Genomic DNA, 49,190 nt, shown 5'->3' with positions numbered 1-49,190 from the left:
TCGACTTGCATGTGTAAGGCATGCCGCCAGCGTTCAATCTGAGCCAGGATCAAACTCTTCAGTTCAATACCTGTTACTGTTTTCGGTTCGGTTAAGAACCGGTCGCTCACTCAAAGCTGACAGGAATCTGAATTGCTTCAAAAACCTGACTTACTTTAGTGTGAGACTCTTGATACTTTTGCTGCTCCTGATTTCGCTCCGAAGAACGACATCAGGTCGCCACCGCATCAAGCGCCCACACTTATCGGCTGTAAATTTTTAAAGAGCAATTCGTCTTAATCGCTTCGTTTTCGTTCGCAGCGATCAGCGAAGGAGGCGAATTATGCGGGTCATTCCGGATATCGTCAAGCGACTTTCGAATATTTATTTTTGGGGGCCGCTATGCCGATTTTCGGCAGCCACCGGCACCCACGCCTGTGGGGTCGCCTCTTCTGTCACCAAATCGGGGAATGGCAGCTGCGCCCTGCCCTCAGCACAATCGGATTCGGGCGCACTCATGTCGTTGCCGATCAAGCGCCGACGGTCTCGACAGCGCCTTCGGGAAGCGGCTGGGGCAACCCGACGCAAAACCCTTGCGCGTAGTCGATGCCAATCCCGCTGAGGCGCCCGATGATCGCCTCGCTTTCCACAAACTCGGCGATGGTCGCCTTGCCCGCGGCATGGGCCACCTGGTGAATGGACTGGACGATCGTGCGATCGAGGTCGCTGCTGGCAATCCCGCGCACGAAGCTGCCGTCGATCTTCAGATAATCCACAGGCAAGCGCTTGAGGTAAGTGAACGAGGACATGCCGGAGCCGAAATCGTCGAGCGCGAATCGGCAGCCGAGTGCGCGCAGGCTCTCCATGAGGGCAATCGCCTTCGAGAGGTTGGTGATCACGGCCGTTTCCGTGATCTCGAAGCAGACGCTTTCGAAGCTGATTGCGCAGCGCTGCTGCTGCTGCACGATGTACGCGAGCAGATCCTCGTCGCCGAGCGATGCGCCGGAGAGGTTGATCGACCAGACGTTCGCCGCAAGATGGCCGGCCGCAATGGCTTCGAAAGCACGGCCGATCACCCATCGATCGACGAGCGGCATCAGGTTGAAGCGCTCGGCGGCGCCAATGAAATACGCAGGAGGAATCACATCACCCGATTCGTCGACCATGCGCAGCAGCAACTCGACGTGCACTTCCTCGCCGGGACCGCCCTCCTTGAGCGACTTGATCTGTTGCGCGTAGAGGCGGAAACGGTCGTGCTCGAGCGCCGCCTTCACGCGGGCCACCCACTCCATCTGCGTATGGGTGGTCGACTGGAGCTGATCTTCCAGGCAGTACTGGTGCACGCGGTTGCGGCCTTTTTCCTTGGCCATATAACAGGCGACGTCGGCCGCCTTCATGATGTCCCATGTCGAGATTTGCGTGTCGTCCACCTCCACCACGCCGATGCTCACGCCAGTCGTCAGCAAACGCTGGTCCCAGGGTAGCCGGATGACCGTCACGGCCTCCCGCAGATCCTCCGCGACCCGCAGGGCGTCGTCGATGCAGCATTCCGGCAGCACGACGCCGAATTCGTCACCGCCCAGGCGTGCGAGGATATGGGCGACACGCAGTTGTTGCTTCAAGGCGCCGCCCACGCTGCGGATCAATTCGTCGCCGGCCGCGTGGCCGCACGTATCGTTGACGACCTTGAACTGATCGAGGTCGAGGAACATCACCGCATGCGGGCGTGTCCCGGCCTTCTCGAGCAAGCCCGATAGCCGGCGCTCGAATTCGCGTCGGTTCAGCAAACCCGTCAGATGATCGTGCGTCGCCTGATATTCGAGTTCGGCGGCATGCTTGCGCTCCGTGCTCGCGTCTCGAAGCACCATCACCGTGCCCAGCATTTCCTCTTCGTCGTCGCGGATCGTCGCCACAGAGCAGGCCACGGGCAGGAGCGAGCCATCCGGACGCGTCACCGAGAGTCTGCGCTGCGCGTCGTCGTCGGCCGCTGCTGCCCGGTTGCGCAGGCATTGCGCAGTGACGATATTGCCGGAGCGCTCGTCGTAGAGATCACAGACGTCGAACAACGGCTTCTGGCAGATATCGCGCGAGGGACGCCCGAGCATGCGCTCGGCGGCGGCGTTGCAATAGGTCACGCTCGCCTGGTTGTCCATGCGGATCACACCGTCGTCGATCGAAGCGAGCGTGGCTTCGGTGAGGCTCTTTTCCTTCGCGGCTGCAGCTTCTGCCCGCTTGAGTTCGGAGATATCGAAGAGGCAACCGACGATGCGCGTCGCCCGGCCGCTCTCATCGCGTATGGCCTTGCCGCGTCCCCGGCACCACAGGTATCGACCATCGGCCATTCGCAGCCGGTATTCGACGTCATAGAGGCTGTCATGCTTCAGATGGTTGATGATGGTCTCGCGCAAGCGGAGCAGATCCGCGGGATGCACGAGCGCATTGAAAGCGCGGGTATCCATGGGGAGGTCACCGTCGCCATAGCCGAGCTGCTGGTACAGATAGCGGGAATAGTAGGCACGGTCGCTGACGAGGTCCCAGTCCCATAGTCCAGCATTGATGCCCTCGAAGCCGAGGCTCAAGCGCTCCTCGCTCAAATGCAATCGGGCGGCAAGGCGCCGGGAGAGGCGCAGCAGTAATAGCATGCCGATGCATGCGAGCACCGCAACGGGCCACGCCATGACAGCACGGGAGTACTGGGCGAGCACGGCCGCCGCTACGGCACTCATCCACACAGGGAGGAGCACCACAACGATTCGACCGCGGCGGTTGCCTTCGGTAAGCCAGCTCACTGCGCGTGTGATCAGTCTCATGGCTGATTTAGTATTCTTCTTGGTTCAGCTTCCATGCGTCGCGTGCGCGCGGCACTACGAGACAGAGTCACAGTAAAGCGTGACGGCGTGTATCCGGAAGACGCGCAAACGGAGGAAGGCCCACGGACGGGTGGCCAAGTCTACCCGCTTTCCTTATTCCGAATGAATGGGGATTACCCGCGGAAGTTATTTATGTTTGCAGGACCAGGCATTTGCGTTCTTGCGCGCGCGAATGATAGATACGGAAAGACTGGCGAGTTTGATTTTGAACCGGCTCGCAAACGTTCGCGAGCCGGCCGTTCTCGAGAATAGAAAACTGAGGCCGCCAACGCGGCCTCCTGCTTACCGGCTCTGCAGGCGGATATCGCGCGACGAAGCCCCCACATACACCGCGCTGCCAGCCACATAGGCCCAGTCGTTATGCGTCGTGTCCCAAACACTCTGCGCACGTTCGGTGATCGTCACGCGCAACGGCTGCGACTGACCCGGCTTCAGGAACACCTTCTGAAAACCAACCAGACGACGCGGCGGCTCGCCGGCATAACTCACACCCAGATACACCTGTGCCGTTTCCGCACCGGCTACGCGGCCATCGTTGCGCACCGTGAACGAGGCCGTGAGCGTATGCCCCGGGCCCTGCTTCACCGTCAGTCCCGAATAGCTGAAGTGCGTATACGAAAGGCCATAGCCGAACTCGTAGAGCGGCGTGATGTTGTTCGCGTCATACCAGCGATAGCCCATGTCCAGCTTCTCGGCATACACGGGATCGGTCGCGAAAGCGCCGTTCGTCCCCCACGTCGGCGTGTCCTGATCGTGCACCGGGAACGTAACCGGCAGCTTGCCCGAAGGGTTCACCTGACCGAACAGCACGTTCGCAATCGCCTTGCCGCCGCCCTCGCCCGGATACCACGCCTCGACGATTGCCGAGACCTGGTCCTTCCAGGGCATCAGTACCGGATTGCCGCTCTCGATGATCACGATCGTGCGCGGGTTGGCCTTCGCAACGGCTTCGACCAGCTGGTCCTGATTCGACGGGTTCGCGAGGCTCAGGCTTTGCAGATCGCCGAAGTCCTCACCCGCAGGCTGCGCCACGACGACGATCGCGACATCGGACTGGCTGGCGAGCGTCGCGGCCTGGGTGATCTCCTGCTGCGTATAGGCGCGGAACGGCTGCGTCTGGTCGGTGTTGCCCGCGAAGCTCACCTGCGCCGAAGGCGCGAGCTGCTGGATCGCCTGGGTGATAGGCGTATTGAGCTTGAGCCACGGGTTGGTCCACCAGCCGCAGCCCGTGGACGAAGCGAACGCGAGCCCGCCACAGCCCGAGAAGTTGCCCGTGACCGGATCGCGCGTATTGCCCGAGCCGCCGCCACTCAGCACGGCCGTATCGGCGTGAGCGCCGATCACCGCGATCTTGTGCAGGCTCGGTGCCGAAAGCGGCAGCTGGCTGCTGTCGTTCTTCAGGAGAACGATGGATTGTTCTTCTGCGGCCTGCGTGAACGCGTTGTACTTCGCGAAGTCGATCGTGGCACCGCCCTGCGCCGGATGGTCCAGCACGCCCGTGCTGATCATCACATAGAGCTTGCGCCGCACCATGTCGTCCAGACGGTCCTGCGAAACTGCCTTCGATGCGATCGCCTGTTTGACCAGGTCGGGCGTGAGGTAGACCGTCGGGCCCACGTCCTCTTCCTCGTCGAGACCCGCGTTGATCGCCGGTGCCGTGCTATGCGTCGCGCCCCAGTCCGACTGCACCTGCCCCTGGAAACCCCAGTCCTTCTTCAGCACGTCGGTCAGCACATGCGTGTTCTCGCACGCGTAGGTGCCGTTCAGGCGGTTGTAGCTGCACATCACGCTGCCCGGCCGCGCTTCCTTCGCCGCGATTTCGAACGGCAGCAGATAGAGTTCGCGCAGCGTGCGCTCGTCGATCTGGCTGTTGCCGCCCTGGCGCCCCGTTTCCTGTTCGTTGCCGACGTAGTGCTTGATGGTGGCGATCACCTGCTGGCTTTGCGTGCCGATGGTGCGCGCCGCCAGCATTTCGCCCGCCAGCACGGGGTCTTCGCCGAGGTACTCGAAGAGGCGCCCGCCGCGCGGTTCGCGAGCGAGGTTCGTGCCGCCGCCCAGCCCCATGCCGAATCCTTGCTCGCGCAACTGGTCGGCGATGCGGGCGCCGAAGTCGCGCGCGAGGTACGGGTCCCAGCTTGCCGCGAGCGCGATCGTCGCCGGAAAGGTCGTGCTCTTCTGGCTCGTGCTGCCTGAGCCCGTTGCGGAATCAACCATATTCAGGTCGGGAATGCCCAGACGCGGCACGCCCTGAATATAGCCCGCGCCGCCGCCCGGCACGGCGCTCATCTGGTATTCGGAATGGATGAACTGGAGCTTCTCGTCCTGCGTCATGCGCTTGAGCAACAGGTCGGCACGAACGTGCGCGCCGAGGTTCTGGGGGACGGCCATCAACGGCATCGGCAACGGATAAGGTACGTCGTTGCTGCTGTCGCCGGCATGGGCGGTAGCGGCCACCGCAACCAGCACGGCGGCGGTGGGCCAACGGGTGATCCTCATATGTCTCTCCGGGAGTTCGAATACGTTATGGAGTACTGATCAGACCGGTAAACAGGGTCTGGCAGAGCGGCCGGCCGCGTCAGGCGCCGGCAAACTTCCTGCGGGGAAACCGGTTGAGTCGCAGCGCGCAAACGTTTGCTTTTATGCATCCGCTTGGGCTTCGCCGGTTGATGTAGCAAAACTCCAAATAATCATATAAAAACTATTGAGTACCCTTACGGACTTTTATCTCAGTATTTTCCCGGCTGGCGGTAGCTAACACGCATGAAAGGCGCGAAACCGACAGGTAATCGTAAGACAGCGGTAATGTGATTGTTGCGAACGCAACGGAAATTCGAAATTCGATGTGATTTGCATGACGCCCGCGAACGCCCAGCGGCGCCCTGTGAGCGCAGCGCACAGAGCGCGTCGCGGGCCGAAAAAAGCTAATCTGTTACGAGGCCTGCGCAAGCGGCGGCGCCCGCGCCTGCGTGCGCGAAATCGACATCACTGTAAGGAGTGGCCACGATGGAAAGGCAACGCAAGGTTCCCCGAATCGCTTCGACCCTGCTCGCTGCAACGTGCGCATTCGCTCTGGCAAGCGGCGCACTCGCGCAAACCGGCATGCCCCAAACGGAGCAGCAAGGCGACATCTCGTTCGTGTCCGGCGGGGTTGGCCGCGACGAGTCCTCCGCGCTGCGGCACGCGCGCAGCCAGTGGCCGCTCTCGATGCTGTTTACCGGCCCCGGTTCGAGCTATGTGGCCGACGTGCATGTGCAGATATCGAACGCCGGCGGCACGTCCGTGCTCGACACGCGTTCGCACGGTCCGTACATGCTCGTGCGGCTGCCCGCCGGACGCTATACGATCACCGCCACCTATAACGAGGTCACGAGGACGCAGCGCGTGAACGTCGCCGGCAACGGCAGCGCGCGTGCGACGTTCTCGTTTCCGGGCAAGCACTGAGCACGAATCGCGTCTCCAGCCTGTCGAGACGGCTCACCAGGGAACGACCCTCCCGAGGTAGTCGAGGTAATGCAGGCCGGTGCGGCCTGCGTACGCTTCGATCGTGCTGACCAGGTTGGGGATGCTCTCCTCGATGCCCAGGCGCGCTTGCGGGCCGCCCATGTCCGTGCGCACCCACCCGGGTGCCATGAGCAGCAAGGTTTTCGCGTCGTCCTGATGGCGCGCCGCATAGCTGCGCATGAACATGTTCAGCGCGGCCTTGCTGCCGCGGTAGACCTCGTGATTGCCATTCGTGTTGTTGCTGACGCTGCCTTGCCCGGACGACATGACACCTATCGTTCCGGCCGGCTGCACGAGGTCCTGAAATGCCTCGACGACGCGCATCGGACTCAACGCATTCGTCACCATCACGCGAACGAATTCATCGGTTGAGACATCTGCAATCGTTTCACGATGGTCATTCGTGACGCCGGCGTTCACGAAGAGCAGGTCCACCCGGCGATCCTGAAGGCGATCGTGGAGTGCGGCGACCTGCTCCGGCACCGTAATATCGACCGTGTCGATTTCGAGCGCAACTTGCGAGGCCTGCGCCGCCTGTGCAAGCCGGTCCATCGAACCCGCCCTGCCGGTGGCGATCACGCGCCAGCCCCGCTCGAGGTATGCCTCGACCATGGCGAAGCCGAGTCCGCGCGACGCGCCGATGAGAAGGACCGTCTTTTGATGGGGTGATTCCTGCATCGCTATTTCCCTGTATTCAGTCGATATGGGAAATATAGTGGCGCCTCACACATGGCGGAAGACGCATGGCTTGCAGCTATGAGTTGCACGCAACGCCATGCCAAAAAGTGCCGTGCTAGCATCGGGCATGTCTGAACCCGGCCTGAATCTCCTCATTGCGCTCGACGCATTGCTCGACGACGGCAGCGTGGTTGGCGCGGCGCGTCGACTGGGGTTGAGCGCCTCGGCAATGAGCCGGACCTTGACCCGCCTTCGCGAGGCGACCGGCGACCCGCTCCTCGTTCGCGCCGGCCGCGCCATGGTGCTCACGCTGCACGCCCAGGCGCTGCGCGAGCGCACGCGAAACGCGGTTCACGAAGCACGCGCCGTCCTCCTGCCGTCGGCCGCCGAGCCCGATCTCGCCACCTTGCAGCGGACCTTCACGATTCGCGCCAACGATGGTTTCGTCGAGGCCTTCGGCGCGCCGCTCATCGCCGCGGCTCGAGTTGCCGGTCACGACCGAAAACATCACGGTGTCGCAGATGTGGCATCCCCGCATCGAGGCCGATCCCGTCCATCGCTGGCTGCGGCAGCTCGTGCTCACCGTATGCCGGCAACGCGTGCCGCTGTGATGTCGCCGCGATCAATGCACCGCGGCCCAGGCGACGATGAAGTCGATGAATGCACGCGTCTTCGCGGGCGTGTAGTGGCGCGACGGATAGTAGACGTATAGCGGGAAGCGTTCGTCGGGCCAGTCGGGGAACAGGTTCACCAGCCTGCCATCGGCAATCAGAGGCTCGGCGCCGAGCAGCAGCATTTGCGCAATGCCGGAACCGGCCAGGCACGCATTGAGCAAGGCGCCCGGATCATTCACGGTCAGCCGCCCATGCGTCGCCAGCACGACGTGCTTGCGCTTGCGATGAAACTCCCACGGATAAGGCTTGCATGTCTCGGGGTCGCGGAATTCGAGGCACCGGTGAGCGGGGCCTTCGAGATCTTCGGGGCGCAGCGGCCGGCCCCAGCGCGAGAGATAGGCCGGCGCCGCGACCGTCACGACGGCGGTATCGAGCAGCTTGCGGGCGACCAGCGTCGAGGAGCGCGGCTTGCCGAATCGCATCGCGACATCGAATCCCTCCGCCACCAGGTCGCCAAGACTATCTCTTGCGATCAGCTCGATCTCGAGTTCGGGATGAGCGTCCATGAACCGGTCGAGATCCGCGCCGAGAATCGCCCGATAGCACACCGGGTCCAGATTCACGCGCAGCCTGCCGCGCACCGCCGACGCACTCCCCGATGCCGCGATGGCCGCTTCCTCGAGCCCCGCGAGATGCGGGACGACCTGCTCGTAGAAACGGCGCCCGCCTTCGGTGAGTGAAATCGATCGCGTCGTGCGATTGAAGAGCCGGATATCGAGCCGTTTCTCCAGCCTCGCAATCGCGCGGCTCACGCCGGGCGGCGACATGCCGAGCACGTCTGCCGCGGCGGCAAAGGTCCCCGCGTCGACGACGGCGGCAAACACGCTGATCGCGCCGGAAATATTCTCGAGTGTCGTTGTTCTCAATGTCGTCGTTCCAATGGCGGCCGGTACGGCGGCCCCTGGCAGCCTTTGGCGATGATGGCCCGGCCATCCGATTCGTGCGCCCGAGTCACTGATATAGTGCCCTTCGCGGCATTTTGCTTCGGCCGCCCTGCGTCCAGAATGCGTCTCACCGAAACGGAACCAGGCAGCACCTCGCTGCCATCGTGTTCGGCATTTTCGACGAATTCGTGGTCGCATGCGGAGTGTTTCAAGTGTACGCAATTACAGGCATTACCGGAAAAGTGGGCGGCGCACTCGCCCGTGCGCTGCTGGCCTCGGGGCAACCGGTGCGGGCAGTCGTGCGCGACGTCGCGCGCGCCGCGTCGTGGCAAGCGCAAGGATGCGAGCTGGCGACGGCAAGCATGGAAGACGCCGCCGCGCTGACCGCTGCATTCAGCGGCGCGCAGGGCGTGTTCATCCTGCTGCCTCCGCAGTTCGATCCCTCGCCGGGCTTCCCCGAGTCGCGCGCGGTCATCGACGCCATTTACACCGCGATCCACGAGGCACGGCCCGCGAAGGTCGTGTGTCTGTCGACCATCGGCGCGCAGGCGCAAGAGAGCAATCTGCTCACGCAACTCTCGCTGATGGAGCAGGCGTTGGCCGCGCTGCCTGTGCCGGTGACTTTCCTGCGGCCCGGCTGGTTCATGGAGAACGCCGCGTGGGATGTCGCGAGCGCGCGCGACATCGGCGTGATCGAGAGCTACCTGCAACCGCTCGACCAGGCCGTGCCGATGGTCGCGACCGCGGACGTCGGCCGCCTCGCCGCCGAATTGCTCCAGCAAACATGGAGCGGCACGCGCGTGGTCGAGCTGGAGGGACCGCGCCGCGTGAGCGCGAACGACATCGCTTCTGCGTTTGCCCGCGTGCTTGGCAGACCTGTGCGCGCGGTGGCGGTGAACCGGCAGGAATGGGAGTCGCGCTTTCTGGCACAAGGCATGAAGCATCCCTTGCCGCGGATGCGCATGCTGGACGGATTCAACGAGGGCTGGATCTGTTTCTCGAAGCCCGCCGACGAGATCCTTCGCGGGCATGTCGAACTGGACACCGTGCTCGAAGCGCTGGCAAGCGGTGCGTGACGAAAGGCATTGGCGCGAATGACGCCAAAGTTGGCGGGTTCGGCCGTGGCCCGCCGAACCCCGCCTCGTCTAGACTAACCTCGCAAACCGTTCACATTCTCTACTGGAGCGCGAATCATGTTCGATGTGCTGGCAACGAAACCTGCGGAGAGCACAACCGCGCTCGACAACGTGCCAGGGCATGCGCTGACCGGCCGCCAGCGCCATCTTGCTGTCGGAAACGATCGCGCAGTGCGGTATGCGCCCGCCGTCGCCCCCTTCGCGGCGATGACGGACACCACGCCTGAATCGTTCGATGCCTTGCGAGGCCTGATCGAGGAGCACGCACCCGTTGCCCTGACCACGCTGGATGCCGTGGAGCCACCCGACGGCTTCGCGCTGATCCGCCATGCCACGCTGCTGCAAATGGTCTGGCAAGGCGAAGCGCCTGCGCCCACCGCGCTGGAGCACGTGCGCCTAACGGAACATGACGTGCCGGAAATGCTCGCGCTGGCTGCGGCAACGCAGCCCGGCCCGTTTGGTCCGCGCACCATCGAATTCGGCGGCTACCTCGGCGTGCGCCGGGAGGGCAAGCTCGTCGCCATGGCCGGCGAGCGCATGAAGGTCGAAGGCCATACCGAAATCAGCGCCGTCTGCGTGGACCCGGCCTTCAGGGGGCAAGGGCTCGCGGCGGCCCTCATGAAGCTACTGATGGCGACAATCAGCGCGCGCGGCGAGACCCCCTTCCTGCACGTGCTGACGTCGAATCACGGCGCCATTTCCATCTATCGCACGCTGGGCTTTGTCGAGCGCCGCGAGATGCATCTCACGGTGCTCGGCGTCGCGCCATAAAGAGGCTGCTCGTTCACAACAAGTCGGTACGGAGTTCCCGCACCCCTCTGCCCAGGCGCTGCCGCAACAGGCTGCGCAGCGTCGCGCCGTCGCCGTAACCGACTTCGGCGGCGATCCTCTCCAGGTCGAGCTTGCCGCTGCGCAGCAGCGACTGCGCGTGCTCGACCCGCAAATCCTGAAAGTACGCCAGCGGCGACTTGCCGAGCACCTCCTGGCAGCGGCGCTGCAAGGAACGCGAGCTCGTGGCCAGCGCCTTCGCGGCGTCCTGCAACGAGAATCCCGACTTGAGATTTTTTCTCGACCATTGTTCGAAGCGCTGAATGAGCGGATCGGCTTGCGCCAGATGATTCGGGATGATGTACGGCGCCTGCGAAGAGCGGATGTCTGCGAGCAGATAGCGCGACACGAGCGATGCGAGTTCGGGGCTCGCTGAGCGGATCAGCCAGAGCGCGAGATCGAGATGCCCCATCGCTGCGCCGGCCGTCACGCCGATATCCGAAGGCACGAGCATGCGCGATTCGTTCAACTGAACATGTGGATAGCGTTGCCGGAAGAACGGCGCGAGCGACCAGTTGGTCGTGGCTTCGCGGTGATCGAGCAGCCCCGCCTCCGCGAGGAGGAACGTCCCCACGCACGAAGCGCCGACTCGCGCGCCCCCCGTTTGCCATTCGAGCAAGCGCGCCATGCCCTCCTCGACGTCCCGCCGCTCGAACGACTGGATCAGCTCCTGCGCGGACAACGTCACCAATGCCGGCACGATCACCCAATCGGGCTTCGCGTCCGGCGCGACCGTTCGCACCGGCACCGCGAGGCCGTGAGCCGAGCGCACCCGCTTTCTCACCCCCACGAGCGCGACGTCGAAACGCGGCACGCCGCCCATGGTCGCGGCCGAAAGCTTGTTTGCGACCGAGAACGCGTCGAGCGTGACGGAGAGCCCGGTATCGAAGACGCCGTCGAGAGCCAGGATAGCGATGCGCATGGCGTAAATGCCTCTAAAGTTGTCGTTTGTGACGGTACAGCCGACGAGACCCCAACGATACACTCAATCGCGTTGCAAGTCGCAACAAACATGGATCAAGGAGGTTGTCATGAAGGTTCTCGCCATTGGATCGATCGTCAAGGAACTCACGCCCGCGCAGCGCGACGAGATCATGCCGCACGAAGTGCCGGCCACGCTCAAGCTCTACCTGGACGACAAAATCGAGCAGTACTGGTTTCGCCAGGACAAGCCGGGCGTGGTGTTTCTCATGAGTTCGGGCTCGGTCGACGACGTGACGGCCACGCTGGATACGCTGCCGCTCGTCGAGGCCGGCATCCTCGCGTTCGACCTGCTGCCGGTGGGCCCGCTCGCGCCGCTCGGCCTGCTGCTTCAAGGAAAGTAAGCGCTACCCAGGAGGCGCCGTCCACGCATGCGCCATGGGTCGTCGGCGGCCTCCTGGCAGCCTTCTTCTCCTCGCCGGAGATTTCACCTACAACGTACTGATCCGCCGCTTGTTTTCGATGCCGTCCGGCGGCGGGCGCAGAACCTTGGGGAACCTGCAGCACCTGGCAAAGGGAAGAAGGATGAAAACTAACGGTAAAAACCAGATCGCCCGCGCGCTGGTCCTCGCGGCCATCGCGAGTGGCGCGGGCTATGCACATGCACAAACGGCCGCGAGCGCGCCCGGCGAGGCGTCCGCTCAGGAAGGCGCGCCCGCACAATCGGCCAGATCGGACAGCGCGTTGGTGCGCGACGTCCGCCGGGCCTTCACGCGCACCACGGGACTGAATTTCGCCAGCATCCACGTGACGGCGCATAGCGGCGTCGTCTCCCTGACGGGGTCGGTACCGCACCAGTCGCAGATCGCGCGTGCCGGCGACGCGGCGGGCTCGGTGCGCGGCGTCACCTCGGTGGAGAACCACCTGACCGTGCGGACGGCCCGCGGCAGCGGACCTTGATTGACGGACGCACAAGCGTGCCCAGAGGCCGACACAAAGCCGGATTCGATCGGCCGCACAGCAGGATCGTCCTATTCCTCGCGCGCGCGCCCTGTCAAAGTGAGCCATCGAACTTCGATCAAGGAGCCCGCCGTGTCCGGCCAGCCTGCGTCCTCGAGCCTCGTCTGCGAGACTTTCACCGATTCCGACATCGAGGGCGCCCACGCGCTTTCCCTGCAATTCCGCTGGCCGCATCGTAGCGACGACTGGCGTTTCGCCGCCGCGGCCGGGCACGGCTTCGTGGTTCGCGAAGGCGAAACGGTGGTGGGCACGGCGCTGTGCTGGCCGTGGGGCGAGCATGGCGCGACGCTCGGGCTCGTGATCGTCTCGGCCGACCAGCAAGGCCGCGGCATCGGCCGGATGCTGATGGAGCGCCTGCTCGAAGCGCTGGGAACCCGCATGACCGTGCTGCACGCCACCGAGGCCGGCCAGCCGCTCTACGAAAAGCTCGGCTTCAGGAAGATCGGGCTGCTGCATCAGCACCAAAGCGACCGCTTTTCGGCGCCCATTGTCGAGCCGCCGCCGGGCGAGCGTTTGCGGCCGCTAGAACCGGGCGATACGCCGCGCCTCATCGAACTCGCATCGCGCGCGAGCGGGCTCGACCGCACTGCACTCCTGCCGCCGCTGCTCGATGTGTCCCGGGGCGTCGCGCTGGTGCGTGGCGACACGGTGCTCGGCTTCGCGCTGTTGCGCCCGTTCGGCCGCGGCCATGCGATCGGTCCGGTGGCCGTCGTCGCCGACGACGGATTGCACATGCAGCGCGCCAAAGCGCTGATCGCCAACCGCCTCGCCGCCAACACGGGGGCCTTCACGCGCCTCGACACACCCGACGAACACGGCCTCGGCCCCTGGCTCGAATCGATCGGCCTCGCGCATGTCGACACGGTCGTGAAGATGTCGCGCAATGGCGCGCCCGTGCCCGATCCGGGCGTGCTGCAATTCGCCATCGTCAATCAGGCGCTAGGCTGATTGCGGAAACCGGCCTCATGACGCTCCTCTACAAAGCCGACCCCGAGCGCGGCAGGCAATGGGCGCAGCTTTTCGCGCACAAGGCCCCCGAGATCCCGTTCCGCCTTTGGCCCGATATCGGCGACCCCGCCGCCGTGCGTTATCTCGCGGCGTGGCAACCGCCCGAGGACCCCGCGCGCACGCTGCCCAATCTCGAAGTGATCTTCTCCGTCGGCGCGGGCATCGACCAGTTCGATCTTTCCGGCGTACCGGAGCACGTTGCCGTGGTGCGCATGATCGAGCCGGGCATCGTCGAGGGGATGGTCGAGTACGTGACGCAGTCGGTCCTGACCATCCATCGCGATCTGTTCGACTATGCCTTGCAACAGCAGCAGCGCGTGTGGCGTGCTCTGCCCGTGCGCGCCGCCGCCTCGCGCAGCGTTGGCGTGCTGGGGCTCGGCATGCTGGGCAGTGCGGTGCTCGAACGCCTGCGCCTCTTCGGCTTTGCCTGTGCGGGCTGGAGCCGCTCGCCGCGCACCTTGCCGGGCGTGGAATGCTACGCGGGCGCAGAGGCGCTCGACGCCTTCCTCGCGCGCACCGATATCCTCATCTGCCTGCTGCCGCTCACCGAAGCGACACGCGGCCTGCTCGACGCCTCGCTCTTCGCGAAGCTGCCGCAGGGCGCGTCTTTCATCAACGTCGGGCGCGGGCCGCAACTGGACCAGCAAGCGCTGCTCGACGCGCTCGATCGCGGTCATCTGCGCAACGCGATTCTCGATGTCGCGGACCCCGAGCCGCTGCCACCGGAGCATCCGCTCTGGACGCATCCGCGTGTGCGCCTCACGCCGCACATTGCCAGCGCCACGCGGCCCGAAACCGCCGTCGATGTCGTGCTCGAGAACATCCGCCGCCACCGCGACGGCTTGCCGATGCTGGGCCTCATCGACCGCACGCGCGGCTATTGAGGCGCGTGAGCGCGCCGAGGGCGCAGCACAATATGCTGCGCCCCCCGATCAAAACGCCACAAACACGCTATTTCACGAATTATTTGGCGAAACGTGCACCGGTATCGGCCCGGTAGCATGGAACGGTGAATCAACGGCCAGCCAACGCCCAATCAACGGCCAGGCGGCGCACTCCTCTGACTTATCAGCCGGGAACCGAACCATGCCGAATCGCTCGCTCATTGAAGCCGACCGCAAACATCTGATCCATCCCGTCGTGAACTACCGCGCGCACGAAGCGCGCGGCGTGACCGTGCTCGAATCCGCCCAGGGCGTGTTCCTGCGCGACGCCGCCGGCAACGAACTGCTCGACGCGTTCTCCGGCCTCTGGTGCGTCAACACGGGCTACGGCCATCAGAGCATCGTCGAAGCCGCGGCGCGCCAGATGGCGCGCCTGCCCTACGCCACGGGTTATTTCCACTTCGGCTCGGAGCCCGCCATCGAACTGGCCGCGCTGCTCGTGGAGCGCGCGCCCGCTTCGCTGCAACACGTGTACTTCACGCTGGGCGGCTCGGATGCGGTGGATTCGGCGCTGCGCTTCATCACGCACTACTACAACGCCACTGGGCGCCCCGCGAAAAAGCACGTCATCGCGCAGGAGCGCGGCTATCACGGCTCGTCGGCAGTCGGCGCGGGGCTGACCGCGTTGCCCGCGTTCCATCGCAACTTCGACTTGCCGCTCGCCACGCAGCATCACATTCCCTCGCCCTATGCGTATCGCAGCGAGCATGCGGACGACACGGCGCTCATCGCCGCTTCGGTCGCCGCGCTCGAAGCGAAGGTCGCGGCGCTCGGCGCCGACAACGTCGCCGCGTTTTTCTGCGAGCCGATCCAGGGTTCGGGCGGCGTGATCGTGCCGCCCGTCGGCTGGCTGAAAGCCATGCGCGAAGCGTGCCGCAAGCTCGACATTCTGTTCGTCGCCGACGAGGTGATTACGGGCTTTGGCCGCACGGGTCCGCTGTTCGCGTGCCAGGCCGAAGACGTCGAGCCGGATCTGATGACGGTGGCCAAGGGCCTCACCGCAGGCTACGCGCCGATGGGCGCCGTGCTGATGTCGGATGCCGTTTATCAAGGCATTGCCGATGGCGACGCCGCCGCCGTGATCGGCCATGGCCACACCTATTCGGCGCACCCGGTGAGCGCGGCCATCGGCCTCGAAGTCATGCGCCTCTATCAAGAAGGCGGCCTGCTCGCGAACGGCGTCGCGCGCGCGCCGCGCTTCGCTCAGGGGCTCGACGCGCTGCTCGCGCATCCGCTCGTGGGCGACTCGCGTCACCGCGGTCTGCTCGGCGCGCTCGAACTCGTCGCCGACAAGGAGAGCAAACAGCGCTTCGACGCCTCGCTCGGCCTGCCCGATCGCATCGCCGCCGCCGCGTATGGCAACGGCCTCGTGTTCCGCGCGTTCGGCGACGGCATTCTCGGCTTCGCGCCCGCGCTTTCGTACACCGAAAGCGAGTTCGACCTGCTGTTCGAGCGCCTCGAAAAAACGCTCGACGACGTGCTCGCGCAGCCCGAAGTGCGCGCCGCATTGAAGGCAAAGAATGGGGTCAGCGCCCGTGTCGCCGCGTGATAACATCACTCGACACTTCGACATGCAGGGCCGCCCCCATCACGATGAGCAACGACTGCAAGCTGGACCGAATCGATCTGCGCATCCTCTCGCAGCTGCAGAAGCGGGGGCGCATCACGAATGTCGAACTGGCCGACGCAGTCGGGCTGTCGCCCAGCCCCTGCCTGATCCGCGTAAAACGTCTGGAGAAGGCGGGGTTCATCGTCGGCTACGGCGCGCAGATCCAGCTGGAAAAGCTGGGCGACGTGCAGATGGTGTTCACCGAGGTCACGCTCGCCGACCATCGCCGCGAGGACTTCATCAAGTTCGAGAAGGCGATTCGCGAGGTGGACGAGGTGGTCGAGTGCCATCTCGCGAGCGGCGGCTACGACTATCTGCTGAAGTTCGTCGCGCGCAGCGTGAGCCACTATCAGAGCATCGTCGAAGGGCTGCTGGAGCGCGATATCGGCATCGAGAAGTACTTCAGCTACGTGATCATCAAGACGGCGTTCGTCAAGACGCACTACCCGCTCGAAACGCTGTTCTCGCAGAACCTGCATTCCTGAGCATGGGCGACGCACGCGAGGCACGCGCCTCGCGCTCCTGCGTCCCGCCTCCATTTTCTCGCGCACGCTTCGCGCCGAAACCTCGCGGCTTCGGCGTGCCCGTCGTGCGCGCCCGCTTCCCGGCATCGATCCATCTTCTTTCGCACGTGCGGAAAGGACCCGGCATATGACTACGCGTTATCCCTTGAGCGCCCTGATTCGCAGCGACAACTTCATCGACGGGCAATGGGTGCCCTCCGCGTCCGGTACGCGCTTCGCCGTGACCGATCCCGCGACCGGCGAAACGATCGCCGAGGTCGCCGATAGCGATGCGAACGACGCACGCGCCGCCACCGACGCCGCGGCCCGCGCAATCCCCGCCTGGCGCGACACGCTCCCCGCCGAACGCGCCGCCGTGCTGCGCCGTTGGCATGCGCTGATCGTCGCGAACGCCGACGAACTCGGCCAATTGATCTCGCTCGAACAAGGCAAGCCCCTGCACGAGGGACGCGGCGAAGCAATGTATGGCGCGTCCTATGTCGCCTGGTTCGCCGACGAGGCCACGCGCATCTACGGCGATCTCATCCCGCTGCAGCAGCGCGGCAAACGCATGAGCGCCGTGAAGGAGCCCGTTGGCGTGGTCGCGGCGATCACGCCCTGGAACTTCCCGCTCGCGATGATCGCGCGCAAGATCGCCCCCGCTCTCGCCGCGGGCTGCACGGTGGTCGGCAAGCCCGCCGAGGACACGCCGCTCACCGCACTCGCACTCGTCATGCTCGCGCACGAGGCGGGTGTGCCGCCCGGCGTGCTGAACCTCATTTGCGCGTCGCGCGAGCGCGGCGTGAGCGCCGTCGCCGACTGGCTCGCGGACGCCCGCGTGCGCAAGATCACCTTCACCGGCTCGACGCCCGTGGGCAAGCATCTCGCGAGGGAATCGGCGGGCACGTTGAAAAAGCTCTCGCTCGAACTGGGCGGCAACGCGCCGTTCATCGTGTTCGACGACGCGGATCTCGACGCCGCCGTTGAAGGCCTCATGGCCGCGAAGTTCCGCAACGGCGGCCAGACCTGCGTGTGTCCCAATCGCGTGTACGTGCAAGCGGGCGTATTCGAGCGCTTCGCCGACAAGCTCGCCACGCGCGTGGCCGCGTTGAAGGTCGCGCCCGCGACCGACCCCGCTGCGCAGATCGGCCCGATGATCAACGCGCGCGCGGTCGAGAAGATCGCCCGCCACGTGGACGACGCCGTGAGTCGCGGTGCACGCGTGCTCACGGGCGGCAAGCGCCTCACCGAACTGGGTGCGAACTGGTACGCGCCGACCGTGCTCGCGGACGCCACGCCCGACATGCAGCTAAGCTGCGAAGAAACCTTCGGCCCCGTTGTACCGCTGTTCCGCTTCGACAACGAAGCCGAGGCGATCCGCGCCGCCAACGACACGCCGTATGGCCTCGCCGCCTACTTTTACAGCGAAGACGTGCGCCGCATCGATCGCGTCGCGCGGCTGCTCGAAGCGGGCATCGTCGGCATCAACGAAGGCGCGCTCGCGAGCGAAGCCGCGCCGTTCGGCGGCGTGAAAGAATCGGGCTATGGCCGGGAAGGCTCGAAGTACGGGCTCGACGACTACCTTTCCATCAAATACCTCTGCCAGGGAGGGCTTGCATGAGCACCTATCCGATCGAAGTCGCGTTCCCCGACATCGCCACGCACGAGCACAGCGAGACGGGCATCCCCTATGTGCATACGTTCGACTCGGGCATGCCCGGCCCGCATGTGATGATCAACGCGCTCACGCACGGCAACGAGGTATGTGGCGCGATCGTCGTCGACGCGCTGCTGCGCGCGCGGCTGCGGCCACGACGCGGCAAGCTCACGCTCGCGTTCGCCAACGTGGAGGCCTACCGCCGCTTCGACCCCGCGCACCCCGACGCCGCGCGTTTCGTCGATCAGGACTTCAACCGCGTGTGGACCGCGCAGGCGCTGGACGATCTCGCGCGCGAATCGAGCGAACTGCGCCGCGCCCGCGCGATGCGGCCCGTGATCGACGACGTCGATCTGCTGCTCGACCTCCATTCGATGCACGAGAAGTGCATGCCGCTCATCGTCGCCGGGCCGCTCGCCAAGGGCGTCGAACTTTCCGCGCGGCTTGGCGCGCCAGCCACCGTCATCTGCGACGAAGGCCACCCGGAAGGCCGCCGCATGCGCGATTACGAAGGCTTCGGCGACGCGGCCAGCGCGAAGAACGCACTCCTGATCGAGTGTGGCCAGCATTGGGAAGCGAGCGCCGTGACCGTGGCGCGCGATGTCACGGCGCGCTTCCTGCTTATCGCTGGCGTTGTGGACGAAGCGGATCTGCCAGCCGACTGGCTGCAACCGCTGCCGCCGGAAATGCGCGTGGTGCGTGTCACGGAGCCCGTGGTGGCGAAGAGCATGGACTTCCGTTTCGCGGGCGACTACAGGGGCCTCGAAGTGTTCCCGAAGGCCGGCGCCGTGATCGGCTGGTCCGACGGCGAGCCGGTCGTCACGCCCTACGACGACTGCATTCTCGTGATGCCTTCGCTGCGCCAGTTGCGCCCGGGCGTGACCGTGGTGCGGCTCGGCAAGATCGAGCAGCGCATCGTTCAGAAGCGCTGAAGCGCGCCTTCCCTTTATTCAGGTTAACGAACGAATGATGAAAGTTCAGCAGATCACGCAAAGCATCGACGTGCAGGCGCTCGAAGACTGGGGCACAGCGGGCGCACCCGGCTCGCAGGCGATCCGCGTTTCGGGCGTGCAGAAGATCATTCCAGGCACGGAGTCCATCGACACCGGGTTGTTCGAATGCACGAGCGGCACCTACCGGCGCTCGGTGAAAGAAGCCGAGGTCATGCACATTCTGAGCGGCAGCGGCCGCTTCACGCCCGACGGCGAGGCGACGGTGCATTTTCGCGGCGGCGATACGCTCTTCTTCGCGGCCAACACGCAAGGCACGTGGGAAGTCGACGAGACGATGCGCAAGGTCTACGTCATTCTGTGACGCGCGACGCGGGACAGAAGGCGCTCAAGCCGCTTCGAGCGCCCTCGCCTGCTGCAGGAAGGCGCTGGGCGTCACGCCGCAAAAGCGCTTGAAATGGCGCGCCAGATGGCTCTGGTCGAAGAAGCCGACCTGTGTCGCGACCACGGCGCCCGGCACGCCCGCCAGCAGCAATAGCTGCGCGCGGCGCACGCGCACCTCGCACAGGTACTTGTAGGGCGAGAGGCCGACCTGCTGACGAAACACGGTAGCGAAGCGCGAGACGCTGAGCGCCGATACCTCGGCCAGTTCGGCGAGACTCACGGACTTGTCGAAATTCGCGTCGATATAGGCCAGCGCGTCGCGCAGCGGCGTGACTGGCGCGGCAACGACTGCAATCGCGTCATGCATGATCAAGCCTCGCTGGCAGTCGATGCGTGCGCGCTTGCAGCGGGCGCCGCGCCACCGAAGCGCGCGATCGAAAACGGCTCGAGCGGTATGTCGGTCGCGCCGGCGTCGAGCAGTTCCGCGAGCGTTTCGCCCACGCCCGGGCCGATCTGGAAGCCCGAGCCGCTGAAGCCGAACGCATAGAAAAGGCCCTCCGTCGTCGAACTCGGGCCGATCACCGGCTCCGCATCCGGCAGGTAGCTTTCCACGCCGCTCCACACGCGGATCACATGCAGCGGCGCGAGCGCGGGAACCAGCCGGCGGAACTGTGCGATCTGCTGCACGGTGTTGCCGGGCAGCACGCCGGCGCGGCGCGTGCCGGCGTCGGCGGGCCCTGGGGCGCCGCCGCCCAGCACGAGGTTGCCGCGCGGAATCTGCCGGAAGTAGACGCTCTCCTCCTTGATCGACGTGTAGACGCCCATCGAATGCATGAAGCGGTACGGCACGGGCTCGGTCACGGCCATTTGCGGGCCGCGTGCCACGAGCGGCACCGGTTCGCCGAATTGCGCGGAGAGCGCTCCCGCCCATGCACCGGCGCAAATCAGCAGTTGCTCGGCGCGCCACACGGCGCCCGTCGCGCTCTCCACGCGAAAACCGCCCGCTTCCTTTTCCACGCGCACGATCTCGGTGTTCTCCACGAGATTCGCGCCGAGCCGCGCGGCGGCACGCCCGAACGCCGGTGCGGCCAGACGCGGATTGGCGTGGCCGTCGCGCGGCGAGATGGAGGCGGCCAGCACCTCGCGGCCCAGGAACGGAAAGCGCTTGACCATCGCGGCGCCTTCGAGCACTTCGAGATCGAGCCCGTAGGCGCGCGCCTGCGCGGCGTAGCGATGAAAGTATTCGGCGTCGTGTGCGTGGTAGCACACGCGCGTGTGGCCCGAAGGCAGAAACTCGACATCCTCGCCGAGCAGCGACTGCGCGCGATACCAGATATCGAGCGCGCGATTGGACATGGCAAGCTGCGAGAGCGCGCGCCCCTGGCGGCGCACGCCGCCGAAGTTCACACCGCTCGCCTGCTGACCCGTGAGCCCACGTTCGATCAGGATCACTGAGCGCTTGCGGCGGCTCAGGAAGAACGCCGTGGACGTCCCGATGATGCCGCCTCCAATCACGATCACATCGGCGCGATCCGTCATTCGCTGAACTCCTTTGTGCGGCATGCGCCGGGCTGCGTTTGCGCGACGGGCGCCGCGCCGCCCTGCGCTTCGTCGATGTCATTCCCCGCGGCGCTCAGCGTCATCGTCAGCGGCTTGACCGGCGCCTGCCCGCGCAGCCGTCCCACGGCTTCCAGCGGCACACGCGCCTCGGCTGCGATGACTTCGGCCCCGGCGTGCGCGCAGAAGCGGCCCTGGCAGCGCCCCATCCCTACGCGTGAAAACGCCTTCGCGCGATTCGCTTCCGTGGCGCCCGTCTCGCGCACCACGCGGCGCAATTCGCCTGCCGTGACGGCTTCGCAGCGGCACACGACGGTGTCGTCGGGCAGCGTCGCCGCGAAATGCGCGGGCCATGGAAATGCCTGGCGCAATCCTTGTGCGAAGCGCGTGAAGCGTGCCAGTTCGACGCGCAGTCTTGCCGCTTCGGCGAGCGCTCCGTTCGATGCGGCCGCGCCTGCATCCTGCAACGCCGCCAGCGCGGCGAGACGGCCCGCGCGCTCGGCCGCGTCGGCGCCGCGCACGCGGGCGCCGTCCCCGGCCAGATACACGCCTGCCACGCTGCTGCGGCCGTCCTGGTCGACTTCGGGCAGCCACTGCCGCGCGGCTTGATCGAAACGGAACGCGCAACCCGCGAGATCCGCGATTTGCGTTTCGGAGCGCAAGTGATAGCCCAGCGCGACGGCATCGCACGCCACGCGCGTTTCGCCGCCGTTCGCGAGTTTCACGCGCACCGCCGTGACGCCATGCTCTGGCGAGCCTTCGATCGCGAGCGGCGTCACGCCCCGATGCATCGGCACACCCGCGCGGCGCAGCGTGCGCAGGAGCGCCATGCCCTTGCGCAGCGTGGCCGGCACCTGCAGCAAATCGGGCAACGCGCGCACGCGCTGGCCGAGCGTGGACGTATCGAGCACCGCGCTCACCGTCGCGCCCGCTTTCACGTACTGCGCGGCGACGAGGTAAAGCAGCGGGCCGGTGCCCATCATGACGGTGCGCGCGCCGATGGCGCAGCCCTGCGACTTCAGCGCGACCTGCGCACCGCCCAGGCTATAGGCGCCCGCCAGATGCCAGCCCGGCACGGGCATGAGCCGGTCGGTCGCGCCGCTGCAGACGACCAGCGCGTCGAAGGCCAGCTCGTGGTAGCGCGCGCCGCTCGCGAGATGCACGGACTTCGGCCCGACGTTCCAGACGAGCGTGTCAGGCAAGTAATCGATCTGCGCGCGCAGCGCGTCGAAGTCGCGATGCAGCGACGCCGCGCGTTCGGCCTCGGTGCCATAGAGCGTTTCATAGCTGCGCTTGAAGCCTTCGGGCTGACGCCGATAAATCTGCCCGCCGTCGCGCCGCCCTTCATCCACGACGACGGGACGCAGGCCCGCCGCGACCAGCGTCTGCGCCGCGCGCACGCCCGCCGGTCCCGCGCCGATCACGACGACCTTCAGTTCTGCGCGCGCGGCCATACGCCCTCCCCGGCAAGTGCATTGCGCGTGACGATCGACATGCCCGGCGCCGCGGGCGTCGTGCAGGCGCGCAGCCGCTCGCCCTGCGCGGTCCACACCCAGCAGTCCTGGCATGCGCCCATCAGGCAGAAACCGGCGCGGCGCCCGTCGTCGAACTCGCAGTCGCGCAACGCGTCCTGCGTGGCGAGCAGCGCGACCATCAGCGTGTCGCCGTCGGCGGCCTGCGCCACACGGCCGTCGATCTCGATCTCGAAGGTCGGGCGGCCCGCTTCGGCCACTCTCACGAAGCGCGCGCTCATGCGGCCGCCCTCTTGTTGGATTGGTTGGATTGGGTTGCCTGCGCGACTTGCGCCGCCTGGGCGGTCTGCAGGCGCTCCAGTTCCGCCGTCGTGTGATGGCAAAGGATCTGCGCCCCGCTGGGCAAGCGCTTCATCACGGGCGCCGAGACATTGCACGCGCCATCGATACGCACCGGGCAGCGCGCCCGGAACGCACACAGTTCGCGCACCTCGGCCGACGCCCCGAGCGGCGGCAGTGCCGCGCCCGCCACGGCACGCCGTGCGTCGAGCCAGCCCGGCTGCAGGGCCGGCACCGAATCGACGAGCAAACCCGTGTATGGGTGATAAGGCGGCGCCTCCAGCACGTCGCGCTGGCCCGCCTCGACGCACTGGCCGCCGTACAGCACGACGACGTCGTCGCAAATCGCACGCACCGTCGAAATATCGTGGCTGATGAACATGTACGAGACGCCCAGTTCGCGCCGCAGTTCGGCGAGCAGGTCGAGAATCGCCGCGCCAACGACGGTATCGAGCGCGGACGTCACCTCGTCGCACAGAATGAGCGCAGGCTCGGCCGCCAGGGCGCGGGCCAGGTTCACGCGCTGCTTCTGGCCGCCCGAGAGGCCGCCCGGCTGACGCTTCGCAATCGAGGCGGGCAGTTTCACGAGATCCAGCAGTTCGAGCATGCGCTTTTGCGCCCGCGCGCCGCGCAGGCCGTGATAGAAGCACATGGGCCGCGCGAGGATGTCGGCAATCGTGCGGCTCGGATTGAGCGCCGTATCGGCGTTCTGGAACACGATCTGGATGCGACGGTACTGATCGGGCGTGCGCGCCGAAAGCGTCGCGGGCAGCGGCACGCCGTCGAGCAGCACCTCGCCGCGCGCACGCTCGACCAAGCCCGCCACCACGCGCGCGAGCGTCGTCTTGCCCGAGCCCGATTCGCCTATCACGCCCAGCGCACTGCCGCGCGGGATGCGCAGGCTCACGTCCTCGAGCACGCGCACGGCGGGCACACCGTTCGCATCGACCCGGCCATAGCCCGCGGTCAGGCCGCGCACTTCGAGCAGCGGCACTTCGGCGGCAGGCGGCACGGCCGGGGGGCCGGGGTTCGGGTGGCGGCGCGCGGCCAGCAGCGCGCGCGTGTAGTCGTCGGCGGGGGCGTCGAGCACCTGCAGCGTCGTGCCGTTCTCGCGCACCGCGCCATTGTTCAGGACGACGATACGATCGGCCATCTGCGCTACGACCGCGAGATCGTGCGACACATACACGGCCGTCGTGCCCAGCTCCTTCACGACCTTGCGGAAGGCTGCGAGCACTTCGATCTGCGTGGTCACGTCGAGCGCCGTGGTGGGCTCGTCGAACACGACCACGGCGGGGTCGGTGATGAGCGCCATCGCCGCCATCAGCCGCTGCAGCTGGCCGCCGGACACCTGGTGCGGATAGCGCGTGCCGATCGTCTCCGGCGCAGGCAGCGCGAGCGCGCGGAACAGGCTCACCGCCTTCTCGCGCGCCGCCGCGGGCGACATCAGCTTGTGCAGCAGCGCAGGCTCGGTCACCTGATCCATGATCGTGCGCGCCGGGTTGAAGCCCGCCGAGGCGCTCTGCGCGACATAAGCCACGGTGCGCGCGCGCAGCGCTCGACGGCCGCGTTCGTCGAGCGCGAGCACGTCGGTGCCGCCGATCTTCACGCTGCCGCCCGCAATGGCGCAGCCGTCGCGCGCATGGCCGAGCAGCGAGAGCGCGATGGTGGTCTTGCCCGAGCCGGACTCGCCGATCAGCGCGAGCACTTCGCCCTTCTTCACCGTGAAGTCGACGCCCTTGACGATCTCGACGACCGGATCGGGCGCCGCGCCTGCGACGACGCGCAGGCCCGTCACTTCGATCATGTTCATTTTCCGCCTCCATTCGCGCGGCCGCCGTGACGGCGCAGGCTGTCGATCAGCAGGTTCACGCCCACGGTCAGCGTCGCGATGGCGACGGCCGGCATCAGCACGGCGGGCGCGCCTTCCGAGAGGCCGCCGATGTTCTCGCGCACGAGCGAGCCCCAGTCCGCGTCCGGCGGCTGGACGCCGAGGCCGAGGAACGAGAGGCCGCTCAGCAGCAGCACGATGAACACGAAGCGCAGGCCGAAGTCGGCGAGCATGGGGTGGATCATGTTCGGCAGCACTTCCACGCGGGCGATATAGAACAGCCCTTCGCCGCGCGCTCTGGCGACCTGCACGTATTCGAGCGTCATCAGGTTCACGGCCAGCGAGCGCGAGATACGGAACGCGCCCGGAATATAGGCGAGCGCCGCGACGGTGATGAGCATCGGCACCGACGAGCCGAACGCCGCGATCACGACGAGCGCGAGCACCTTGCTCGGAATGGAGATCAGCGCGTCGAACACGCGGCTCAGCACCTCGTCGATCCAGCGCGGCGCGACGGCAGCCAGCAGTCCGAAGAATGTGCCGATACCGCTGGCGAGCAGCGTGGCGGCGAGCGCGAGGCCCACGGTGTACTGCGTGCCGTAGAGCACGCGGCTCAGCATGTCGCGGCCGAGGAAGTCGGTGCCGAGCAGATGCGCCGCGCTATACGAGCCGAAGATCTCCGTGGAGGTGATCGCGCCGCCCTTGTACGGCGCGACGAGCGGCCCGATGAAGGCCACGCCGAGCCAGAACACGACGATCGCAAGGCCGATCAGGCCGAGCACCGAGAGGCGCCCGACGAGGCGGCGCAGCGGCGAGCGCGGCGGCGTGGGCACGTCGCCCGGTACGTCCTTGACGACGTCGGCGGCGGGCCGCTCCTCGCTCTCGCTCGTCGCGTAGAGCACGGTCGCGGCATGGGATGTGGCGGGTCGGTTCATCGTTGACGCAGCCTCGGGTTGGATACGATTTGACACAGGTCCGCGATCAGCACGAGCACCAGATACGCGGCGCAGAACACCATCACGCAGCCCTGCACGAGCGGGAGATCGCGGTTCGTCACGGCGTCGACCATCAGGCTCGCGAGGCCCGGATAGTTGAAGATCGACTCCACGATCACCACGCCGCCGAAGAGATACGAGAGGCTCAGCGCGACGGCATTGGCGATCGGGCCGATCGTGTTCGGCAGCACGTGGCGCAACACGATGCGAGCAGGCGACGCTCCTTTCAGGCGCGCCATTTCCACATAGGGCGCGCTCAGCTGGTCGAGCACGGCGGCGCGCGTCATGCGCGCCATCTGCGCGACAATCACGCAGCACAGCGTCATGACCGGCATCGCGTAGATGCGCAGCAGCGTGCCGAACGAGTCCACCTCCGAGAGGTACGAGAGCGCGGGCAGCCAGCGCAGCTTCACCGCGAAAATCAGCACGGCGATGGTGGCGACCAGAAATTCGGGCACGGCCACGGCGGAGAGCGTGAGCACGTTGAGCACGCGGTCGAGCAGCGAGCCGCGGAACACGGCGGAAAAGATGCCGATGGCCAGCGCCAGTGGTACCGAAACGAGCGTGGTGAGGCCGGCAAGCACGAGCGAATTCGGCAGACGCGTGGCGATCAACTCGCTGACCGGCTGGTTGTTCGACACCGAAGTACCGAAGTTGCCGGTCACGGCCTGCAGGAGCCAGTGAACATAGCGCGTGAGCGCGGGCTGGTCGAGGCCGAACTGGTGCCGCAGCGCGGCCACCTGCTCAGGCGTGGCCGCCTGGCCGAGGGCCTGCTGCGCGGCGTCGCCGGGCAACAGGCCCGTGAGACCGAACACGATTGCCGAGACGATCAGCAACGTGAGCAGCGCGAGACCGAGACGCGCGGCAATGAGACGTTGCGCGTGAGCTTTCATCGGATGTCGCCTCCCTGAGCATCATGAAGCGGGGAATCGGTGGCCGGGCGCACCTCCAGGCGCACACCGGCCGCACACATCACACCTCGAACTACGCCTCGAGCCAGACGTTCTCGGCGAACTTGAAACCCATGAGCCCCGCAATCGGAATCGAACCGAGGCCCTTGAGCTTCGTCGTGTGCGCGTCGAGCGAACTGAGGAACAGCGGAATGCCGATGCCGCCGTCGCTGTGCACGAGCACCTGCATGTCGCCGTAGATCTTCTTGCGTTTCTCCTCGTCCGGCTCGCCGCGCGCGGCCAGCAGCATCTGGTCGAACTTCGGGTCCTTCCAGTTCGCTTCGTTCCACGGCGCATCCGACTTGAAGAACTGCGTGAAGATCACATCGGCGCTCGGGCGCGCGTTGATGTTGCCGAAGGTCAGTGGGTGCTTCATCCAGTGGTTCGACCAGTAGCCGTCGCCGGGCGTGCGCACCACCTGAAGGTTCAGGCCCGCCTGCGGCGCGACCTGCTGCAGCAGCATCGCCATTTCGACCGAGCCGTCCGCCGCCGGAGAGGCGTAGATCTGCAGCGGCGTGCTGCCGAGCTTTGCCTTCTGGAAGTAGAACTTCGCCTTCTGCGGATCGAACGCGCGCTCCGGCAGGCCGGCAAAGTAGTACTTGTTGGTCGGATCGATCGGCTGGTCGTTGCCGATCGCGCCATAGCCGAGGAACACGGCGTTGCGGATCTGCTCACGGTCGAACAGATGCATCATGCCGCGGCGGAAGTCGGCGTTGCCCGTGACACCGCCTTCGTCGCGCATGATGAGGTCGGTGTACTGGCCCGTCTTCGTCTCCTTCACTGCGAAGCCCGCCGTGCCCTTGATGCGCGAGGTCGAGCGCGGGCTCACCTGGTTGATGAGCTGCACGTCGCCCGAGAGCAGCGCGTTCACGCGCGCCGACTCGTCGCCGATGCCGACCAGTTCGATCTCGTCCAGATGCGGCAGGCCCGGCTTCCAGTAGCGCTCGTTGCGCACGACCACCGTGCGCACGCCCGGCGAGAACTCCTTGAGCTTGAACGGGCCGGTGCCCACGGCCGTCTTGAAGTCGTTCGTGCCGTCCTTGAGGATCATGAAGTGCGAGTCGGCGAGGATCACGGGCAGGTCGGCGTTCGCCCCCGAGAGCGTGATCGTCACTTCGTTCGGGCCCGTGGCCTTCACGTCCTGGAACTGGTCGGCGAGCGTCTTGACCTTCGAGCCCACCGCGGCGTCCTTGTGGCGCATGAGCGAGTACACCACGTCGGCGGGCGCGAGCGTCTTGCCGTCGTGGAACTGCACGCCGCTGCGCAACTTCACGACCCACACCGTCGCGTCCTTCGTTTCGAGCGACTGCGCGAGCGCCATTTGCGCGCCGAGGTGCGAGTCGTACTCGGTCAGGCCGTTGTACAGCATGTTCGCGCGCACATAGTCGGTGGACACCGACTCCTTCGCGGGATCGAGCGTGTCGGACGCGGACGCCGACTGCGTCGCCACACGGATCTTGCCGCCCTGCTTCGGCTTTTCCTGCGCGAAGGCGGCGCCGCTCGCGGCGAGCAGGCCCGCGCCCGTCATCGACATCATGCCCCCCGCGACCATCGCGCGAAGGAGGTCGCGGCGCGAGGCGCCGCGCTTCGTCAATTCATCGAGCCGCACGCCCAGGTGAGCGATGTCTGCAAGCGATTTGTCGGTGCTCATGAAACTTCTCCGCGTCTGATGTGGGGGGCCGCAGCTCGACGTATCGAGGCTGTGTGTTGTGGAAAAGCAGGGTCAGTAAAAAACGTCTTTGATCTGGTAGTACGCGCCGACCAGCAGCAAAAACCACGGCTTGCCCGTGTGGCCCGGAATGGCGGGCCATGCGAAATCGCGCCACGGGTTCGCGGACGGGTTGCCGCTCATCACCTCGGCCATCACCTGGCCCATGTGCGTCGACATCTGCGTGCCGTGACCGCTGTAGCCCATCGAGAACCACACGCCTTCGTGCTGGCCCGCGCGCGGCAGGCGGTCCGCGGTGATATCGACGAGCCCGCCCCAGCAGTAATCGATGCCCACGCTCGCGAGCGCCGGAAAGAGCTGCGCGAGAGTGCGCTGCAGGATGCGCCCGCTCCTGGCATCGGACGGCTGCTCCGACGCCGTGAAGCGCGCCCGGCCGCCGAACAGCAGACGCGAATCCGGCGTCACGCGGAAATAGTTGTGCATGAGGCGGCTCGTCGTGTACGAGCGACGGTTGGGCAGGAGCCGCATGAGCTGCGCGGGCGGCAGCGGTTCCGTCACGACGATGAACGAGCCGACCGGCGCAAGACGGCGCCGATACCACGCAAACGGCCCATGCCGCGAAGGGCCCGTCGCGATCAATACCTGTTGCGCGCGCAACGTTCCGCGCGCCGACTCCACGCGATAGCTGCCGCTCTCTTTCGCGATGGACGTCACGGCGGCGTGCTCGTAGAGCCGTGCGCCGCGCCGTACCGCGGCGTTCGCGAGCCCGACCGCGAAGCGGCCCATGTGCATCTGGCCGCCGTGCTTCTGGAGCAGTCCGCCATGAAAGCTGTCCGATTCCACCTCGCTGCGAATCTGTTCGCGGCCGATGATCTCGACGTCCGGATCGACCTCGCGACGAATCAGCTCGGCCGTGCGTTCGAGGTGTTCGAGGTGATGCGGCTTCGCCGCGAGCTTGAGCTTGCCCGAGGCGAGGTAGTCGCAGTCGATGCCCTCTTCGCGAATCAGCCGCTCGACCGTATCGACGGCCGCCGCGTAAGCGCGGTAGCAAGCCTGCGCGCGCTCGACGCCCAGTTGGCCGCGCAGCGCCGCATAGTCCTGCGCCACGCCGGTATTGCACTGGCCGCCGTTGCGCCCCGATGCGCCGCCGCCCATGCGGCCCGCGTCCAGCACCGCGACGCTCGCGCCGCGGCGGCCGAACGCGAGCGCCGCGGAAAGCCCCGTGAAGCCGCCGCCAACCACGGCGACGTCCGCGCGGCCCTCCACCGGTCCCTCGCTTGCGGGCAGACCGCCAGGGGCGGTATCGAGCCAGTAGGAGTCGAGCTTCATCGGGCGGCCTCGGTTATCGCTCTTCTCACAGACCCAGTTGCGAAGCGAGTTCGCCGATCGTCTCGACTTCGTAGTACTCGTAGTACGGCGTGCCCGGCTCGTGGCCGCGCTTGACGAAGGCCTTGTGCTTGATGCCCATGTCGTGCGCCGTCATGAGGTCGTAGCGCAGGCTCGACGAAACGTGCAGCACATCGCCGGGGTTGCAGTTCAGCTGGTCGAACATGTACTCGAAGCCCTGCATGCGCGGCTTGTACGACTGCGCCTGCTGCGCCGTGAACACGCGATGGAACGGCGCGCCGAGTTTGTCGACGTTGCTCTGGATCTGGTCGTCCGACGCGTTCGAGAGGATCACGAGCTTGTACTTCTTCGCGAGGCGCGAGAGGCCTTCGGGCACGTCCGGGTGCGGCCCCCAGGTCGGCACGGCGGTATAGAACTTTTCGGCTTCGGCCTCGATGAACTCGACGTTCATGCGCTTGCAGGTGCGGCGCACCGAATTGACGACCACGTCGCGGTACGGCTTCCATGCGCCGAGCACCTCGTCGCGGCGATAGCCCGCGAAGAACGCGACGAACTTCTCGAGGTCCGCACCCTGGAGGCGGTCGCCATACAGCTCGCGCGCCATGTCGGCCATGCGGAACTTCGTCAGCGTGCCGTAGCAGTCGAACGTGATGTACTTCGGCTCGAAATCGATCATGATGGCAATCCTTTCGTGTGATGAACCCGCTCCGGGTTCAGTGGCGAAAACAAGTGGAAGTGCGTCCCTGTGGAAAATTTAAGCAGCACAAAATTTGGGGTTGGCGTCGAATCGTGGGGCCTGCACGGTATAAACCACGCGTTTGCGGGGGCTGCCGCAGCAGATTCTGCGGTGGCGCCGTCGCGCGGGTGATAGCCGCATGACCGTGCGTTTTCCTGCGTGATTCGTCAGCGTTGCAGTCGGCATGTCGTCAGGTTCCCGTATCGATCAGCACGCTCTTGAAACGCAGATGCGCTTCGTAACCCTGGCGCCCGAGATCCTTGCCCATGCCCGAACGTTTGTAGCCGCCCGTCGGGATCATGAAGTCGTTGCTGCGGCCGTAGCGGTTGACCCACACGGTGCCCGCCTCCAGCGCGCGCACGAGTCGCAGCGCGCGGCCGATGTCCGCGGTGTGCACGCCGGCGGCAAGGCCGTATTCGGGATGCGAGGCGAGCGCGAGCGCTTCTTCCTCGGTGTCGAAGGTCTGCACCGTGAGCACCGGGCCGAAGATCTCGGCGCGCACCGCCTCGGTTTGCGCCGTCACGCCGGTGAGGATGGTGGGCAGGTAGAACGCGCCGGGCACGGGCGCATCGGCGCGGCGGCCGCCGCAGTAGAGCGTGGCGCCTTCGGCCACGCTGCGCTCGACGATGGCTTCGATGCGCGCGGCCTGGGTTTGCGAAATGATGGGCGGCAGCGTCGTGCCCGAAGCCCACGTCGCGCCGGCGCGCAGCGCGGCGAACGCCTGCTCGATGCGCGCAACGAGTTCGTCCGCAACCGCGCGCTCGACCAGCAAGCGCGAACCGGCCACGCACACCTGCCCCGCGTTGCCCGCAATCGCGCCGGCGATGCGGCGCGCGACCTCGTCGAGCTTCGGCGCGTCCGCGAACACGATTTGCGGGCTCTTGCCGCCCAGTTCCAGCGTGACCGGCTTGGTGCCGCTTTGCGCGCACGCCGCCATGATTGCCGAGCCCGCGCGCGTCGATCCCGTGAACGTGACTTTCGCGATGTCCGGGTGGCGCACGAGTGCGTCGCCGGTCGTCGCGCCGTCGCCTTGCACCACGTTGAAGATGCCCGGCGGAATGCCCGCTTCGAGCGCGAGTTCGGCCAGACGCAATACGGAGAACGGCGTCATCTCCGAAGGCTTGAGCACCACGGCATTACCCGCCGCGAGCGCAGGAGCGATCTTCCACGACGCCATTACGAGCGGAAAATTCCACGGCGCGATCGCGCCGACCACGCCATAAGGCTCGGCGATCGTCATGCCCAGATGGCCGTGATCGGTGGCCACGACCTCGCCGCCGATCTTGTCGGCGAACTCGGCATAGAAGCGGATGCCTTCCGCCGTGAACGGCACGTCCCACGCGCACACGTCGCGCACGGGGCGCGTCGAGCCGAGTGCTTCGAGCGGCGCGAGCGTGGCGGTGTCGGCGGCGATCAGGTCGGCGAAGCGGCGCAGGATGCGGGCGCGCTCGCGCGGCGCCATGCGTGGCCAGCCGCTCGCGCGGAACGCACGCTTCGCGTTGTCCACGGCGCGGTCCACCAGTTGCGCATCGCCAAGCGGCGCCGAAGCATAGACGACGCCGTCCGATGGCCGCGCGACCCCGATGCGCGCCGCGCCCTCGGCGACCCACTCGCCGCCGATGAAATGGCCGGCTTTTTCAGCCGCTGAGGCAGCCACTGCGGCGGGATCGAACTGGTCCATGACTGGGTTCCCTCGACTTGGTCTCGATGGGAAATATCGTAGGTCCACTGCCACCGCATATTTCGCCGACAAAAAAGCGCAATCAGCAGAATCGACGCGTTATTGACCGTCCAACTCCGCGTTTTGCATTGCATCACGGGCGCCGGCCGAGCGCGCGCCCAAACAGGAAGATCGTCCTAGTCAGCCGCGGCGGGCAATGCGATAGTCACGGGACGCGTATACAGAATCTGGAGGCCGGCGTGTCCGACCCAAACCTGAACGGCGTCATTACCTACCGCGCATTTACTGCCGACGATCTGCCCGCCGCGCATGCGTTGTCGACGGCGGTGCGCTGGCGGCACCGTCCCGAAGACTGGCGTTTCGCCGCCCGCATCGGCGAAGGCATCGTGGCCGTGGACGAAAGCGGCTCGCTCGTCGGCACGGCGTTCTCCTGGTTGTTCGGTCCCAACGCGGCGACGCTCGGCATGCTGATCGTCAAGCCCAGTCATCAGCGCCGCGGCATTGGCCGGGCCATGATCGAGCACTGGATGCAGGCGCTCGCCTCGCGCACGCTGCTGCTCCACGCGAGCGACACGGGCTGGCCGCTCGTCGAGCGGCTCGGCTTTACGCGCATCGGCCGCATTCACCAGCACCAGGGCGCGGCGTTTCAGCCGCCGCTCGTCTCGCTGCCCGCGGGCGAGCGGCTGCGCCCGATCGGCGCGAGCGACCGGCCCCGCCTCATCGAGCTGGCGACGCGCGCAAGCGGCCTCGACCGCTCGGACATGCTGCCGAAACTGCTCGATCAGGCGAGCGGCATCGCGCTCGACCGCGACGGCGACCTGATCGGCTTCGCCCTCTTCCGCCGCTTTGGCGACGGGCACGTGATCGGCCCGGTGATCGCCCCCGATTCGCCGGACGCCTGCCGCGCCAAGGCGCTGATCAGCCATTGGCTCGCCTCCAACGCGGGCATGTTCGTGCGCATCGATACCCCCGTCGACCTGGGCCTCTCCGACTGGCTCGAAGGCGTGGGGCTGCCGCTCGTCGACCACATCGAGAAGACGGAGCACGGCGCGCCGTTGCACGTCGATACCCAGTTCAGGCAGTTTGCAATCACGAGCCAGGCAGTGTGGTGAGCGCGGCCGCGTGGACAGGATCCGGCGTGCTACCACCCGGGCAGCGAACGGATTACCATTAGGATTCTCGTCTCGAGGGTGACGGTTATGGCTACCTATGGTATCGACGGTGTCCGCATCAGTTCCTCAACGGACCGCGTAACGCACGTGCGCTGGGCGCTGATCGACCCCCAGACGCACGACTGGCTCTCGACACCCACCATCTCCGAGGTGGCGGCCGTTACCAGCGACATCCGCTCGGGCGCCGTGGTTTATTCGGTGTTTACGCTGGGCGGCATGCGATTTCTTGGCCCGAAGATCAAGCCGGTGCCGCATCCCAACGGAATCGATGGAATCGATCTGGAAGTGCCGGACGGTAACGTCGAAAAATCCATCGACGATCTACCGCGTGTCTAGCGGTGCGTCGATCGTTCTGCCGGCTACCGGATAGAAGAGCGCGATGCGCCCGGTTGGGCGCACATCGGCCGCTTGTCGCCAACGTCGAACCGTTGAATCGCCGAATCAGATAATTCGGAATACCGAGTATTTGACCCGGCAATCAACTAGCGAACGTTGCTTGTCAGTTGTAGCCCAGTATCGCCGACGTAGCGACGTCTGCGCGGTCGCTTGGGTTGCCAACCAGTACGACGGTGGGTTCGTGCAATAACGCACGATACGGATGCAGAAACGGTTCGTTTTCCGGATCAACGTCGTCCTGTTCGATCTCCTGGGAGTGGCTGTACTCACGTTTATCCATGATCGTCTCCTGATGTAGGGTCTAGTTGTTCGACCAGTAGGGTTCCCTACACACCGACTCAGCAAGTTTGGTGCCGTAGCCGCAACTGCGGCGGCCCATGCCGGGCCATCGCACGGATCCGCGCGGCCGCACGCCTTGTCCCCAAATCGCCGCACGGATTCGGCCTTGCATCGACTGGCGAACTCCCTGGATAGATATTACATCACATTGTGATGCTTTTACTTTCTATCCCTGCCGAGGAGTTTCTTCTGCCGCGCCCGACTATTGCGAAGTCGTGAGCTTCAGGTTCGGACGCAAGTCGTGCGTAACCGCTTCGCGTTGCCCTTTGCGCAGGTCCGACACCTGTTCGATGCCGGCCTTCAGCACCTCCTCGCAAAACGCAATTCGCGTGCGGTAATACTCGGCCTGCAGTTGCGCATCCAGAACCCGCTGTTCGGCCTGGAACAGTGCCATGCGCAACTCACTCATCGCGCGTTGAGCCTGCTTCTCCGGCGTTGCGGCATTGTGGGCAATCAAGTTTGAAAGCCAATGCAACATGGATAAGCCCCCCTGTCTTCGATTTCACGATCGCACGCGTCAAGTTTGATAACCGCCCGAACTGTCGCTGGGAAAAGACTATCAGAGGCGAAGAAAACCAGTGTGTGCACAAACGAACGTGTTGTATAAACGATGCAAAAGGTCGTATCCACGACGCGCTTTCATAGCGCGTTTTCATCGCGCGCTTTCGTTGCACGCTTTGCTCGCAAATGGGGAGCGATACATGTCCGTGGTGCCGGATCAGCCGATCGAGATGGGGCGCAACCGTGACTATCCACAAGCTAAGTGTTCGCACACTCGCGCTCTGCATCGCGTTCGCATTACTGGGCCCCGGCGTGTGTCTGGCTGACCAGGTGAAAGTCATGATGTCGGGCTGGTTTGCGCCAGCGTATCGTGATCTGGGCCCGCAATTCGAGGACGAGAGCGGCTATACGCTGGCCACCGTCTGGGGGGCGGCAACGGGCAATGCCCTGAATGCGATTCCCGTGCGGTTTGCGCGCGGCGAGTGGGCCGACGTGCTGATCGTGGTCAGCAACGCGCTCGACGACCAGGTTCGCGCCGGCAACGTGGTGCCTGGCAGCAAGGTGGACTTCGCACGCTCGCCAATCGGCCTCGTGGTGCGCGACGGCGCGCCGAAACCGGACATCAGCTCGGTCGACGCCTTGCGCCGCACGCTGCTTGCAGCGAAGTCGATTGTCTATCCGGATAGTGCCAGTGGCGCCTATATCGCCAACGAACTGTTTTCGCGCCTGGGCCTTGACGGGCGCGTGAAAAGCAGGAGCCGCATGGTTTCCGCCGAACGGGTCGCCACTGTCGTCGCGAACGGCGACGCGGAGATCGGCTTGCAACAGGTCGTGGAACTGTTGCCGGTGAAGGGGATAACGGTGGTCGGCAGCCTGCCCGCGGAAGTGCAACGTTACACGGTGTACTCCGGCGGTATTGCGACCACAGCGAGAAACCCGCTCGGCGCAGCAGCGCTGATCCGCTTTCTGTCCTCGCCCGAGGCGGCGGCCGCGATTACGCACAGCGGGCTCGAACCGATCACGGCGCCGCAACCTCCTCCGCTGCCGCTGCTGCAGCCACAGCCGCAACTGGCACCGCAAGCACCGCTGCAACCGGTACCGCAACCGCTGCCGCAACCACAACTGGCGCCACAAGAGCAGCAAGCGCAACCTCAACCGAATTGAGCGAAGCAGCCGTCCCGCCGATCAGCCATCACCGAAAGCTGGACTTCAACTCGCCGCCATCCCTTTTTCGGCCAGTTCTTTCTTCGCGCTTTCGTTCTTGGTCAGGTGCGTCAGGCCCATGCCGCGCAGGACGTTCGGCGCCTTCGTGAACTGGATGTTGTCGTAGCCCACGATCTCGATGCGATTGCCCCAGGGATCGCGAAAGTCCAGAAACGGACCGTCGAGCGGTTTCACGCCCGCCGCCGCGAGCGCGGCGCGCGCCGCCTCCTTGTCGTCGACAACGAGGCCGACATGCCGGCCGTCGTCGGCGGGCTGTTTGCGTCCCGCCTGCAACGCAATGAACTGATCGCCAAGATCGATGAACGCCATCGTCCTGCTCTTGCCGCGTAACTGAAAGTCGAAGATGCGGCCATAGAATGCCAGCGCTTCCTCGATGTCGCCGACTTCCAGCGCGACGTGATTGAAGCCGATGACGCGCGGCCTGGTGGTTGTGGTGTCAACCATTTCCCTCTCCTTCTGCAGCCAGTGCATAGCGTTCGCAAACTCGCCCGGAACCGAAATTCCGGCGAGACACCTCAAGTATGGGGATTGAAGTCGACTCTCACTAGCGAGTCAAACAAGATTTGTTTGAGTTATTTTTGAATAAGAATCGTACCCGATGCGGCGCGCGTGCGCGGCGTAACCTATGATGGTTCGAGCGCAATGAGCCGGCAAACCGTGAGGGCATCAGCACCATGGACAGGACAGAGCAGACGATCAAGTGGCGCAGTCGGCCGAATGTAAGCAATGTCGCGATCGACCCGCCCAATCCACTGCCTGCAGTCTGTGACGTATCGGTTACTAATGTTTGCAACGCTGCATGCGACTTCTGCGGCTTTTCCCGCGAGAAGAAAATGGCAGGCCCGCGCCGCTATCTCGATCCCGATGCGTTCGCGCGTGCCATGCCGATGCTGCGCAGACGCAAGATCCGCTACATGACGCTCCAGGGCGGCGAGCCGCTGGTGCACCCGCAAATCGAATCGCTCGTAGGCTCGGCCACGCAAGCCGGCATCCAGTGCGGCGTGATCACGAACGGCTGGTTCCTCCCCCGCCACATCAAGCAGCTCGCTGAAGCCGGCCTCAAGCGTCTCCTGATCTCGATCGATAGCGCGGACATGAGCGAGCACGAGCGCAATCGCGGCCTGCCCGGCCTTGCGGGGCGTATCCGCGAGGGCATTGCCCAGGCGCACGCCTTCGGCATCCCGGTCTGCGCAACGGTGACAGTGAGCCATCTGGTCCGCTACGCAGCGCTTCCCGAAACGCTCAGCCAGCTTGGCTTCGATTCCGTGGTGTTTTCCTACCCAAGGCGCGACGCATTCGGTTCCACATCGCTGGTTTACGACGAAAATTCGAAGCTCGTCGACCTCAGCCGTGACGAACTACTCGAAGCATTGAGCGAAATCGAGCGCCTCAAAAAGAGCTTTCGTGTGATGGACCCGCGCGCTGCACTCGACGAGGTCGCGCGGTTCGTGCGCGGCGAACAGCAACTCATTCCGTGTATCGCTGGCAGCAAGTATTTCTATATCGACTGGAACCTCGATGTCTGGCGTTGTGAACCGTGGCATGAGCCCATGGGCTCCGTGTTCGACCTCGACCACCTGCCCGATCAGAGCGAACCGTGCAACGCCTGCATGATGGGATGCTACCGGCATGCCAGTGTCATGATGCACGGCGCCAAGGCCGTCACTGACTCGGTCTATGCGCTGGGCAGAGGCGAGCTTCGTAGTGCGGTGAGCTTGTTGTTCCAGCGCGGCGTTGCGTATTCGCTGTGGGCGCTTGCTGCTGAAGACTTGCCTCGCACGGCGTTTGCCTCGTTGGCACGACGGACCGGCTCACGCCGGTCGTCGCCGCAGAGCGCATAAATCGAAGCTACGGGCAGATCACCGTCATGCTGAACGGGCCGCCGTTCGCCGCCGCATGCGCGACGGCCTCGTTCGCATCGTCGAGCGCGAAGGTCACCACATCGAAATGGCCCAGATCGAGCAGTGCGCCGCGAATCAAGCCTGACATGAGCGTCACGGCGTGCGTGGGGTACATCCACTTGCCCCGCACCGTGATGTCATTGCGCATGAGCCACGGATAAGGCAGTTCGAGCCCGGCTCCGCCGAGCATGCCGACACCGCCCATCAGGACCACGCGCCCGTATGGGCGGACCGCCATCACCGCGGCACGCACCGTCGTCGCCGGAACCGAGGGCGGCATCAGGTCCATCACGCAGTCGATCGGCCCAGGCGCCGCTCGTTGCATGCGTTTGCGGTCCGTTGCTTCGTCGCCCGAAAGCGCCACGGTTCGCACGCGCTCGCCGAATTTGCGCGCGAGCTTCTCGAGCGCCTGCACGTTGCGTCCGGGTGCAACGACGCAGCGCGCGCCCATGGCGAGCGCGACCGCGACGCACGCGCTGCCGAAGTTGCCGGTCGCGCCGCTCACGAGCAGGATTTCGCCGGCCCGCAGATCGGACGCGAGCAGTCCGCCATAAGGCACGAGCAGCGTATTGAGCGCGCACCAGCGCGCGGCTTCGGCCGGATCGATGTCGCCGATACGCACCGCGTTCTCGGTCGGCACCCTTACCCGTTCCGCAAACGGGCCGTCATGAAAATAGCCCTGCAATTTCTGGCCGCCCTCGCCCCGCGCGCTCCAGCCCTGCAGCACGATGTCGGGCATGAGTGCGTCGTCGCGCGCACGCACCGTCGGATCGCAGAACACCCAATCGCCCGGTTGCAGCTTCGTCGCATCCGGGCCGATGGTTCGAACCCGGCCGATCGCGCCGCAGCCAGGCACGATCGGCAGCGCGATGGGATAGCGGCGTTCTCCGCTGAACACTTCCTGCGCATAGGACAACACCGGCGCCGCAACGACGTCCACGATGACCTCGCCGGTGCCGGCGGAAGGATCCGGTATCCGTTCGATCGCGAGCGGCGTGTCGAGCGTTTTCAGAATGGCAGCTTTCATGGCGCTTCCAGAAGGGGGAACGAGCCGATTCTGGCAGGCTTAGAATGGGCAACAAGGCCCGCTGCGATCCCAGGATTGCGCCGTCCCACCCTGCACGAAGCGAACGCGATGACAGCCACGACACAAACCCAATTCGGCGATTTTCTGCGCTCCCGGCGCAAGAAGCTGAGCCCCGACGACGTCGGCCTGGGCGGCGGACGGCGCCGCCGCACGCCCGGCTTGCGGCGTGAAGAAGTCGCGGAACTCGCGGGCATCGGCGTCGACTGGTATGTCCGGCTCGAGCAGGGACGCGCGGTCAGCCCCTCGAATGCGACGCTCGATGCGCTTGCCCAGGCATTGCGGCTCGACAAGGCCGAAACCGCCCATTTGCACGCGCTCGCGCAGCGTGGCGAGGCACGCACTTTCGCGCCTGAGAGCGTCCCGCCGACCCTTGCGCGCATCGTCGCCAGTCTCGCTCTGCCGGCTTACGTGACCGGCCGGCGCTGGGACATCCTTGCGTGCAACGAGGCCGCCTCCGATCTGCTTGGCTTCGATCGCCTCGCTGCGGAAGACCGCAACATCATGATCTACATGTTCATCGAACCCGAGGCCCGGCGGCTCTTTGGCGCGAACTGGCCCGATGAAGCCCGCCGCATGATCGCGCTGTTTCGCACGAGCCACGATCTCCATGCGGGCGACCCGGCGTTCGTCGAGCTGGTCGAGCGCCTGCGTTCAGGCAGCGAGGAGTTCGCGAGGTGGTGGAGTGCGCACGACGTGCGCAGCGGCGCGTCGGGCCAGAAGGTCTTTGCGCACACGAAGCGCGGTATGCAGCGCTATGAGTACGCGACGTTTCAGGCGAACGACGATCCGGCGCTGAAACTCGCAATCTATACGCCGATCGATGCGGATGCCGTTTAGCCTATCGCGGCAACCAGCGTATGGTGCGCCCGCTTGCCGGCGTGGTGTTTGACGCTCTGCCGGTGCGCACCGGACGTCGGGGCGCTCCGGTACGATGCGAGCCGCACCCTGACGCCGTGCGAACGCGCGAGCGTCGAATAGTGATGATGCGCACGGGCGCTTGCGTAATAGCGCGGTTCGACGACTGGCGTGTCTTCGCCGTTCAGCCAACGCCGTATCGTGACGAGATCGGCAGAGCGTCCCCACGAGGTTCGCGAGCCGAGCAGCGCAATCATCACCTGCCCGTTCGGCATGTTCGCATCGACCACGATGCAGCGCCCCGCCTCGCGGATATAGCCTGTCTTTGCGACCAGCACGTCCCAGTCGGCTGAGCTCACTATCGGGTCGGTGTTGTGATAGAACCGCGTCCTCGTGCCGATCGCCTCTTCGTAACGGGGAAGCGTCGTGTATTCGCTGATCAACGGATAGCGCGCCGCGGCGTCCGCCATCTTCACGACATCGCGCGCCGTCGAGAGATTCTCGGGCGAGAGCCCGGTTGGATCGTCGAAGTGCGTATTGGCCATATGCAGCGCGCGCGCCTTTTCATTCATCAGCCGGATGAACGCCGGCTGGCCTCCCGGGAACGCATGCGAAAGCGCGGATGCAGCGCGGTTCTCCGACGCCATGAGCGCAAGACGCAGCATCTCTCCGCGCTCGAGCGACGCACCGATAGGGAGGCGGGACCCCGTATGCTTGAGCCGATCGATGTCGTCGTTGTCGACGGTCACCGTGCCACCCAAGGGCTGGGCGCTGTCCAGCACGACCATCGCCGTCATCAGCTTGGTGAGCGACGCGATCGGCTGGGCCTCGTCGGCGTTCTTTTCGAGCAGGACTTCGTGGCGCGCGACGTCGTACACGATCGCGCTGTGTGAATGGAGCAATGGCGTCTCGCCCCACGCGACGAACGGCGCCGAAGCGAGCAATAGCGCGCTGAGGAATTTATTCATGGCGTTCACACCCTGGGACGGCAATCAGGCGATGGCGGGTCCAACGTGCAACTGATCCCCAACGATTCAACTGTAGTTGCTCGTTGCACGAATGAGTGTGGGAAAGAGGACAGAATTCTTGTCCTTCAAAGCGGTTATTCAGCGCCTTGCGAACATACCTCCGACGTCTTGAGCTAGTGCGAGTGACGCGCGCGAGGCGTGCCGCGTTTCCTTGCGCGCCGCCCTCGCCCGTTCGTCTTCCAGTTCAGGAAGCTGGCCACGGCAGCCGCAATGAATGTGACGAAAGTCGAGGCCGACGAAGCGAGGAGCGTGTATTCCCCTGGATTCATCGAGGGCGTTGCCGACTGGAATCGGGATGCGGACGAGGATGGGACTACCGGGGCGCTTCTCGGCGAGGCTGGCGAGATGCGCGACGCTGACGCGCCTTTGAGTTGCACGACGGTTGCTGGCGGCAGCGGAGCCGCCCACTTGTAGCGCACAAAGAGGGCGGCCGTGACGCAAAAGAATCCCATGAAGAGACCCAGAAACAACCGGCAAAACAGTTCGAGCCTGAGGGAATGAGCCATGTCAGCCTCCGTCGTCGTCAACGGTTCCCACAGGCTTATATTGCGCTGGCAATGGCAAAAGGGAATAGCTTCAGACAGATAGTCGCTCGACGATTTCATCGAACGACGGCCGCATCTCGACTTGCTCGGCGAAACAGTCTGCGATCAGCGCATCGAGCCCGGTGTCGCGATCGCGAGCCTCTCCGGTCAAACGCTGCGCGAGTTCTTCCAGCAGGCAGCCAAACGCACGCACCTCGATGCGCTCGAGCGCCTGCGACTGTGCACGATCGTCGCTATCGTGAAAGGACGCCGCGCCGAAGTCGCCGAGCAAGACGTGCCCTGAGCCGTCGTGCAGGATGTTGTGCGCATAGAGATCGCCGTGCATGATCCCGCGCCCGTGCAGATGCCGCGCCGCCGATGCGATCCCTCGTGCAATCTGCAATGCAACCGGGCGGTCGAACAGAACATCGGCCGCGTAGACGTCCCGCGTACACGAGTCGAGGCTCGGAGGACCGGCGAGATTGACGAACGACGGAGGGATGAGTTCCATCACGAGGCCGTGCTCGCCCAGCGGATGACCCGTGATCTTGCCGAGCACCGGGATGAGGTTCGGATGCGAACCGGCCTGCAGACACGCCGCCATTTCCAGCTCCGGCAAACCGTCGCTCGTCACCGCGCCCTTGAACAGCTTGACGGCCACCGCCTCCACCGGATGGCCGTCGCGCAAGAGACGCGTCGCGCGATGCGTCACGCCCGATGCGCCCTCGCCGAGCGTTTGTCCGAGTGCGAGCGTATGCCAGTCGATATCGGGCACCGGCGCATCGGCCAGCGCCACCTGCTCACGCGCCACGTTCAGCGGATTGCCGGCGTAGGCGAGCCACGCGAGCCGCGGCAGACGCAACAGCCAGCCGGGCAAGGCGTCGAGCCGGTTCGCCGAAATGCGCAGCAATTCGAGCCGGCTGCAAGCGGCCATCGTCTCGGGCAACGACCGCAGCCGGTTGCCGGCAAGCATCAGCTTCTGCAGATGCGGACGCTCGCCGATTTCGGCCGGCAGCGCATCGACGTCGTTATCGGTCAGGATCAGCCAGCGCAATTGCGGCGGCAGCGCGCGCCCCGAAACGCGGCGGATGCGGTTCGCCTTGAAGCCGACCATGCTCAGCGATTCGCAGTCGCCGAGGACGGGCGGCAACTCGGTGAACGGATTGTTCGAGGCGAACAGAATGCGCAGACGGCGCAGCCTCGGCAGGTCGTCCGGCAGCGACGTGAGCGCATTGCCCGAGAGGTCGAGCACCTCCAGGGTGTCGGCGAGGTCGAAGATCTCGCGCGGAAATTCGGTCAAGCCGCAGGCGAGCTTGAGCTGTCGTGCGCCGGCGAGTTGCCCGTCACGCAGTTGTTCGAGGGTAGCGGTCTTCACGCGTGAATGGAATCGAGTCATGGCAAGGAAGTCGCAAGCGCCGCTGCACAACGCAGCGCCGACCATTGCAATTCTAGCGGGTGACTCGCCTGGGCCGCATTTTGGGCTGCAAGCTTCAGGAACGCGCCTGCTCGCTTGCGGCAGCCTGCTCGTGCACGCTCGTCGCCGACCAGCCGCCGCCCAGCACCTTGTACAGCGTGACCTGATTCGAGAGCTTCGCCAGCTCGTCGCTGACGAGTTGCTCCTGTGCCGTATAGAGCGTGCGCTGCGCGGTCAGCACGGTCAGGAAGCTGTCGGTGCCGGTCTTGTAGCGCGCCTGCGCGAGATCGTAGTAATCCTGCGCCGATTTCACGTAGTCGCGGTCCGCCGCGACCTGATCGACATAGGTCGCGCGCCCCGCCAGTGCGTTCGACACTTCCTTGAACGCCGTCTGGATCGCCTTTTCGTAGTCGGCCACGTCGATATCCTTCTCGATCTTCGCCACGTCGAGCGACGCCTTGTTGCTGCCGTAATCGAAGATCGGCATCGTGATCGTCGGCGCGAACGTCCACGCGCCCGTGCTCGCCTTGAACAGCTGCGAGAGGCTCGTGCTGGCCGTGCCGGCGCTCGCCGTCAGCTCGATCTTGGGAAAGAACGCCGCGCGGGCGGCGCCGATGTTCGCGTTCGCCGCCTTGAGCGTATGCTCCGCCTCGACGATATCGGGCCGCCGCGCGAGCAGATCGGACGGCATGCCCGCATCGACGTCGGCGAACATGGTGTCGCTCTCGAGCAGCGTGGGCCCGGTGGCGAAGCCGTCGGGCAACGGGCAGCCGATTTCGGCAATCAGATTGTTGCGGTCCTGCGCGACCGCGCGCGTGTATGACGCCACGCTCGCGCGTGCGCTCGCCAGCGAGGTCTGCGCCTCGCGCACGTCCTGCAGCGACGCGCTGCCGATCTTCATCATGCTCACCGTGAGGTCGTAGGTGCTCTGATCGGCCGCGACGGTGTCGGTCGAGACCTTCAGCAAGGTCTCGTCGGAGAGCAATTGCAGATAGTCGGTCGCCACATCGGCCACGAGCGAAAGCTGCGTGCTGGTGCGCGAGGCCTGCGTCGACAGATAGTTTTCGAGCGCCTGGCGCTTGAGGCTGCGGATGCGCCCGAAAAAGTCGATTTCCCACGACGTCGTGCCGACCGACACGGTATTCGAGTGGCTGACCGCGCCATCGGTGCGCGTGTTCGTGAGCGAGCCGCCGGCGTCGATCGTCGGCGCCAGCTCGGCGCGCGTCATGCGGTACTGCGCCTCGTACTCGGCCACCTGCAGCGCCGCGACCCGCAGGTCCCGGTTGTGGTCGAGCGCGAGCGCGATCAGTTCCTGCAGGCGCGGGTCCTTGAAGTAGTCGCGCCAGCCGACCTCGGCGGCGTTCGGTGCCGCGGGTGACGTGGCAGGCGTGGGGGACGTAGCCGCCGATGCACCCGCGTCGTACGCGGTGCCCGTTGGCCACGCGGTGGCGACCGGCGCAGCGGGCCGCTGATAAATTGGGTCGAGAGAACATGCACTCAGTGCTGCCGCACAAAGCACTGTCAAGAGCTTCAGTTTCATTGCTGGTCCTTTGCGGGCTGTGCGGCATCGCCGTCGCCATGTTCCTTGAACAGCCGACGCACGACGATGAAGAACACGGGCACGAAGAAGATGGCGAGCGCCGTCGCTGCGATCATCCCGCCGGCAACGCCGGTTCCGATCGCATGGCGCGCGGCCGAGCCCGCGCCGGTGCTGATCACGAGCGGCAAAACGCCGAACACGAACGCCAGCGAGGTCATCAGGATCGGCCGCAAGCGCTGGTGCGCCGCTTCGAGCGTGGCCTCGACGAGCCCGCGTCCCTGCTCCTGGAGGTCCTTGGCGAATTCGACGATCAGAATCGCGTTCTTCGTTGCGAGGCCGATTGTCGTCAACAGGCCGACCTTGAAATAGACGTCGTTCGACAGCCCGCGCAAATGCGCGCCCAACAGTGCGCCAAGCACGCCGATCGGCACTACGAGAATGACCGCGAGCGGCACCGACCAGCTTTCGTACAGCCCCGCGAGGCACAGGAACACCACGATCAGCGAAATCGCATACAGATACGTGGCCTGCGAACCGGCGAGCACTTCCTGATACGACTGCCCCGTCCACTCGATGCCGAATCCGGCGGGCAACTGCTTCGCGAGATTTTCGACGGCGGCCATCGCCTGGCCGGTGCTCACACCGGGTGCGGGCTGCGCGCTCATCTGCATCGACAGTTCGCGGTTGTAGCGTTCGATCTGCGGCGGACCAAACGTCCAGCGCGTGGTGGCGAACGCCGAGAACGGCACCATCTGGCCGTCGTAGCCGGTCGTCGTCGTGGACGATGTCGACGACGAACCCGAAGTCGAACTCGATGACGAACTCGACGATGACGAAGTACTCGACGACGACGAATCCGCGCGCACGTACCATTGCCCGATGTCGTCCGGCATCATCCGGTACGGTGCGTCCGCCTGCACGTAGACCTTCTGGATCCGCCCCGTATCGATGTAGTTGTTCACGTACGCGGAGCCGAACGCGGTGGAAATCGTCGTGTCGACATCGGCGATCGACAGCCCGAGTGCACTGGCCTTTTCGCGGTCGATATCGACGTAGAGCTGCGGCGTATCTTCGAGGCCGGCCGAGCGCGTCATGGCGAGCGACGGGTCCTTCGCGGCCAGCGCGAGGAACTGGTTGCGCGCCTTCATCAGCTTGTCATGTCCCTGACCCGCACGGTCCTCGATCTCGAAGTCGAGGCCGCTCTGCGTGCCGAGACCATGAATCGCGGGCTCGTTCATCACGAAGATCTGCGCATCGCGATTGCCCGCGAAGGCCGCATTTGCGCGATTGATCACGGCCTGCGCGCTATCGTTCGAGCCGCGCTGGCTCCAGTCCTTCAACTGCACGAATGCGAGCGCATTGTTCTGCCCCTGCCCGTTGAAGCTGAAACCGTTCACGGCCATCACGTGCGTCACCGCGGGCTGCTTCAGAAAGTACTGTTCGACGGCGGCCACGGTCTGCAGCGTCTTCGAAGAAGGCGTGCCGACCGGCGCCGAAATCGACACCATGATCGAGCCCTGGTCCTCTTCCGGCAGATACGACGAAGGCAGCGTCACGTACAGAATGCCGACCACGCCCGCGATGAGTGCGTAACCGAGCATCCAGCGCGCGGGCCTCGCCACCACGCGCGCAAGCGTGGTGCTGTAGCGCGCGTTGCTCTTCGTGAAGAAGCGATTGAACGCGCCAAGCAAGCCGCGACTCTGCGCGTGCGCGACGGCCGACGGGTTCAGCAGGCTCGCGCAGAGCGCGGGCGTGAGCGTCATGGCGAGCAGCACCGAGAGCACCATCGCCGAAACGATGGTGACCGAGAACTGGCGATAGATCGCGCCGGTCGAGCCGAAAAAGAAGGCCATGGGGATGAAGACGGCGGTCAGCACGGTCGTCACGCCGACGAGCGCGCCGGTGATCTGGCTCATCGCCTTCTTCGTGGCCGCCTTCGCGTCGAGCTTTTCCTCGGCCATGATGCGCTCGACGTTCTCGACGACGACGATCGCGTCGTCCACGAGCAGGCCGATCGCGAGCACCATGGCGAACATCGAAAGCACGTTGATCGAAAAGCCGATCGCCGACATCACGCCCAGCGTGCCGAGCAGCGCGACCGGCACGACGATCGTCGGAATCAGCGTCGCACGCAGGTTCTGCAGGAACAGATACATCACGAGGAACACGAGGATCACCGCTTCGAAGAGCGTCTTCATGACCTCCTCGATCGAGATCTTCACGAACGGCGTGGAGTCGTACGGATACGCGATCGCCACGTCCTTGGGCAACTGCGGCTGCAGTTCCGCGAGCTTCGCGCGCACGGCTTTGGCGACCGCCATGGCGTTCGCGCCGGTCGAGAGCTTGACGGCCAGCGCGGCTGCCGGCTTGCCGTCGAGCCGCGAGGACGTATCGTATGAATCGCCGCCCACCTCGACGCGTGCGACGTCCTTGAGCCGAACCTTCGAGCCGTCGCTATTCACGCGCAGGAGAATGTCGCCGAACTGGTCGGGCGTCGTCATCAGGCTCGACGCCGAGATCGTCGCGTTGATCGCCTGGGAATCCGTAGCAGGCGCGCCGCCGAGTTCGCCCACGGAAAGCTGCACGTTCTGGTTGGTGACCGCCGTCGTCACGTCGGACGCGGTGACGCCGAAGCTGCGCAGCTTCACGGGATCGAGCCAGATCCGCATGGCATGTTGCGCGCCAAAGAGCGTGACGTCGCCCACGCCGTTGATCTGCGTAAGCGGGTCCTCGATCTGCGTGGCGATGACGTTGCCGAGGTCGATCGAATTGAGCGTGCCGCCCGGCGACGACAGCGCGACGATCATCAGAAAGTCGCTCGACGCCTTCGCGACCTGCACGCCCTGCTCCTGCACCGTCTCCGGCAGCGAGGCGGTGGCCTGGGTCACCTTGTTCTGGACCTGCACCTGCGCGATGTCCGGATTCGTGCCGGGCCGGAACGTCAGGTTGATGGTCGCCTGCCCCGCGCCGCTGCTCGTCGACGACATGTACAGCAGGTTATCGATGCCGGAAAGCTTCTGCTCGATCACCTGGGTGACAGTCTTTGCGACGGTGTCGGCGGAGGCGCCCGGATAGGTCGCCGTGACCTGCACCGAAGGCGGCGCAATGGTCGGATATTGCTCGATCGGCAGCGTGGTCGTCGCCGCGCCGCCGATCAACATGATGACGATCGCAACGACCCACGCGAGGATCGGGCGCTGGATGAAGAAACCTGCCATGCGCCCTCCTTACGACTTCGCCGCTGAAGCTGCTGCTGAAGTCACAGCAACGCCCGAGGCGGCATCCGCGGCCACGTGTACCGCCACGCCAGCCTGCACCTTCTGCAACCCGCTCACGATCACGCGATCGCCGGCCTTCAGTCCGCTCGTGACGATCCACTGGTCTGCATAGGCGCTGTCCGCGTGCACGGCCACCTGCTTCGCATGCCCCGTCGCATCGACGACCCATACGCTCGCGCCGCCGTCCGACGCGCGCGTGACCGCGAGCTGCGGCACGAGCAGCGCGCTCGTGCTCTCGCCCTCGTCGAGCTGCGCGCGCACGAACATGCCGGGCAGCAGTTCGCCTTCCGGGTTCGGGAAGACCATGCGCAGCGTGACCGAGCCCGTCGTCGCGTCGACGGTGATGCCCGAAAACTGCAGCACGCCTGCGTGTGCGTACGTTGTGCCGTCCTCCATCACGAGCTGCACCGCCGCGCCCGTGCCCGAGCGCTTGAGCCGGCCCGAGGCGAACGCCTTGCGCAAGCGCAGCCAGTCGGCGCTCGAGCGCGTGACGTCGAGGTACATTTCGTCGTATGCCTGAATGGTGGCGAGTGCCGTGGTCTGCTCCGAGGTCACGAGCGCGCCTTCCGTCACCGACGAAGCGCCGATGCGGCCTGAAATGGGCGCCGTGATCCGCGTGTAGCCGAGATTGATGCGCGCCGACTCGAGCGATGCGCGATCCGCGATCACGTCGGCCTCGTCCTCGCGAACGGCCGCGATCGCATCGTCGTTGTCCTGCGCGCTGACCGCGTTGATCTTCACGAGTTGTGCGTAGCGGTCGGCTTTCGTCTTTGCGGAAGCGAGCGTTGCCTGCGCCTTGGCGAGCGTGCCGCGCGCCTGATCGTAAGTCGCCTGGTAGGTGGCCGGATCGATCTGGTAGAGCACCTGCCCCGCCTTCACGTCCGAACCCTCGACGAAGAACCGCTTCTGCACGATGCCACCGATTTGCGGCCGCACATCCGAGACCTTGAGGGACGAAAGCCGGCCGGAAAGCTCGGCCGTCATCACGATGCGCTGCGGTGCGAGCGTCTTGACGCCGACTTCGACGCTCTGGCTGGCGGGGTTAGCGGGCATCCCGGCGTCGTGACGTTGACAGCCGGCGATCAATATGGCGGTCGAGCAGAAAAGCGCCGCGCCCAGGCGTTGGCTCTTCCAGCTCCGCCTCTCTCTTGCGTGAATCTCTTGTGGCATATATCCCATCGAATCGTGCGTTGACTCGCCTTGCCGGAACATGGGCAGGCGCAAAGCCATTGACTCGCAGTACTAAGCGGTTGAAGTCTTGCAGCCCGGAAAGACTGACGCCTCGTCGCTCATCAGCTTCCAACCCTGAATTGGATGTTCCCGGTCACATAACTAAACTGAACGGTATGGTTTATAATGGAACGATCGATGGCTGTCAATCGCCTTACCCGGCAACGAATGTTTCAATCCGTGACGGGCCGGGGTATTGGCGCGGGCGCTCGCGTCCCGGCCTGAGAGCGAGTGAGGAAGGGAGACTCCATGAGAAAGAAGACCGAAGAAAAGCGTCAATCCATCATCGAAGCCGCGCTGGCAGTGTTCCGGGACGTCGGCTTCGAGCAGGCGTCGATGACGCAAATCGCGGCGCGTTCGGGTGCGTCGAAGGCGACGCTGTATAGCTATTTCGAGTCGAAAGAGGCGTTATTTGCTGAAACAATGACGAGCCGCGCCGGGACGGAAATCCGCCATGCGTTCAGTCAGCTGACGCTCGATATGCCGCTGGGCGAGTCGCTCGTCGCGTTTGGGGTGCACTACCTGACGGCCGTGCTGCAGCCCTCTTTTCTGGCCACGCGCCGGCTGTGCTATCAGGA

General features: G+C 65.5%; 44 protein-coding genes, 1 rRNA gene and 1 pseudogene (1 of these 46 cut by a window edge). 20 read left to right on the top strand and 26 right to left on the bottom strand.

Going from position 1 to position 49,190, the window contains the following annotated elements; translation table 11 throughout:
• From AB4Y35_RS33530 to AB4Y35_RS33520, 3 genes are all read right to left on the bottom strand, one after another.
• A 16S ribosomal RNA gene (locus AB4Y35_RS33530) occupies positions 1–65 on the bottom strand; the annotation flags it as partial.
• Positions 66–509: 444 nt separating this feature from the next.
• Positions 510–2,789, bottom strand: a complete 2,280-nt coding sequence (locus tag AB4Y35_RS33525) for an EAL domain-containing protein (protein WP_368707806.1) — start codon at positions 2,787–2,789, stop codon at positions 510–512.
• Positions 2,790–3,131: 342 nt separating this feature from the next.
• Entirely contained in the window at positions 3,132–5,345 is a 2,214-nt protein-coding gene (locus AB4Y35_RS33520; protein ID WP_368707805.1) for a glycoside hydrolase family 3 C-terminal domain-containing protein, read from the bottom strand.
• A 507-nt stretch (positions 5,346–5,852) separates the two neighbouring features.
• On the opposite strand from AB4Y35_RS33520, the gene AB4Y35_RS33515 reads away from it, so the two are divergent.
• Positions 5,853–6,290, top strand: coding sequence for a carboxypeptidase regulatory-like domain-containing protein (locus AB4Y35_RS33515; protein WP_368690806.1), 438 nt, complete (start codon positions 5,853–5,855; stop codon positions 6,288–6,290).
• A gap of 33 nt (positions 6,291–6,323) precedes the next feature.
• On the opposite strand, the gene AB4Y35_RS33510 is transcribed toward AB4Y35_RS33515, so the two are convergent.
• Positions 6,324–7,028 carry an SDR family NAD(P)-dependent oxidoreductase gene (locus AB4Y35_RS33510; RefSeq protein ID WP_368707804.1) on the bottom strand — a complete coding sequence of 235 codons (705 nt, stop codon included), beginning with the start codon at positions 7,026–7,028 and terminating at the stop codon, positions 6,324–6,326.
• A 127-nt stretch (positions 7,029–7,155) separates the two neighbouring features.
• On the opposite strand from AB4Y35_RS33510, the pseudogene AB4Y35_RS33505 reads away from it, so the two are divergent.
• A pseudogene (locus tag AB4Y35_RS33505) lies at positions 7,156–7,639 on the top strand (LysR family transcriptional regulator).
• An 11-nt stretch (positions 7,640–7,650) separates the two neighbouring features.
• Here AB4Y35_RS33505 and AB4Y35_RS33500 read toward each other — a convergent pair.
• Positions 7,651–8,568 carry a LysR family transcriptional regulator gene (locus AB4Y35_RS33500; protein ID WP_368707803.1) on the bottom strand — a complete coding sequence of 306 codons (918 nt, stop codon included), beginning with the start codon at positions 8,566–8,568 and terminating at the stop codon, positions 7,651–7,653.
• Positions 8,569–8,798: 230 nt separating this feature from the next.
• On the opposite strand from AB4Y35_RS33500, the gene AB4Y35_RS33495 reads away from it, so the two are divergent.
• Positions 8,799–9,662: an NmrA family NAD(P)-binding protein gene (locus AB4Y35_RS33495; RefSeq protein ID WP_368707802.1), complete on the top strand. Its 864-nt coding sequence runs from the start codon at positions 8,799–8,801 to the stop codon at positions 9,660–9,662.
• A 117-nt stretch (positions 9,663–9,779) separates the two neighbouring features.
• The gene (locus AB4Y35_RS33490; protein ID WP_368707801.1) at positions 9,780–10,493 is read left to right on the top strand and encodes a GNAT family N-acetyltransferase; all 714 of its coding nucleotides are present in this window, start codon (positions 9,780–9,782) and stop codon (positions 10,491–10,493) included.
• Positions 10,494–10,506: 13 nt separating this feature from the next.
• On the opposite strand, the gene AB4Y35_RS33485 is transcribed toward AB4Y35_RS33490, so the two are convergent.
• On the bottom strand, positions 10,507–11,472 hold the full coding sequence (locus tag AB4Y35_RS33485) for a GlxA family transcriptional regulator (protein WP_368707800.1): 966 nt from the start codon (positions 11,470–11,472) through the stop codon (positions 10,507–10,509).
• A gap of 109 nt (positions 11,473–11,581) precedes the next feature.
• On the opposite strand from AB4Y35_RS33485, the gene AB4Y35_RS33480 reads away from it, so the two are divergent.
• The 9 genes from AB4Y35_RS33480 to AB4Y35_RS33440 all read left to right on the top strand — a co-directional run bounded on the left by AB4Y35_RS33480 (position 11,582) and on the right by AB4Y35_RS33440 (position 19,526).
• A complete protein-coding gene (locus AB4Y35_RS33480) occupies positions 11,582–11,875 on the top strand; it encodes a hypothetical protein (protein ID WP_368690800.1) in 294 nt (97 codons plus the stop codon).
• 181 nt (positions 11,876–12,056) lie between these two features.
• Positions 12,057–12,431, top strand: coding sequence for a BON domain-containing protein (locus tag AB4Y35_RS33475; protein ID WP_368707799.1), 375 nt, complete (start codon positions 12,057–12,059; stop codon positions 12,429–12,431).
• Between the two features lie 132 nt (positions 12,432–12,563).
• Positions 12,564–13,439 carry a GNAT family N-acetyltransferase gene (locus AB4Y35_RS33470; RefSeq protein ID WP_368707798.1) on the top strand — a complete coding sequence of 292 codons (876 nt, stop codon included), beginning with the start codon at positions 12,564–12,566 and terminating at the stop codon, positions 13,437–13,439.
• Positions 13,440–13,456: 17 nt separating this feature from the next.
• The gene (locus tag AB4Y35_RS33465; RefSeq protein ID WP_368707797.1) at positions 13,457–14,383 is read left to right on the top strand and encodes a 2-hydroxyacid dehydrogenase; all 927 of its coding nucleotides are present in this window, start codon (positions 13,457–13,459) and stop codon (positions 14,381–14,383) included.
• Between the two features lie 202 nt (positions 14,384–14,585).
• Positions 14,586–15,992, top strand: a complete 1,407-nt coding sequence (locus AB4Y35_RS33460; RefSeq protein WP_368707796.1) for an aspartate aminotransferase family protein — start codon at positions 14,586–14,588, stop codon at positions 15,990–15,992.
• Between the two features lie 44 nt (positions 15,993–16,036).
• Positions 16,037–16,537, top strand: a complete 501-nt coding sequence (locus tag AB4Y35_RS33455; protein WP_042269347.1) for an Lrp/AsnC family transcriptional regulator — start codon at positions 16,037–16,039, stop codon at positions 16,535–16,537.
• Between the two features lie 166 nt (positions 16,538–16,703).
• Positions 16,704–18,176 carry an NAD-dependent succinate-semialdehyde dehydrogenase gene (locus tag AB4Y35_RS33450; RefSeq protein ID WP_368707795.1) on the top strand — a complete coding sequence of 491 codons (1,473 nt, stop codon included), beginning with the start codon at positions 16,704–16,706 and terminating at the stop codon, positions 18,174–18,176.
• Positions 18,173–19,144 carry a succinylglutamate desuccinylase/aspartoacylase family protein gene (locus tag AB4Y35_RS33445; protein WP_368707794.1) on the top strand — a complete coding sequence of 324 codons (972 nt, stop codon included), beginning with the start codon at positions 18,173–18,175 and terminating at the stop codon, positions 19,142–19,144. Before AB4Y35_RS33450 ends, AB4Y35_RS33445 begins: the two co-directional genes overlap by 4 nt.
• Before the next feature lie 37 nt (positions 19,145–19,181).
• On the top strand, positions 19,182–19,526 hold the full coding sequence (locus AB4Y35_RS33440; protein WP_368707818.1) for a cupin domain-containing protein: 345 nt from the start codon (positions 19,182–19,184) through the stop codon (positions 19,524–19,526).
• 24 nt (positions 19,527–19,550) lie between these two features.
• Here AB4Y35_RS33440 and AB4Y35_RS33435 read toward each other — a convergent pair whose 3' ends face one another.
• The 11 genes from AB4Y35_RS33435 to AB4Y35_RS33385 form a co-directional block, all read right to left on the bottom strand.
• Entirely contained in the window at positions 19,551–19,913 is a 363-nt protein-coding gene (locus tag AB4Y35_RS33435) for a helix-turn-helix domain-containing protein (protein ID WP_368707793.1), read from the bottom strand.
• A gap of 2 nt (positions 19,914–19,915) precedes the next feature.
• The gene (locus AB4Y35_RS33430; protein ID WP_368707792.1) at positions 19,916–21,085 is read right to left on the bottom strand and encodes an NAD(P)/FAD-dependent oxidoreductase; all 1,170 of its coding nucleotides are present in this window, start codon (positions 21,083–21,085) and stop codon (positions 19,916–19,918) included.
• A complete protein-coding gene (locus AB4Y35_RS33425) occupies positions 21,082–22,557 on the bottom strand; it encodes an FAD-dependent oxidoreductase (RefSeq protein WP_368707791.1) in 1,476 nt (491 codons plus the stop codon). Before AB4Y35_RS33425 ends, AB4Y35_RS33430 begins: the two co-directional genes overlap by 4 nt.
• Complete coding sequence (locus AB4Y35_RS33420) at positions 22,536–22,856, bottom strand: (2Fe-2S)-binding protein (protein ID WP_368707790.1); 321 nt, start codon at positions 22,854–22,856, stop codon at positions 22,536–22,538. Before AB4Y35_RS33420 ends, AB4Y35_RS33425 begins: the two co-directional genes overlap by 22 nt.
• A complete protein-coding gene (locus AB4Y35_RS33415) occupies positions 22,853–24,727 on the bottom strand; it encodes an ABC transporter ATP-binding protein (protein WP_368707789.1) in 1,875 nt (624 codons plus the stop codon). Before AB4Y35_RS33415 ends, AB4Y35_RS33420 begins: the two co-directional genes overlap by 4 nt.
• Positions 24,724–25,680, bottom strand: a complete 957-nt coding sequence (locus tag AB4Y35_RS33410) for an ABC transporter permease (protein ID WP_368707788.1) — start codon at positions 25,678–25,680, stop codon at positions 24,724–24,726. The genes AB4Y35_RS33415 and AB4Y35_RS33410 overlap by 4 nt, the downstream gene beginning before the upstream one ends.
• Positions 25,677–26,633: an ABC transporter permease gene (locus tag AB4Y35_RS33405; protein ID WP_368707787.1), complete on the bottom strand. Its 957-nt coding sequence runs from the start codon at positions 26,631–26,633 to the stop codon at positions 25,677–25,679. The genes AB4Y35_RS33410 and AB4Y35_RS33405 overlap by 4 nt, the downstream gene beginning before the upstream one ends.
• Before the next feature lie 91 nt (positions 26,634–26,724).
• Positions 26,725–28,341, bottom strand: coding sequence for an ABC transporter substrate-binding protein (locus AB4Y35_RS33400; RefSeq protein WP_368707786.1), 1,617 nt, complete (start codon positions 28,339–28,341; stop codon positions 26,725–26,727).
• A 72-nt stretch (positions 28,342–28,413) separates the two neighbouring features.
• On the bottom strand, positions 28,414–29,688 hold the full coding sequence (locus AB4Y35_RS33395) for an NAD(P)/FAD-dependent oxidoreductase (RefSeq protein ID WP_368707785.1): 1,275 nt from the start codon (positions 29,686–29,688) through the stop codon (positions 28,414–28,416).
• Between the two features lie 25 nt (positions 29,689–29,713).
• Positions 29,714–30,382, bottom strand: a complete 669-nt coding sequence (locus AB4Y35_RS33390) for a haloacid dehalogenase type II (protein ID WP_368707784.1) — start codon at positions 30,380–30,382, stop codon at positions 29,714–29,716.
• A 250-nt stretch (positions 30,383–30,632) separates the two neighbouring features.
• A complete protein-coding gene (locus AB4Y35_RS33385) occupies positions 30,633–32,123 on the bottom strand; it encodes an aldehyde dehydrogenase (protein ID WP_368707783.1) in 1,491 nt (496 codons plus the stop codon).
• 239 nt (positions 32,124–32,362) lie between these two features.
• On the opposite strand from AB4Y35_RS33385, the gene AB4Y35_RS33380 reads away from it, so the two are divergent.
• Together AB4Y35_RS33380 and AB4Y35_RS33375 are read left to right on the top strand one after the other, a co-directional pair.
• Complete coding sequence (locus tag AB4Y35_RS33380) at positions 32,363–33,235, top strand: GNAT family N-acetyltransferase (protein ID WP_368707782.1); 873 nt, start codon at positions 32,363–32,365, stop codon at positions 33,233–33,235.
• A gap of 87 nt (positions 33,236–33,322) precedes the next feature.
• Positions 33,323–33,631: a hypothetical protein gene (locus AB4Y35_RS33375; RefSeq protein ID WP_028207982.1), complete on the top strand. Its 309-nt coding sequence runs from the start codon at positions 33,323–33,325 to the stop codon at positions 33,629–33,631.
• A 163-nt stretch (positions 33,632–33,794) separates the two neighbouring features.
• Here AB4Y35_RS33375 and AB4Y35_RS33370 read toward each other — a convergent pair whose 3' ends face one another.
• Both AB4Y35_RS33370 and AB4Y35_RS33365 read right to left on the bottom strand, forming a co-directional pair.
• Positions 33,795–33,971, bottom strand: a complete 177-nt coding sequence (locus AB4Y35_RS33370) for a hypothetical protein (protein WP_324160013.1) — start codon at positions 33,969–33,971, stop codon at positions 33,795–33,797.
• Between the two features lie 261 nt (positions 33,972–34,232).
• Positions 34,233–34,508, bottom strand: coding sequence for a hypothetical protein (locus AB4Y35_RS33365; protein WP_342924756.1), 276 nt, complete (start codon positions 34,506–34,508; stop codon positions 34,233–34,235).
• A gap of 266 nt (positions 34,509–34,774) precedes the next feature.
• Between AB4Y35_RS33365 and AB4Y35_RS33360 the strand changes: the two genes are divergently transcribed.
• Positions 34,775–35,695, top strand: coding sequence for a substrate-binding domain-containing protein (locus AB4Y35_RS33360; protein ID WP_368707781.1), 921 nt, complete (start codon positions 34,775–34,777; stop codon positions 35,693–35,695).
• Positions 35,696–35,740: 45 nt separating this feature from the next.
• On the opposite strand, the gene AB4Y35_RS33355 is transcribed toward AB4Y35_RS33360, so the two are convergent.
• Positions 35,741–36,199 (bottom strand): VOC family protein, encoded by a 459-nt coding sequence (locus AB4Y35_RS33355; RefSeq protein ID WP_368690796.1) that lies wholly within the window; start codon positions 36,197–36,199, stop codon positions 35,741–35,743.
• A 230-nt stretch (positions 36,200–36,429) separates the two neighbouring features.
• On the opposite strand from AB4Y35_RS33355, the gene AB4Y35_RS33350 reads away from it, so the two are divergent.
• Positions 36,430–37,596 carry a radical SAM protein gene (locus AB4Y35_RS33350; protein ID WP_368707780.1) on the top strand — a complete coding sequence of 389 codons (1,167 nt, stop codon included), beginning with the start codon at positions 36,430–36,432 and terminating at the stop codon, positions 37,594–37,596.
• 7 nt (positions 37,597–37,603) lie between these two features.
• On the opposite strand, the gene AB4Y35_RS33345 is transcribed toward AB4Y35_RS33350, so the two are convergent.
• Entirely contained in the window at positions 37,604–38,683 is a 1,080-nt protein-coding gene (locus AB4Y35_RS33345) for a zinc-binding dehydrogenase (protein ID WP_368707779.1), read from the bottom strand.
• Positions 38,684–38,791: 108 nt separating this feature from the next.
• Between AB4Y35_RS33345 and AB4Y35_RS33340 the strand changes: the two genes are divergently transcribed.
• A complete protein-coding gene (locus tag AB4Y35_RS33340) occupies positions 38,792–39,580 on the top strand; it encodes a helix-turn-helix transcriptional regulator (RefSeq protein WP_368707778.1) in 789 nt (262 codons plus the stop codon).
• Here the strand turns inward: AB4Y35_RS33340 and AB4Y35_RS33335 are convergent.
• Entirely contained in the window at positions 39,577–40,566 is a 990-nt protein-coding gene (locus tag AB4Y35_RS33335) for a D-alanyl-D-alanine carboxypeptidase family protein (protein ID WP_368707777.1), read from the bottom strand. The two genes, AB4Y35_RS33340 and AB4Y35_RS33335, sit on opposite strands and share 4 nt — an antisense overlap.
• Positions 40,567–40,836: 270 nt before the next feature.
• Between AB4Y35_RS33335 and AB4Y35_RS33330 the strand changes: the two genes are divergently transcribed.
• Complete coding sequence (locus AB4Y35_RS33330; protein ID WP_368707776.1) at positions 40,837–41,040, top strand: hypothetical protein; 204 nt, start codon at positions 40,837–40,839, stop codon at positions 41,038–41,040.
• A 162-nt stretch (positions 41,041–41,202) separates the two neighbouring features.
• On the opposite strand, the gene AB4Y35_RS33325 is transcribed toward AB4Y35_RS33330, so the two are convergent.
• The 4 genes from AB4Y35_RS33325 to AB4Y35_RS33310 all read right to left on the bottom strand — a co-directional run bounded on the left by AB4Y35_RS33325 (position 41,203) and on the right by AB4Y35_RS33310 (position 48,561).
• The gene (locus AB4Y35_RS33325; protein ID WP_368707775.1) at positions 41,203–42,525 is read right to left on the bottom strand and encodes a leucine-rich repeat-containing protein kinase family protein; all 1,323 of its coding nucleotides are present in this window, start codon (positions 42,523–42,525) and stop codon (positions 41,203–41,205) included.
• Positions 42,526–42,640: 115 nt separating this feature from the next.
• The gene (locus AB4Y35_RS33320) at positions 42,641–44,104 is read right to left on the bottom strand and encodes an efflux transporter outer membrane subunit (protein ID WP_368707774.1); all 1,464 of its coding nucleotides are present in this window, start codon (positions 44,102–44,104) and stop codon (positions 42,641–42,643) included.
• Positions 44,101–47,322, bottom strand: coding sequence for an efflux RND transporter permease subunit (locus tag AB4Y35_RS33315; RefSeq protein WP_368707773.1), 3,222 nt, complete (start codon positions 47,320–47,322; stop codon positions 44,101–44,103). The genes AB4Y35_RS33320 and AB4Y35_RS33315 overlap by 4 nt, the downstream gene beginning before the upstream one ends.
• Positions 47,323–47,331: 9 nt before the next feature.
• Positions 47,332–48,561, bottom strand: coding sequence for an efflux RND transporter periplasmic adaptor subunit (locus AB4Y35_RS33310; RefSeq protein ID WP_368707772.1), 1,230 nt, complete (start codon positions 48,559–48,561; stop codon positions 47,332–47,334).
• Between the two features lie 300 nt (positions 48,562–48,861).
• Between AB4Y35_RS33310 and AB4Y35_RS33305 the strand changes: the two genes are divergently transcribed.
• Positions 48,862–49,190: the 5' portion of a TetR/AcrR family transcriptional regulator gene (locus AB4Y35_RS33305; RefSeq protein ID WP_368707771.1), read on the top strand. Its footprint extends 313 nt past the window's final position; only the first 329 of its 642 coding nucleotides appear in the window; the start codon lies at positions 48,862–48,864; its stop codon lies beyond the right edge, outside the window.

It is taken from the genome of Paraburkholderia sp. EG286A, assembly GCF_040965375.1.
In the GTDB taxonomy this organism is placed as follows: Bacteria; Pseudomonadota; Gammaproteobacteria; order Burkholderiales; family Burkholderiaceae; genus Paraburkholderia.
The sequence above is the reverse complement of the archived record's forward strand: the minus strand, read 5'-3'. Positions and strand labels throughout refer to the sequence as shown.

Excerpts from the sequence above, each read along its gene's own strand:
- AB4Y35_RS33525 (WP_368707806.1), bottom strand. The coding sequence starts at position 2,789 with ATGAGACTGATCACACGCGCAGTGAGCTGGCTTACCGAAGGCAACCGC.
- AB4Y35_RS33520 (WP_368707805.1), bottom strand. The coding sequence starts at position 5,345 with ATGAGGATCACCCGTTGGCCCACCGCCGCCGTGCTGGTTGCGGTGGCC.
- AB4Y35_RS33515 (WP_368690806.1), top strand. The coding sequence starts at position 5,853 with ATGGAAAGGCAACGCAAGGTTCCCCGAATCGCTTCGACCCTGCTCGCT.
- AB4Y35_RS33510 (WP_368707804.1), bottom strand. The coding sequence starts at position 7,028 with ATGCAGGAATCACCCCATCAAAAGACGGTCCTTCTCATCGGCGCGTCG.
- AB4Y35_RS33490 (WP_368707801.1), top strand. The coding sequence starts at position 9,780 with ATGTTCGATGTGCTGGCAACGAAACCTGCGGAGAGCACAACCGCGCTC.
- AB4Y35_RS33485 (WP_368707800.1), bottom strand. The coding sequence starts at position 11,472 with ATGCGCATCGCTATCCTGGCTCTCGACGGCGTCTTCGATACCGGGCTC.
- AB4Y35_RS33480 (WP_368690800.1), top strand. The coding sequence starts at position 11,582 with ATGAAGGTTCTCGCCATTGGATCGATCGTCAAGGAACTCACGCCCGCG.
- AB4Y35_RS33475 (WP_368707799.1), top strand. The coding sequence starts at position 12,057 with ATGAAAACTAACGGTAAAAACCAGATCGCCCGCGCGCTGGTCCTCGCG.
- AB4Y35_RS33465 (WP_368707797.1), top strand. The coding sequence starts at position 13,457 with ATGACGCTCCTCTACAAAGCCGACCCCGAGCGCGGCAGGCAATGGGCG.
- AB4Y35_RS33460 (WP_368707796.1), top strand. The coding sequence starts at position 14,586 with ATGCCGAATCGCTCGCTCATTGAAGCCGACCGCAAACATCTGATCCAT.
- AB4Y35_RS33455 (WP_042269347.1), top strand. The coding sequence starts at position 16,037 with ATGAGCAACGACTGCAAGCTGGACCGAATCGATCTGCGCATCCTCTCG.
- AB4Y35_RS33450 (WP_368707795.1), top strand. The coding sequence starts at position 16,704 with ATGACTACGCGTTATCCCTTGAGCGCCCTGATTCGCAGCGACAACTTC.
- AB4Y35_RS33445 (WP_368707794.1), top strand. The coding sequence starts at position 18,173 with ATGAGCACCTATCCGATCGAAGTCGCGTTCCCCGACATCGCCACGCAC.
- AB4Y35_RS33440 (WP_368707818.1), top strand. The coding sequence starts at position 19,182 with ATGAAAGTTCAGCAGATCACGCAAAGCATCGACGTGCAGGCGCTCGAA.
- AB4Y35_RS33435 (WP_368707793.1), bottom strand. The coding sequence starts at position 19,913 with ATGCATGACGCGATTGCAGTCGTTGCCGCGCCAGTCACGCCGCTGCGC.
- AB4Y35_RS33430 (WP_368707792.1), bottom strand. The coding sequence starts at position 21,085 with ATGACGGATCGCGCCGATGTGATCGTGATTGGAGGCGGCATCATCGGG.
- AB4Y35_RS33425 (WP_368707791.1), bottom strand. The coding sequence starts at position 22,557 with ATGGCCGCGCGCGCAGAACTGAAGGTCGTCGTGATCGGCGCGGGACCG.
- AB4Y35_RS33420 (WP_368707790.1), bottom strand. The coding sequence starts at position 22,856 with ATGAGCGCGCGCTTCGTGAGAGTGGCCGAAGCGGGCCGCCCGACCTTC.
- AB4Y35_RS33415 (WP_368707789.1), bottom strand. The coding sequence starts at position 24,727 with ATGAACATGATCGAAGTGACGGGCCTGCGCGTCGTCGCAGGCGCGGCG.
- AB4Y35_RS33410 (WP_368707788.1), bottom strand. The coding sequence starts at position 25,680 with ATGAACCGACCCGCCACATCCCATGCCGCGACCGTGCTCTACGCGACG.
- AB4Y35_RS33405 (WP_368707787.1), bottom strand. The coding sequence starts at position 26,633 with ATGAAAGCTCACGCGCAACGTCTCATTGCCGCGCGTCTCGGTCTCGCG.
- AB4Y35_RS33400 (WP_368707786.1), bottom strand. The coding sequence starts at position 28,341 with ATGAGCACCGACAAATCGCTTGCAGACATCGCTCACCTGGGCGTGCGG.
- AB4Y35_RS33395 (WP_368707785.1), bottom strand. The coding sequence starts at position 29,688 with ATGAAGCTCGACTCCTACTGGCTCGATACCGCCCCTGGCGGTCTGCCC.
- AB4Y35_RS33390 (WP_368707784.1), bottom strand. The coding sequence starts at position 30,382 with ATGATCGATTTCGAGCCGAAGTACATCACGTTCGACTGCTACGGCACG.
- AB4Y35_RS33385 (WP_368707783.1), bottom strand. The coding sequence starts at position 32,123 with ATGGACCAGTTCGATCCCGCCGCAGTGGCTGCCTCAGCGGCTGAAAAA.
- AB4Y35_RS33375 (WP_028207982.1), top strand. The coding sequence starts at position 33,323 with ATGGCTACCTATGGTATCGACGGTGTCCGCATCAGTTCCTCAACGGAC.
- AB4Y35_RS33370 (WP_324160013.1), bottom strand. The coding sequence starts at position 33,971 with ATGGATAAACGTGAGTACAGCCACTCCCAGGAGATCGAACAGGACGAC.
- AB4Y35_RS33365 (WP_342924756.1), bottom strand. The coding sequence starts at position 34,508 with ATGTTGCATTGGCTTTCAAACTTGATTGCCCACAATGCCGCAACGCCG.
- AB4Y35_RS33355 (WP_368690796.1), bottom strand. The coding sequence starts at position 36,199 with ATGGTTGACACCACAACCACCAGGCCGCGCGTCATCGGCTTCAATCAC.
- AB4Y35_RS33350 (WP_368707780.1), top strand. The coding sequence starts at position 36,430 with ATGGACAGGACAGAGCAGACGATCAAGTGGCGCAGTCGGCCGAATGTA.
- AB4Y35_RS33345 (WP_368707779.1), bottom strand. The coding sequence starts at position 38,683 with ATGAAAGCTGCCATTCTGAAAACGCTCGACACGCCGCTCGCGATCGAA.
- AB4Y35_RS33340 (WP_368707778.1), top strand. The coding sequence starts at position 38,792 with ATGACAGCCACGACACAAACCCAATTCGGCGATTTTCTGCGCTCCCGG.
- AB4Y35_RS33335 (WP_368707777.1), bottom strand. The coding sequence starts at position 40,566 with ATGAATAAATTCCTCAGCGCGCTATTGCTCGCTTCGGCGCCGTTCGTC.
- AB4Y35_RS33330 (WP_368707776.1), top strand. The coding sequence starts at position 40,837 with ATGAATGTGACGAAAGTCGAGGCCGACGAAGCGAGGAGCGTGTATTCC.
- AB4Y35_RS33320 (WP_368707774.1), bottom strand. The coding sequence starts at position 44,104 with ATGAAACTGAAGCTCTTGACAGTGCTTTGTGCGGCAGCACTGAGTGCA.
- AB4Y35_RS33315 (WP_368707773.1), bottom strand. The coding sequence starts at position 47,322 with ATGGCAGGTTTCTTCATCCAGCGCCCGATCCTCGCGTGGGTCGTTGCG.
- AB4Y35_RS33310 (WP_368707772.1), bottom strand. The coding sequence starts at position 48,561 with ATGGGATATATGCCACAAGAGATTCACGCAAGAGAGAGGCGGAGCTGG.